The following is a 56,154-nucleotide window of genomic DNA, read 5'->3' as shown; positions in this document are numbered from 1 at the left end:
GCGGTGAAGGAACTCGGCTTCAAGCGGGTCGCGGTGCTGTACCTGAACACCGACTGGGGCCGCACCAGCAAGGACATCTTCGCGAAGGCGGTGACGGGGCTCGGCGCACAGGTCGTCGCGGCCGAAGGCTACCAGCCGACGGAAAAGGATTTCCGCTCGACGCTCGTACGGATCGGCGCGTCGAAGCCCGATTCGATCGTGCTGATCTCCTACTACGCGGACGGCGCGCAGATCGTGCGGCAGGCCCGCACGTCGGGCGTCACGCTGCCGATCGCAGCGGTTGGCTCCGTGTATTCGCCGAAGTTCCTGGAACTCGGTGGCACGGCCGTCGACGGCGTCTATACGGAATCGAACTTCTTCCCGGCCGAGCCGCGCCCGGAGGTGCAGGCGTTCGTGCAGCGCTATCGCGCGAAATTTCATGCCGATCCCGATTCGTTCGTTGCGCGCGCATACGATGCGCTGATCCTGTCGGCCGAGGTGCTGCGCCGCTACGGCGCGACGCGGCAGGCCGCGCACGACGGTTTCGCGAAAGTGAGCGACGTGCCGAGCGTGATCTTCGGCAAGGTGCGCTTCGATTCGCAGACGCGCCGTGTCGCGGGCGCACGCACCGTGTATCTCGTCGTGAAGCAGGGGCAGTGGGCGCTGTGGGACGGCGCGAAGCCGCAGCTCGCGGCGCGCTGAGCCCGCCCCCGAACCGCATGCTAATGACGGACGCATCGTGATGGCTTCCTGGCTCGACTACACGCTCAACGGCCTCATCGTCGGCAACATCTACGCGCTGCTCGCGGTCGGGCTCGCGCTGATCTTCGGCGTGTCGCATCTGATCAACTTCGCGCACGGCTCGGTCTATATGGTCGGCGCCTTCATCGGCTGGCTGTGCCTGACGCGCTTCGGATTGCCGCTGCCGGTCGCGCTCGCGGCGGTGGTCCTGGGCTGCGGCGCGCTCGGCATCGCGATCGAGCGGATCGGGTTGCGGCCGCTGCGCCACGTGGCGCGCATCGCGCCGCTGCTCGCGACGATCGGCATCAGCTTCATTCTCGACCAGCTCGCGCAACTCGCGTTCGGCGCGGACCCGCGCGCGGTGCCGACGCCGCTGCCCGACTGGCACCTGAGAATCGCCGGCGCGACCCTCGGCTCGCTCGACCTGCTGATCGCCGGCATCGGCATCATGGCGGCTGTGCTGCTATACGGCTTCCTGCGCTTCACGCGCCTCGGCTGGGCCGTGCGCGCGACCGCGCAGGATCGTGACGCCGCACTGCAGATGGGCGTCGATGTCGACCGCGTGAACCAGGCGGTGTTCGCGATCGCATGTGCGCTCGGCGGCGTCAGCGGCCTGCTGGTCGGCATGTACTACAACAGCATCGATCCGGCGATGGGCTTCCAGGCGACGCTGAAGGGCGTGGTCGCGCTGCTGATCGGCGGGCTCGGCAACGTGCCGGGCGCGATCGCGGGCAGCCTGCTGCTCGGTCTCGTCGAAAGTTACGGCGTCGCGCTGTTCGGCACGAGCTATCGCGACCTGTTCGCGTTCGGGCTGCTGATCCTGTTTCTCGTATGGCGGCCGAACGGCTTGTTCAGCAGGAATCGCGCGCTGCCGCCGGAACCGATGACCGGCACCTTCCTCGCGGCCGCGCAGGCTGCGCGTGTGCCGCGTCCGCTCGTCGTCGTGCTGATCGCGCTGGCGGCCGTGCTGCCGTGGCTCGGCGCGTCGCCATACGTGCTGCAGACGTTGACCAACGCCTGGCTGTATGGCTTGCTCGCGCTGAGCCTCACGCTCGTCGCGGGCACGGTCGGGCAGATCTCGCTCGGGCATGCGGCGCTGCTCGTGATCGGCGCGTATGCGTCGGCACTGCTGTCGTCGGATCTCGGCTGGTCGCCGGCTGTGACGATACCGTGCGCGGGCGCGATCACCGCCGCGCTCGGTACGCTGCTCGTCTACCCGGCATTCCGGCTGCGCGGGCACTATGTGTCCATCGCGACGCTCGGCATCGGCGAAGTGGTGAGCCTCGTGATCCTGAACTGGGACGGCCTCACGCGCGGCCCGCTCGGCATCACCGGCATCGCGCCGCTGCCATGGGCGGGCACCGCGCGCGCCGCATACTGGTTCACCCTCGCGGTGCTGGTCGTGTTCGCGCTCGTGCAGGTGCGGCTGCTTCGCTCGCATCTCGGCCGCACGTTGCGCGCGGTGCGCGAGGACGACGTCGCCGCACGCGCGCACGGCATCGCGCCGAATCGCTACAAGGCGATCGCGTTCGCGGTTGGCGGCGTCGCGGCCGGCGTGAGCGGTGGCATCGCCGCGCACCTGTACAGCTATATCAATCACCAGACCTTCGATTCGCAGGTGTCGATTCTCGCGCTGACGATGGTGATTCTCGGCGGGCTCGGCAACGTGCTCGGCGGTGTCGTCGGCGCGATCGCGCTGATCGGGCTGCCGGAACTGTTCCGCTGGGCGGCGGACTACCGGATGCTGATCTATGGCCTCGTGCTGCTGCTGCTCGTCCGGTTTCGGCCGCAAGGCCTGCTCGGCACGGTATGAGGAACAATGCGATGACCACCAACCGACCCTTGCTCGACGTGCAGGGCCTGACGCGCCGCTTCGACGGCGTGACCGCGCTCGACGCCGCGAGCCTGACGCTCGCCGACGGCGAGTTGCTGAGCGTGATCGGCCCGAACGGCGCGGGCAAGTCGACGCTGTTCAACCTGATCGCGGGCGCCGACCGGCCCGATGCCGGCCATGTGACGTTCGACGGCCGAGACATCACGGGCACGGCGCCGGAACGGCTCGCCGCGCTCGGAATCGCACGCACGTTCCAGCACGGCCGCGTGTTCGGCAACCTGAGCGTGCTCGACAACGTGCTGATCGGCGCGCACGGGCGGCTGCGCGCGGCGCGGCCCGGCTGGCCGGGACTCGGCGCGGCGGCCGAGGTGTGGCGCGCGCTCGTGCGGCCCGCGTCGGTGCGGCGCGAGGAAGCGGCGCTGCGCGACGAGGCGCGTGACATCATCGCCGGGTTCGGCGAGCGCCTCACGCCGCGCATCGATCATCCGGCGCACAGCCTGTCGTATGCGAACCGGCGACGCGTGGAAATCGCCCGCGCGCTCGCGCTGCATCCGCGCTTGCTGCTGCTCGACGAGCCGACCGCGGGGATGAACGAGACCGAGACCGCCGAGATGCTGCAACTGATCCAGTCGCTGAAGGCACGCGGCCTGACGATCCTGCTGATCGAGCACAAGCTCGAACTCGTAATGCGCGTGTCCGACCGCGTGATCGTGCTCGACAACGGCGCGAAGATCGCCGAAGGCGCGCCGCGCGACGTACGCCGCGATTCACGCGTGATCGAAGCCTATCTCGGACGTCGCCATGCGGGTGGCGCGGCCGCCGGGCGCACCGTGCAGGCGGCTGCATGAGCGCACCTTCTTCCGGACTCGACGCGACCATGACCGATGCGCTGCTGAAACTGGAACACCTCGACACCTTTTACGGGCCTGTGCAGGTGCATTTCGACATGAATGTCGAAGTCGGCCGCGGGCAGATCGTCAGCCTGCTCGGCGGCAACGCCAGCGGCAAGTCGACGACGATGAAGCTGATTCTCGGGCTGATGCGGCCGCGTCGCGGCGTCGTGCACTTCGATGGCGACGACGTGACCGCGCTCGCGACACCGCAGCGCGTGCGGCGCGGGATCGCGGCCGTGCCCGAGGCGCGGCGGTTGTTCGGCGACATGAGCGTGCGCGAGAACCTGCTGATGGGAGCCTATACGCGCGGCGATCGCACGGCGGTGGCCGACGACTACGAGCGCGTGCTCGAATTGTTTCCGCGCATGCGCGAGCGGCTCGTGCAACGTGCGGGCACGCTGTCCGGCGGCGAGCAGCAGATGCTCGCGATGGCGCGCGCGTTGATGGCGCGGCCGAAACTGATCTGCATGGACGAGCCGACGATGGGATTGTCGCCGCTCTACGTCGACAAGGTGCTCGAGCTGATCGACGTGATCAACCGGCAGGGCGTGACGGTGTTCATGGTCGAGCAGAACGCGAGCCTTGCGCTGGAGATCGCGCACTACGGCTACGTGCTGCAGACGGGGCGCGTCGTGCTTCAAGGCCCCGCGAAAACGCTGCTCGATGACGAGCGCGTGCGCGATGCGTATCTGGGCGGGGAGGCGGCGTAGACGTTTGTCCGCCGTCGGTCACGTTCGACCGGGTCAGGTTTCGCCGGCGTGCGCCGTCACCGCCCGCGGAAACGTCAACACCACCGCGAACCCGCCCGCATCGGGAAACGCGAACCCGACACGCCCGCCGTGCGCCTTCATCACTTCCTGCACGATCGCGAGCCCCAGCCCCGACCCGGTTCGACGCTCGCTGCCGTCCGGCGCGATCCGGACGAACGGCTGCAATGCCGCGTCCCAATGCTCGCGCGGAATCCCCCGCCCGTTGTCGGTGACGGTCAGCGTCACCGCTCGATCCGCATTGCCCTCGCTGGCGACCGACACGACGATGTCGTCCGCATGCCCATGCAGCAGCGCGTTGTGCAGCACGTTCGACAACGCTTCCTGCAGACTGATCGCATCGCCGTCGATCCACGCATGCGGCGTGTCGCTCGCGAACGCGACGGCCACGTCGCGCGCGTCCGCGAGCGGAATCGTGCGGCCGAGCACGTCCTTCGCGAGCGCGACGAGGTCGACGGGTTGCAGCGGCACGACCTCGGTGCGATGAATCACCATCGCATGATTGAGCAACTGCCCCGTCAGGCGGCCGACGTCCGAGCAGGTCGCGCGCAGCGCATCGAGCCGCGCCGCATGGCGCGCGGGATCGACTTCCCCGTCGAGCAATTCGATCTGTGCGTCGAGGCGCGCGAGCGGCGTGCGCATCTGGTGCGCGGCATCGGCGATGAAGCGCTGCATCGCGTTGATCCGCTCGGCGAGGCGGTGCATCAGTCCGTTGATCGACCCGATGATCGCGTCGATCTCGCTCGGCGTATCGACGGCCACCGGCCGCAGATCGGCCGGATCGCGCGCGGCGATGATCGTGCCGATCTGCGCGAGCGGGCGCAGCCCGCGCCGGATCGCGAGGCCGCTCGCGCCGATCGCGAGCACGCTCATCAGCAGGATCAGCGTCCACACCTTGATGCTCATGTCGTTCGTCAACTGCTGCCGCGCGTTGGTTGTCTGCGCAACGGTGACGAGCGCCCAGCCCGGCGTGCTTTCCTCGGGCATGTAGCGCGCGATGGTCGCGGTGCGGATCCGGTGCCCCTGGTAGACGGCGTTCGCGAACGCCGGGCCCTGCTTCGCGGCGGCGAGCGTCGCGGGGCTCGCGAGGTCGTTGTAGCCGGCCACGACGACCCCGCGCGAATCGACGACCTTGTAGTAGACGAGGTCGTAGCGCGACAGCGTCGACAGCGCGGCGACGGGCGGGTTCAGCGCGAGCACGCCGCCCTGCACGTACAGGTTCTCCGCGACCTGGATCGACGCGCCGGCGAGCAACTGGTCGTACGCGCGTTCGGCCGCGACGCCCGCGTAGTAGCGCGCGATCGCGGCAAGCGCGAGCGCGCCGGTCGCGACGACGAGCGCGATGAACAGCAGCGTGCGCCCGAACAGCGTCTTCGGGAACCAGTCAATGCGCGGCAATCTGATACCCCATCCCGCGCGCGGTGCGAATCTCGACCGAGCTGCCCTGCAGCTTCCTGCGCACGCGTGTCACGTATTGCTCGACCGCGTTCGCGGTCGGCTCGTTGCCGAAGCTGAACAGCTGATTCAGCAGTTCGTCCTTGGAGAAGATCCGCTGCGGGCGGCTCGCGAGAATCTCGAGCAGCGCGAACTCCTGGCGCGACAGCGACAGCGGCTGGCCGTCGAGTTCGGCAAGCCGGCTGCTGCGGTCGATCACGAGGCCGCCGAGCGTCAGCACGTCGTTCGCATGACCGCTGTTGCGGCGCAGCAGCGCCTGCACGCGCGCATCGAGCTCGCGGTAGTCGAACGGCTTCACGAGATAGTCGTCGGCGCCGAGGCCGAGGCCGCTCACGCGGTCGTCGATCGCGGAGCGCGCGGTAACGAGCAGCACCGGCGTCGTGCTGCCCGACGCGCGCAGGTTGCGCAGCACCGCGAAGCCGTCGAGGCCGGGCAGGTTCGCATCGAGTACGACGAGGTCGAAGCGCTCGACGCGCAGCAAGCCGTTCGCGGTCGAGCCGTCGGTTTCGAGATCGACGGCATGGCCGAGCCGCGTGAGGCGGCTGCGGATCGCCGCGCCGATTTCGGCATCGTCCTCCACGACGAGAATGCGCATGGTGCCGTTTGCAGGTAGATGAGTTAGGGGTTTTCCCGGGGCCGGGATGTCAGCATTTTCTCAGACTCGCTCGATAACCTGTGTTCAGCCGGAACGAGCGATGACGGCATTAATACCAGAGGAGACGGCAACATGCAGCATGTCACGGGCACGACGAAGGCGCGGCCGAATGCACGGCGAAGCCTGACGCGGGCTGCCGCGTCGTCGCTTGCCGCCCACCGTCCGCAGGCATGCGCATGATCGCGTCGCCACGCCGCCGCGCGTTGCTCGCCGCCGGCCTCGGCATGCTTGCCGCACCGTCGCTGGTGCGCGCGAAGCCGCGCACGGTGCGGATCTCGAAAGGCTATGGCGTGCTGTACCTGCCGCTGCTCGTGATGGAGAAGCAGCGCCTGTTCGAGCGTCACGCGGCGCGGCACGGCCTGCGCGAGGTCGCGGTCGACTGGGTGCTGCTCGACGGCGGCAATTCCGTCAACGACGCGATGATGGCCGGCACGCTCGATTTCGCGGGCGCCGGCGCGCCGGGCTTCATCGAGCTGTGGGCGCGGGCGCGCGGGATCCCGAACGTCGAGGTGATCGGCATCAGCGGATTGTCCACGACGTCGCTGTCGCTCAATGCGAATCGGCCGGGCCTCGCGTCGCTGCGCGACTTCACGCCGTCGGACCGGATCGCCGTACCGGGCATCCGCACGTCGCTGTCGGCGGTCGTGCTGCAGATGGTCGCGAGCCGGCAGCTCGGCGCGAAGCATTTCGCGCAGCTCGATTCGATCACCGTGAACCTGCCGCATCCGCAGGCGATGCAGGCGCTGATCCGCCGCGAGAACGGCGTCACCGCGCACTTCACGTCGCCGCCGTTCTCGACCCTCGAATTGCGGCAGCCGGGCATTCATCGCGTCGTGAATTCGGTCGACGTGCTCGGCCCGCTGACGCTCGACGTCGTGTTCGCGCCGAAGCGGCTCGTCGACACGGAGCCCGCGCTGGCCTCGGCATTTCTCGGCGCACTCGACGAAGCGAACCGCCTGATCGCGCAGGACCCGCGCGCGGCGGCCGCGCTGTATGCGGCCTCGTCGGGCGTCGGCGTGTCGCACGACGACGTGATGCAGATGCTCGCCGCGCCGGACACGCGTTTCTCGGTGCGGCCGAACCAGCTGATGGACTACGTCGAATTCCTGTATCTCGCCGGCACGATCAAGGCGAAGCCGCGCGCGTGGCACGAGATGTTCGCGCCGATGCTCGACGACTACCGGACCGGCTGACCGTCGCCGTCCGCCGCCGAACCCCGATTTCATCGAACACCCCTGCGCCCGCGCGTGCATCGCGCGCGGCGCCGATTCAACCGACAAGCAACCGATTCACGGAGGAGCCCGCAGTGAATACCGCCGAACCCCTGGACCCCGCGTCCGCCGAAGAGCAGCGCGTCATGTCGAAGATGGCGCGGCGCCTGATGCCCATCCTCGTCGTGATGTTCCTGATCGCGTTCATCGACCGGCAGAACGTCGGCTTCGCGAAACTGCAGATGGTGCACAGCCTCGGGATGACGGAGGCCGCGTTCGGTCTCGCGTCGTCGCTGTTCTTCATCGGCTACCTGCTGTTCGAGGTGCCGAGCACGCTCGCGCTGCATCGCTACGGCGCACGCGTGTGGCTCGCGCGGATCATGCTGACGTGGGGCCTCATCACCGTGCTGATGGGCTTCACGACGTCGATGCCCGCGTTCTGTTCGCTGCGCTTCCTGCTCGGGATCGCGGAGGCCGGCTTCTATCCGGGCGTGATCTATTACCTGACGCTGTGGTTTCCGCAAAGCTACCGCGCGAAGGTGCTCGGCATCTTCACGCTCGGCAGCGCGCTCGCGAACATGCTCGGCTCGCTGGTCGGCGGCGTGCTGCTGAGCCTGAACGGCGTGTGGGGCCTCGCGGGCTGGCAGTGGGTGTTCGTGGCGACGGGCATCCCGGCCGTGATCGTCGCGATCGTCGTGTTCCGCGTGCTGCCGGCGTCGTTCCGCGATGCGCCGTTCCTCGACGAACGCGAGAAGCAGATCGTCGCGGCCGCGCTGGAGCGCGAGAAGCCGGCGAAGGCCGAGCATGCGCAGCCGTGGAAGGCGCTGCTCGATCCGCGCGTGATGCTGTTCGCGGCGACCTACATGCTGATGTCGACGTCGTTGTACGGCGTCACGTACTGGCTGCCGACGCTCGTGAAATCGTTCGGCGTGTCGAGCAGTACGAACGGTTTGCTGAGCATGCTGCCGTGGGCGCTCGCGGTCGTGCTGCTGCTGTGGCTGCCATCGAAGCTGCGCCGCGCGAAGAGCATCCTGCGCACGATCGCGATCGTCGCGGCGCTCGGCGCGCTCGGCTTCCTGCTGAGCCTCGTGCTGCCGTCGACGCCGCTGCGCTTCGTCGCGCTCGTGCTCGGCGGCGCGTGCATTCCGCTGCTGTATCCGTGCTTCTGGTCGATGCCGCCGCGCTACTTCACCGGCGCGCGTGCGGCGGCGAGCGTCGCGGCGATCAATTCGATCGGCAACCTCGGCGGCTTCTTCAGCCAGAACCTGATGCCGTTCGCGGGCAAGGTGACGGGCACCGCGTTCGGTCCGATGATCGTGCCGATCGTGTGCCTCGCGCTGCTCGGGATCGGCGCGCTGGTCGCGTGGACGCGTTCGGAGCGGGGGATGGTGGCGGTGCGGGCGTGAGCGGCGCGGGACGCATCGGGGCCGCGGTTCCGCGCGGTCCCGGCTTCCGTTCCGATCCCCGCAGCGGTATTCCGCCGTTGCTGCTTCACCCTTACCCCTCCGTCGGCGACGCCCCCCGTTCGTCATGCGCGATCGCCACATGCGCAGCCGCGACCGGAATGTCGACCTCCACCGTCGTCCCTTCACCGAGCGTCGTATCGATCCGCAGCGTGCCGCCGACGAGATACGCACGCTCGCGCAAACCGACCAGCCCGAACGATCCCGACTTGCGCGGCGCACCGGGATCGAATCCCGCACCGTCGTCGCGAATCGTCAGCGCGATCGTTTCGTCACGATAAACGAGCGCCACGGTCGCGCTCGACGCGGCCGCGTGCCGCGCGACGTTCGCGAGCGCTTCCTGCGCGATGCGGAACACGGCCGTCGCATACGGTTCGTCGAGCTGCAATTCGCCCGGCTCGACGTGCAGCGCGCACGCCATGCCGTGACGGTGCCGGAAATCCTCCACGAGCCATTGCATCGCGGCCGCGAACCCGAGGTCGTCGAGCATCAGCGGGCGCAGGTCCGACGCGATGCGCCGCGTGGCCGTCACCGCGCCGCGCGCGAGCGCATGCATTGCCGCGATCTTGCGCGCCAGCGGCGCATCGTCCTGCGGCACGTGATCGAGCAGCCATTCGAGATCGTTCTTCAGCGTCGCGAGCGTCTGCGCGAGTTCGTCGTGCAGTTCGCGCGCGATGCGGCGCTGTTCGGCCTCGCGCGCGCTCGCGCTGATCGCCGCGATCTCGCGCAGCTCCTCGCGCGATGCCTGCAGCGCCCGCTCCGCACGCACGCGCTCCTCGACTTCGCGCCGCAGGTCGCGGTTCGACGCGCTCAACTGCGCGGTGCGCGCCGCGACGCGCTGCTCGAGCCGTTCGTTCGCCTCGTTGAGCTGCGCGCTCTTCTGCACGACGAGCAGGTGCTGGTAGCGCGCGCCGGCCAGCGCGCGCACCGTCTGCGCATGCAGCCGGCCGTTCTCGAACAGCAGCGCGAACAGCACGACGCCCGACGCGACGAGGCCGTAGGTCCGCCCCGCGTAGAAGCCCAGGTCGAAGCGCCCGTGGTTCAGCATCGACGACAGCGCGATGTCGAACAGCCAGGCGACGAGCACGATCATCACCCACAGGTCCAGCACGGAATGACGGCGCCGCTGCCGCCACATCAGCACGAGCGCGGCAAGGTTCAGCGCCCAGACGACCGCGATCGCGTTCGTCATCGTCGAGGCCATCCGGTTGCCGTGCATGATGCGCGGCAGCAGGTCGTGGCCCGCGGTCGCGAGCAGCGCGAGCGCGGCGGTCGCGCCGGCCGTCAGGACGATGCAGAGCAGGAGCGGAATCGTGGCGCGACGCTGCTCGAGCGATGGCGGATGCGCGCGCGGCGCCGCGCGCAGCAGCGCGTACGCGACGACCGCCAGCGGAAAGCCGCCGTGCCAGAACAGATAAAGCCATGCGGTGGTCTGTTCGCCCGCGCCGAGCAGGCCCGTCGGCGTGAACAGCCCCGGAAAGGTCAGCATGTGCGTGCCGGCCATGAAGCCCGTGAACAGGTAGCCGACGGCGAGCGCGAGCAGCGATTTCTCGCGCAGGATCGCGTACTGGCCGAGCAGCAGGCCGGCCGTCACCATGTCGTTGACGACGATCGCCGACTGGTACACGGGGATGAAGCCCCACACGCGGGCAAGCGGCATGCCCGCGAACGGCGCGAGGGCGACGAAGATCAGGGCCGACACGACGACCGTCGCGATCGCGAGCCGCCGCTCGCGCCGCTCGGGCGGCAGCGACGACATGAACAGGCGCGACGGCTCCGACGTGTCGTCGTCGTCATCGGCCGCGGCCGGGCGGAAGCGGAATGCGGGCATCATGCGTCGTCGACGCCGAGGTCGAGATCGTGGCGCATCGCGTAGCGCACCAGCGCGGCTTCGTGCGGCAGCTCCATCTTCTCGAGGATGCGCGTCTTGTAGGTGCTGACCGTTTTCGCGCTCAGCGTGAGGTCCGCCGCGATCCGCGTGACCGTCTGGCCCGCGACGATGCGGCGCATCACGTCGAGTTCGCGCTCGGACAACCGCTCGTGCGGCAGCATTTCGGACGGCGCGCGCATCGTGCGCGCGAGGCTTTCGGCCGCCGACGCGCTCACGTACACGCCGCCGGCCGCGACCTTGGTGACGGCCTGGACGAGCTCGGCGGTCGCGCTGTCCTTCGTCAGGTAGCCGGTCGCGCCGGCCTTGAACGTGCGCGCCGCGTACTGCGTTTCCGCGTGCATCGTCAGCACCAGCATGCGCAGCGATGGCGCCTGTGTCTTGACCAGCCGGATCAACTCGATACCGGTCGGCGCGGGCATCGACAGGTCGAGCAGCAGCACGTCGGCGGCGCGACGCTCGGCCAGCGCGAGCGTGGCCGCGCCGTCGCTCGCCTCGCCGACGATCTCGAAACCGCCGGCCGTTTCCAGGATGTGACGCAGTCCGTCTCGCATGACTGCGTGATCGTCAGCCAGAATTACCCTGATCATCTAGCGGTCCTCTTCGGGATGACGCCGCGGGCCGCTCTGCCGGTTGTCGCCGCGGCGGTTCTTCTGACCAATATATGCCGCCGAAACGGGAAATGGTGCACCTCCGGAACATTTTTGAGACATCTGGGTATCGAATGTGTCTTGAAGCGAAATAATCGTCGTGAAATGGGACGGGCGGTAGGGGCAGGCGGGGAGGGTATTCCCGAGGAATCGTCGCGGTCCGGCGGACGGCGTGTCTCGCGGACCACCCTGATTCGGAGATAAACTGGTGCCTGATTGCACCGTCCAGACCCGAGGAGCCGCCACGATGATCGATCTTGCCGACATCCTGCCGTCCGCGTTACCCGACGCCGTCGCGTGGGCCGACGCGCAGGCGGCCCACGGGCTCGCGCGGGGCGTGCCGCTGACGCCCGCGCAGGCCGACGACGCGCGTGTCGTGGGCGTCGCGCAACCGGAGCGGATCCGCGTCGTGGTCGCCGACCGGCTGCCGTTCCCCGACACGCCGGCGCTGGGCGCCATCGCGCGCGACACCGGTCTGCTGGCGCCGGGGACGATCGGCCTCACGCTCGGCCATGCGGTGTTCGTGCTGCGCGGCCACGATACGCGACGCCTGCTCACGCACGAATTCCGCCATGTGCATCAGTACGAGGAAGCCGGGTCGATCGGCGCGTTTCTCGCGCGCTATCTGCACGAGATCGCGACCGTCGGCTACCACGACGCGCCGCTCGAGGCCGATGCGCGGCAGCACGAATTCGACTGACGCCGCCGGCCGGCGCGAACGCGCACACACTCCGATGAACCTTCCTCACGCCATCGCCGGCCCGGTGCGGACCCGTCGCGCCGCCACGCCGCGCGGCCCGCGATGAGCGGCACGATCCACACGTGGCTCGGTGCGATCGGCGCACACCCGGCGCTGGTGCTGGCGATCGTGTTCGCCACCGCCTGTGCCGAGGCGATCGCGTTGATCGGCACGGTCGTGCCGGCCGGCGCCGTGATGTTCGCGGCCGGCACGCTGATCGGCGCGGGTGCGCTCGACGGCTGGACGGCCATCGGCGTCGCGGCCGCCGGCGCGATCGTCGGCGACGGGATCAGCTACGAACTCGGACGCAACTACCGCGGCGCGATCCGAAATGGCTGGGTCCGGCTGGGCTACGCGGATGCCTATGCGCGCGGCGAGCAGTTCGTGCTGCGCCACGGCATGAAGAGCATCGTGCTCGCGCGCTTCCTCGCGCCGGTGCGCGCGGTCGTGCCGGTGGTGGTGGGGTGCGCGACGCTGCCGCGCCGGTCGTTCTATCCGGTCAACGTCGTGTCGGCGCTGATCTGGGCGCCGGTGCACGTCGCGCCGGGCATCCTGTTCGGCGCGTCGGCGGTGCTGGCCGCCGCGATCAGCGTGCGGGTCGCCGCGATTCTGCTGGTGATCGCCGCGCTGGTCGCGCTCGTGTGGATCGGCGTGCGCGTCGCGCTGCGGCGCGGCTGGCCGCTGCTGCACCGCGCGCTCGTCGCGGTCATGTACGCGTGCATCCGCCGCTGGCCGCGGTTCGGCGCGCGGGTGCACGATACGTTCGTGCACGTGCGCCGCCTGCCGGGCGCGGTACCCGTGTTCGCGCTGCTGTTCGTCGGCTGCGTGTGGCTGTTTGCCGGCATCGTGCAGGACGTCGTCGCGAACGATCCGCTGATGCACGCCGACATCGCGCTGTATGCGTTCCTGCAGAACCTGCGCACGCCGCCCGTGGACGCCGCGATGCGCGCGCTCGCGGTGCTGCACGGACACGATACCGGGCTGATCGTCGCGGCCGCGTTTCTCGTCTGGCTGATGATCCATCGCTGCTGGGTGACGTCCGCATGGTGGCTCGCGACGGTTGGCATCGCGGTCGTGCTCGTGCCGGCGTTCGGCGCCGGCTCGCCCGGCACGATGCCCGCGAGCCTGCCGCCCGGCGCGCTGCACGTGCCGCTGCCCGACGCCGATGCGGCGTTCGCGATGCTCGCGAGCAGCGGCATCGGCTGGGTGCTGACGCGCGACCGGCCCGCGCTGTGGCGTATCCCGGTCGTGACGGCGGTCGTGCTGTGGATCGTGCTCGGTGGCTTCGCGCGGCTGTACGTCGGCGATACGTGGCTGTCGGGTCTGCTCGGCGGCTGGAGCCTCGGGCTCGCGTGGTTCGCGATGCTGGCGGGCGCCTATGCGTACTGGCGCGTGCGCGAGCATGTGCAGCCGCGGGGCGCGCTGGTCGCGGTGCTCGTCGTGCTCGCGACGACCGGCGTCTGGACCGTGCCCGCGCAATGGCAGCTCGATCGCGCGGCGCGTCCGCACGTGGGCGACGTCGTCGCGATGACCGTCGATCAGTGGATGCACGGCGGGTGGCAGCGCGTGCCGACGCGGCGCACCGAGATCGGCGGCGATCGCGAGGAATATCTGCCGCTGCAATGGTGCGCGACGTCGGACACGCTCGATCGCCATCTTTCGCTGGCCGGCTGGCAGCGCGCGACGCCGTGGTCGCCCGCCACGGCACTGCGCTGGCTGCTGCCGCAGGCGCCGGCCGATGCGCTGCCCGTGCTGCCGCGCTACACGCATGGCGAAAGTACGCGCCGGGTGTTCGTGCGTGTCGATCCGGCCCGTCCGGACAGCCGCCTCGTACTGCGGCTGTGGCGTTATCCGTACGTGCTGCAGGATGCGCTCGGCACGCGGCCGCTGTGGTACGGCGCGCTGTATCGCGAGACGCTGCATCGGCCCGCGCGACTGATGACGATCGTGCGCACGACGACCGTCGACGATACGGCGACGATCACGCAGGCGCTGCAGGTCGAGCCGACGGTCGAGCGGCCGCCGGCGGGGACGAGCGCGGCGCCGGCCGAGGTGCTGCTCGTGTGGATGGTGCAGCCTTGAAGCGCGTGCGGCGCGTCAGGCGTGCGCCGGTTGCGCGGGGACGACGGACAGGCGCAGGCCGACGGTCTTGAGTACCGCGAGCAGGGTTTTCAGCGTCGGGTTGCCGTTGGGCGACAGCGTGCGATACAGCGATTCGCGGCTGATGCCGGCTTCGGCCGCGACCGCGCCGAGCCCGCCGTAGGCTTCCGCGACGGTGCGCAGCGCGAGCAGCGCGGCCGCGCGGTTGTCGGGATCGTCGAGCGATTCCATCGCGACGCGCAGATAGGCCACCGCGAGCTCGCGATCGGCGCCGAGTTCGGCGACTTCCGCGTCGTGGTGCGATACCGAGCCTTTGAGCTTGTTCATGCTTGCCTCCGTTTCCAGTTCAACCAGTGTTCCTTCGCATGCCTGATGTCGTCGGGTTGGCTGTGCTTGTCGCCGCCGCACAACAGCAGCACCAGCGTGCCGCCGTACCGGCCGAAGTACACGCGATAGCCGGCACCGACGTGGATGCGCAGTTCGATCACACCTTCGCCGACGGGCTCGCAATCGCCGAAATTTCCGGTCTGTATGCGGCGCAGGCGCTCGCGAATCCGCGCCTGGACGACCTTGTCGCGCACGGCGTTCAGCCATTCGGTGAAAGGCTCGCGACCGTCGTCGCGCTGATAGCGAAGCAGTTCGAACTTGGAGAGCATTGTAGCTTATAAGCTACATGAGGGGTATGGATATCGAGGTGATTGCGCTGTTTGTCCGATGAGGCGGATGAAGTGAAACGCGCACGGGTCGATTGCCGAATCGAGACGAAGCATGACGCGAAGGCGGTGCGCAGGATTGCCTGCGGTGCCTTCGTGCTCGGGGTTTCAGGCGGTGAGACCGGCTTCCCGAACGAGGATCATTCTTTCATTCGGGGTGTGCGATGACGATTCGGCCGAACGGCCGATTTCACCGGCGCGTACGGGAAACGCGCCGTGCGGGGAGAAGCCGAGCGGCTCGGCTTCAGCGACCTGTCGAGTTTCTCGCAGGCGTTCGAGCGATGGTATGGTGTGCCGTCGGGCACTTGTCGCAGCGGCCTGCTGCGCGACGGCGGCCCGCACTGACGCCGTGTCGCGCCACGCGCGCCGATCCGCACGTGCGCACTCCAAAATCCCTTCACGAGAGAACCCGCATGATCACGCTTCGCCCGATGACCGAAGACGATTTTCCCCGCTTCTGGCCCACGTACCGCGCGATCGTCGCCGCGCAGGAGACCTATGCATTCGATCCGGCGGCGACGCAGGAGGCCGCCCGCGCGCTGTGGCTCGACGCGCCGCTTTGCACGTGGGTCGCCGAGGAGGATGGCGTGCTGCTCGGCTCGTACTACCTGAAGGCGAACGCGGGCGGGCCCGGCAATCACGTGTGCAACTGCGGGTATATGGTCAGCGAGGCCGCGCGCGGCAAGGGCGTCGCGCGCCTGATGTGCGAGCACTCGCAGCAGGTGGCGCGCGAACGCGGCTTTCTCGCGATGCAGTTCAATTCGGTGGTCGCGACGAACGAGGTGGCGGTCGCGCTGTGGCAGAAGCTCGGCTTCGAGATCGTCGGCCGCTTGCCGCGCGCGTATCGCCACGCGCGGCTCGGCTTCGTCGACTGCCTGGTGATGTTCAAGTGGCTCGGCGACGCGGCCGCCGCCGAAGCCTGATTCTCGACGGTCAGACGGCGAACGCGCCGTCGAACACGATCCGCTCGTCGAACGCGAGCGTGCCGCGCGCGAAGATCAGGTCGAGGTGGTGGCTGCCGTTCGCGCCGCCACCGAGGCCGAGATGCAGCCCCGGATGGCGCTCCTCGAACCCGGCGTTGCGGCCGTACAGCGCGCGGATGCCCAGGTTCGTGCCGATGCCGAATTCCTCGATGCGCCGGTGATTGTCATGCCGGTCGAGGTACGACGCGAAGTCGCGCCGGAAGCCCGCGTCGTCGCTGTCGAAATCGACGATCAGGCTGTCTTCGACGTGCAGCGTCGCGAGCCGCTCCGTCACGCGGTACTTGATCGCGAACGGCACGGTGCCGAGGAACGTGCCGCTGAATACGATCGAGCCGTGCAGGTCGGTGACGTGCGTCGCGATCTCGCCGGGCACGACGTCGAGATTGCCCATCCCGTCCACGCTCGTCCATTTCTGGTCCGGCGAAAGCGAGCCGGTCAGCGTGTTGCCGGCTTCGTCGATGAAGTGGATCCGCGATGCGCGCGCGGCCGCTTCGATCAGCCGGCCGTTGCGCGCGGCGATGTCGTCGAGCGATTCGGCGAACGCTTCGTCGAGATGCGGGCCGTAATCCTTGAACAGTACCGACTTGCTCCAGTGCTCGACGATCGCGGGACGGATCGCGGCCAGGAACGGCGGGCCGCTCGGCGACGGTGTCGGCAGGCATGACGAGTCGTACAGCAGTACGAACAGATCCGCGTGCGCGAGCGCACTGGCGATGTCGGCGGGCGGGGTGGTTTCGAGGCAGAGGGTCGTCGCGTCGAGCGAGTCGGGCAGGGCGGAAAACGCGCGCAGCGCGATGTCGCGATTGCGGGTGTCGTAGCCGACCAGCAGTTTGCCCGTTTCGCCGCGTGCGAGCTTGTCGCGCAGCGCCGGGTGACAGCCGAGCGCGCGGTGCAGGTTCAGCATGCGTGTCTCCGGAAGCGGCGGAAGGGCCGCGGCCCTTCCGCGGGAACGGGCTGGCCGCTCAGACCGGCCAGAGCGCGGTGCCGAACGGCACCACGGCATCCTCGACCATCATGTCGACGGCCTCGGGGTGCGTGTCTTCCTGCATCCAGTCAAGCAATTCGATCTGCCGGGTTTCCTGCATGTCAATTCTCCTGTGATGAACATGAGCGATTCAACATGAAAGCGCGGTAAATGGATCACCGCCACTCGTCCGGAATTTTTTGAATACCGGAAGAGTGGCGTCGATATTAGTCTGACGATTTCGCGAATGCAATGCGTTGCGATGTTTTTAGCTGTGGCCGCTAAACAAGCGGGTTTTCTGCATATCTTGCGATCAAGACGAATGAATCGGATCGTGAAGGCCATCCATTATTTTTTTAATATCGCGTCCGTTAATGACGAATTGACTTTTGTGCTTTATTTAAATTTGAAGCGCAATCGCGTCGATCGTTTCGATTTTCACCATTCACGAACGATGCGCGCACGGCCAACGTCCATGCGAGCTGTCCGCCAGCCGCCGACGAGCCGGCTCCGGCGGTTGCACCGATTTTCTGGCACCATCTGACGACTTCGCGCGCGGGCCGCCGCCGTGCGCGCACCGCCATCCCGGCGGCACGATTCGAACCACGATGGAGACACCGCGATGCGCGCAGCGCCGCAACCGGAGCACGCCGGCCGAGCACGGCCGGATGCGGGCGCCACCGAACCCGACCGGATGGCCGCCTGGCGGCTCGCGATCTGCCTGTCGCTCGGCAGCGCGATCGCGCTCGGCCTCGCGCGCTTCTCGTATGCACTGCTGCTTCCGCCGATGAAATCCGATCTCGGCTGGAGCTTCGCGCAGGCCGGCGCGTTGAACACGGCGAACGCGGCCGGCTACCTGATCGGCGCGCTCATCTTCCCGTTGCTGTCGCGGCGTTGGCGCGCCGGCACGCTGCTGGCGGCCGGCTGCGCGCTGACCGCGGTGCTGATGGCCGCATGCGGGTTCACGTCCGGCATGAACGCGCTGCTCGTCGAGCGGCTCGCGACGGGCGTCGGCAGCGCGCTGATCTTCATCAGCGGCGGCGTGCTGGCGGCGCGGCTCGCGTCCGCGTCGCCGCGCGATGCGGGGCTGCTGCTCGGGCTCTATTACGGCGGCACGGGGTGGGGCATCGTCGCGTCGTCGCTGCTCGTGCCCGCGACGCTCATGCATCGCGCGCACGGCTGGCAACCGGCGTGGTTCGCGCTCGCGGTCGCGTGCGTGCTGTTCTCGGCGATCGCCGTGGCGGCGGCGCGTCGCATCGAGCAGGCGCACGCGGCACCGGCCGTGCGGCGCGACGGCGCCGCGCCGGCAGCTACCGCGAGCCCCGCGCGCTTCGCGCTCGCGCTCGCGGGCTACGGACTGTTCGGCGTCGGCTACATCGGCTACATGACATTCATCGTCGCGCTGCTGCGCGGCGCGGGGATGAGCGGCGCGGTCGTGTCCGCGTTCTACGTGATGCTCGGCGTCGCGACCGTCGTGTCGGCGCGGTTGTGGTCGGGGCTGCTCGACCGCATGCGCGGCGGCCAGGCGCTGGCCGCGCTCAATGCGTTGCTCGGCGTCGCGACGCTGATGCCGGCGCTGTTCGTGCATCCGGCGGCCGCGTTCGCGTCGGGCGTGCTGTTCGGCGCGACGTTCCTGTCGGCGGTCGCGTCGACGACCGCGTTCGTGCGTCACAACCTGCCGCCGGAAGGCTGGGCGAAGGGCATCAGCGCGTTCACGACGATCTTCGCGTTCGGGCAGATCGCCGGGCCTGTCGCGATCGGCTGGGTATCCGACAGCGCCGGTCTCGCGCGCGGGCTCGTGTATTCGGCGCTGACGCTGTTCGCGGGCGCGGCGCTCGCGGCCGGGCAGCGCGCGTTGCGGGGGGCTACGTAACGCGCACCGCCGCCCCGGTCGAATCCGCAGAGAAAGGGGAGTGTCGTCACTCCCGCACATGATGGTCGCGGCGCGCGCCGTCTTGCCCGCACGCCGGCGCCCGTTACCGCTCGATCTGCCGGTTCCAGCGCGTGTCCCACTGCGCGCGGCGCGCGTTGATCGCCGTCCAGTCGACCACCGTCACCTTGCGCACCAGGTCGTCGACGCTGCCGAGGCTTTGCTGCATCGTGGCGGGCATCTTCGCGAGACGGTTGGTCGGGATCTGCTTGCCGGCCTCGGCCGCCTTCGTCTGCGCGGGCGCGGACAGCAGGAACTGCGCGAGCTTCTGGGCCAGTTGCGGATCCGGGTTGTTCGCGACCACGCACAGGTCGACGAGCAGCAGCACCGGGCCTTCCTTCGGGTTCGCATACGCGACCGGAATGCCCTTGTCCTGCAGGTCGCCGACGCCGGTCGGCGTCAGCGGGAACAGGCCGGCCTCGCCGGTCTGCACCATCTCGGAGATCTTCGCCGAGTTCGGGATGTACTCGACGACGTTCGGCCCGACCGTGCTCGCCCACTTGCTGAAGCCGGGCTCGACGTTCTGTTCGCTGCCGCCGAGCAGCCGGTTGATCGCGAGAAATCCGTGCAGCCCGAACGTGCTGCTCGACGCGGACTGGAACACGACCTTGCCCTTGTATTTCGGATCGGCGAAATCCATCCACGACGTCGGCGGCGCCCAGCCTTTTTCCGCGAACAGTTTCTTGTTGTACGCGATGCCGGTCATCCCGAGCTGCACGCCCGCGCCGACGTCGTCCTTCATCCGCGCGAACGGATACAGCTCCTTCAGCACCGGCGAATCGTCGAGCTTCTGGCATACGCCGAGGCTGACCGCGCGCGCCATCACGCCGTCGTCGAGAAAGGCGACGTGGATCTGCGGCTTGTTGCGGTTCGCGAGCAGCTTCGCGAGCACGTCCGACGACGTGCCGGGCACGACGACGACCTTCACGTTGTTCGCTTTCTCGAAGTCGGGCAGCACCTGGCTCGTATAGGCCTTTTCCATCGGGCCGCCGTTCATGCCGACGTAGATCGTCTTCGTTTGCGCGAACGCGGGCGCGCCGGCGCCGGCGATGCAGAGGGCGGCAGCCGCCGCGATCGTTCCGAGCAGTTTCATCGTTGGGTCTCCTCTTGACGGAAAGGGGCGGTCGGCGCGGCTTGGCGGAAGAAGCGGCCGATCGAGAATGCATCGAGTGGCGTGGCGGTTTCGCCCGTCGTGACGAGATCGGCGAGCACCTCGCCGACGCCCGGTGCGAGCAGGAAACCGCCGCCGGAAAAACCGAACGCATGCAGCAGGTTCGGCGTGGTGCGGCTCGCGCCGATGATCGGGTTGTGGTCGGGCGTGCAGCCTTCGACGCCGCTCCACGTGCGGATCAGCAGCGCGTCGCGCAACGCGGGCAGCAGCGCGCATGCATCGCGCATCACCGCGCGTGTCGTATCGACCGACGGCTGGCCGAATTCGCCGTCGCCGCGACCGCGCCCGCCGCCGATCACGCAGTTGCCGCGCGCGACCTGCCGCGCGTACACGCCGCCGCCGTACACGCCGAGGTTGTGCGTGATGAACGGCGGCAGCGGTTCGGTCACCCACATGTTCGGGTAGATCGGCTCCATCGGCACGGCTTCGCCGAAGCGTTCGGCGATCGTGTTCGCCCATGCGCCGGCCGAGTTGATCAGCCACGTCGCGGCGCATGCGCGGTCGCCGGCATGAAGGTGAAAGCGCGTGCCGTCGTGCCGGACCGCGTCGACCGGCGTGTGCTCGAATACGTCGGCGCCTGCCGCGCGGGCTGCGCGCGCGAACGCGGGCGACACGACGCGCGGGTTCGCATGTCCGTCGGTCGCGCACAGCGAGCCGCCGACCGCCGCGCGGCCGAGCCACGGATAGCGGCGACGGAACGCGTCGCCGCGCATCACCTGCAGCGGCAGGCCGTGCTCGCCGGCGAGCGCCGCGTAGGCATCGAGTGCATCGAGATCGGCGTCGCTGCGCGCGAGCCGCAAGTGGCCCGACACGACGAATTCGCCGTCGATGCCGATCAGCTCGGGCAGGCGATCCCAGATGCGCCGCGCGCGCAGCGCGAGCGGCAGCTGTTCGGCCGGGCGGCCCTGGCAGCGCACGCCGCCGTAGTTCACGCCGCTCGCCTGTGCGCCGCAGTCGCGGCGTTCGAACAGCGCGACGCGCAAGCCGCGCCGCGTCAGCGCCAGCGCGGCCGATGCCCCGACGAGCCCGCCGCCGACGATCGCGACGTCGTAGTGGCGAAGGTCACTCATCGCGCGCCTCGTCGGGAATCGCCGCGACTTCGTCGCCCGCGAGCGCGGCGGAAATCGGAAACGGCTTCACGGGTGGTTGCGCGCGCAACCGTCCGACATCCGCGAGCGGGCGGCCGGTTTCGGCGGCGAGCACGAGCGCGGTCGCGTCGCCGCACATGCGGCCCTGGCAGCGGCCCATCCCGGCGCGTGTCAGCGCCTTCAACCGGTTCATCTCGGTCGCTTCGCCGCCGCGAATGCAGCGTCGCAACGTACCCGCGTCGATTTCCTCGCAGCGGCATACGATCGTGTCGTCCGGGCAGCGCGCGGCGAGCGCGGCGGGCGGCGCGAATGCGGCTTCGAGGCCCGCGCGGAATGTGCCGAGCCGGACAAGCCTGCGCTCCAGCATCGCCGCATCGGGTTTGCCGGAACGCGCGCGCGACGGCGTTTCGATACCCGCATCGTCGAGTAGCGCCAGCGCCGCGCGTCGCCCGGACGCCTCGGCCGCGTCGGCGCCTGCGATGCCGGCACCGTCGCCCGCGACGTAGATGCCGCGCACCGACGTGCGGCCGGCCGCGTCGCGTTCGGGCAGCCATGCGCGGTTGAGCGGATCGAAACGGAACCGGCAGCCGGCGAGATCCGCGAGCTGCGTTTCCGAACGCAGCCCGAAGCCGAGGCCGAGCGCGTCGCAGTCGAGCCGCCGCGGCGGCGCGTCGCCGCCGGCCGCGCGCCATGCGAGTCCCGTCACGTGCTGCTCGCCGAGCACGCGCTCGAGCGTGACGCCCGTTTCGATCGCGACGCCGTGCGCGCGCAGCCAGCCGATGTAGTACAGCCCCTTCGCGAAGGTGGACGGCATGCGCAGCAGGGCCGGTGTCGCGGCGGCCTGCTGGCGCAGCGGACTCGTGTCGAGCACCGCCGCGACCTGCGCGCCGGCTTTCGCGTATTGATAGGCGACGAGATACAGCAAGGGTCCCGTGCCCGCGAACACGATGCGGCTGCCGATCGCGCAGCCCTGCGCCTTCAGCGCGACCTGCGCGCCGCCGAGCGTGTAGACGCCGGCGAGCGTCCATCCCGGCACCGGCAGCATGCGATCGGTCGCACCGCTCGCGACGATCAGGTGCGAGAACGGCACGGTCGTCTCGCGGCCGTCCTGCAGCGTGTCGACGCGGCCCGCGCCGCACGCCCACGCGAGCGTGTTCGGCCGGTAATCGACGTGCGGCAGCAGCGCGGCCATGGTCCGGTGCACGGCATCGGCCTTCGCGGCCTCGAAGCCGTACAGCACGCGCTTGCCGCGCGCGAACGCGCCGTCGGCCGGCGGCTGACGATAGATCTGCCCGCCCCAGCGCGCGTTCTCGTCGATCACGACGGGGCGCAGCCCCGCGTCGACCAGCGCCTCGGCCGCGCGTACGCCGGCCGGCCCCGCGCCGACGATCACCGGTCGCAATGCGTCGTTCATGATGCCTCTCCGCCTGCGGCGGGCTGCGCGCCGGTGAGAATCCGCATGCCGTCGACGATCGGCGTCGAGCATGCGCGCACGCGTGCGCCGGCCTCGGTGCGCACCCAGCAGTCCTGGCACGCGCCGATCAGGCAGAAGCCCGCGCGCGGCTTGCCGCTGAATTCGCTCACGCGCACGCGGCGCTGCGCGACGAGGATCGCGGTGAGCACGGTGTCGCCGGCGAGCGCGTGCGCGGGGCGACCGTCGAGCGTGAACGCGACGGCGGCGCGCTCGCGTTCGGCGACGCGCACGAACTGCGCGCCGTCGTCCGCGATGCCGGTGGAACGGGAAACGGAAGTCGTCATCAGTGTTGGCCGATCAGGATGCGGTTCAGGCCGTACACGCGATCGAGCAGCAGCATCGCGCCGGCGGTGATGAAGATGACGAGCGCCGATACCGACGCCATCATCGGATCGATCGATTCGGTCGCGTACATGTACATGCGCACCGGCAGCGTGACCGTCTGCGGCGACGTGACGAAGATCGACATCGTCAGTTCGTCGAAGCTGTTGATGAACGCGAGCAGCCAGCCGCCGGTGATGCCGGGCACGATCATCGGCAGCGTGATGCGGCGGAACGTCGTCCACGGATCGGCGCCGAGCGAGCATGCGGCCTGTTCGATGCTGCGGTCGAGGCCGGCGACGGACGCGAGCACGAGCCGCATCACGAACGGCGTGATGACGATCATGTGCGCGAGCACCAGCCACGCGAACGAGCCGGTCGCGCCGATCAGCGCGAAGAACCGCAGCAGCGCGATGCCGAGCACGAGGCCGGGGATCACGAGCGGCGACAGCAGCAGGCCGTTCAGGAACGCGCGGCCGGGAAACGCCGCGCGGCCGATCGCGAGCCCGGCGGGCAATGCGATCGCGAGCGACAGCGTCGCCGACGCGAATGCGAGCTTCACGCTGTTGGCGAATGCGGTGACGAAGTCCGGATAGTCGAGGATCGCGCGGAACCAGCGCAGCGACAGGCCATGCGTCGGCAGCGTCAGCGTTTCGTCGGGCGTGAACGCGACGAGCACGACGATCACGAGCGGTGCGAGCACGAACAGGATCACGAGCGTGTGGAACGCCAGGGCGAAGGGGCCGTTCTTTCTCATCGGGAAGCGCCTCCGAGGCTGCGCGCATAGCGGCGTTCGAGCACGCGGTAGTAGGTGAGCATCACGACGAGGTTCGCGACCAGCAGCAGCACCGCGATCGTCGCGCCGAGCGGCCAGTTCAGCGAGCCGAGGAATTCGTCGTAGACGGCGGTCGCCGCGACCTTCAACCGGCGTCCGCCGAGCAGGCCCGGAATCGCGAACGCGCTCGCCGACAGCCCGAACACCATCAGGCTGCCGGACAGCACGCCCGGCATCAGCTGCGGCACCACGATGCGGCGCAGGGTCGTGAACGGCGATGCGCCGAGCGACAGCGCCGCGTGCTCGGTCTGCGGATCGAGCCGCTGCAGCGCGGTCCACACGGGGATCACCATGAACGGCAGCATCACGTGCACCAGCGCGATCACGATCGCGAACGTCGTGTATTCGAGCTTGTACGGCCCGAGACCGACGAGCCCGAGCGCCTGGTTCACGAGCCCGCTCGTGTTGAGCAGCATGCTCCAGCCGAACGCGCGCACGACGACCGACACGAGCAGCGGCGCAAGGATGACGAGCAGGAACAGCGAGCGCCACGGGTCGCGCATTTTCGACAGCACGTACGCTTCCGGCGTGCCGATCGCGACGCAGATCGCGGTGGTCAGCGCGGCGATGCCGAACGTGCGCGCGAAGATCGTGTGGAAGTACGACGAGCCGAGCACTTCCGCGTAGTTGCCGAACTGGAACGCGGCGATCGGGCCCGTGGCCGGATCGTAGCGGTAGAACGTGAGCGCGAAGGTCATCGCGAGCGGCACGAGCACGAGCGCGGCGAAGAGCAGGAACGCGGGCGTGCACATCAGCCACAGCGGCGCATGGGCGCGCCACGACGCGCGCAACGTGCGGCCGCCGGCGGCGCGTGGCGCCATGGCATCGGCGGCGGATGCGGGCACGGCCGATTGCGCGCGCGCGGCCGGCGCGCCGTCGGTCGGGAGCGGTCGGGCAGGCTGTCCCATTCAGGCCTCCCGCCGCATCACGCGCACCGCGTCGCTGTGCCAGTCGACGCCGACCGGCGCACCTTCCGCGAGCGGCTCCGCCCCTTCGTTCTGACAGCAGACGAGCACTTCGCCGAGCGCGCTGTCGACGCGGTACAGCCACTGGCTGCCGAGAAAGAAGCGGCTCGTGACGGTCGCGGCGAAGCGGCCCGCGCCCGGCGCGCACAGGCGCAGTTTTTCAGGACGGATGCACACCGATACGGCGTCGCCGATGCGCACGTCGCGCTCGCGCGCCGGCAGGTGCGCGGTGCGGCCCGTCTCCGCGAGATCGTGGCCGAGGTCGATGCGGATCGCGTCGCCGTCGTGCGCGACGATGGTGCCGGGCAGCAGGTTCGCCTTGCCGATGAACTGCGACACGAAGTGGTTCTCCGGACGTTCGTACGCGCGGTACGGCGTGTCGGTCTGCGTGATGCGGCCGGCCTCCATCACGACCACGCGATCGCTGATCGACAGCGCTTCCGATTGATCGTGCGTGACCATGATCGTCGTCGTGCCGATCTTGCGCTGGATCGCGCGCAGTTCGAACTGCATCTCCTCGCGCAGCTTCGCGTCGAGGTTCGACATCGGCTCGTCGAGCAGCAGCACCGGCGGTTCGATCACGACCGCACGTGCGATCGCGACACGCTGCCGCTGGCCGCCGGACAGCTCGCGCGGAAAGCGGTGCGCGAGCGCATCGAGACGCACGAGCGCGAGCGCCGCGCGGATCCGCTCGGCGCGCTCCGCCTTGTCGACGCCGCGCATGTCGAGGCCGAAGCCGACGTTCTCCGCGACGCTCATGTGCGGAAACAGCGCATAGCTCTGGAACACGATGCCGAGCCCGCGGCGGTTCGGCTTCATGTGCGTGATGTCCTGACCGTCGAGCGCGATGCGGCCGCGCGTGACGTCGACGAAGCCGGCGATCATCTGCAGCGTCGTGGTCTTGCCGCAGCCCGATGGCCCGAGCAGCGACACGAATTCGCCTTGTTCGACCGACAGGTTGACGTCGGCGACGGCCGTGAGCTCGCCGAACGATTTCGTCAGATCCGTAAGCGTGAGAAACGACATGGGGAACTCCGGGTTCGCACACCGGATGGCCGGTGCGTCATTGACGCGGACTCTAGCCAGCCATATTTGGGAGCGTCAATTTCGAATTCTGCTCAGCGGGATAAATTTCTGAAAAATTCCATTGATCGGAATGGTTTGAGGCATCGTCGGAAAATCGTTCCGTTGAGTGAAGGCGGGCGAGGCGATGAAAAGCGCACGTCAATCCCGTGCACACCCGGATGCCCGACGCATTTCGGCGGCACGACAATGGCGGCTGGCGTATTCCGTTCACTGAAATCATCGAGGAGAACTCGCATGCAGGAACCTCATTCGCGCGGAACGTCGCGTGCCGCAAGCGTGCCGGCCCCGGACGAGGACGCCGCCGCCGATGCGGCCGGCGCGCCGGGCACCGGCATGCTGCAGCGCGCGTTCGCGATCCTGCGCGCGCTGGCCGGCATGCAGCAGGACGGCGTGCGTGTCACGCATCTCGCGAAGGCCGTCGGCCTGACGCAGGGCACCGCGCACCGGATCCTGCAATCGTTGATCGCCGAAGGGATGGTCGAGCAGGACGAGCAGTCGAAGCTGTACCGGTTGAGCGTCGACTTCTTCGCGCTCGCGGCGCTGGCCGGCAACCCGAGCAGCATGCGTACGCTGTGCCGGCCCGCGCTGCTGCGGCTGTGCGCGAGTCTCGGCGAGACGATCTTCCTGCTCGTGAAGAGCGGCTTCGACGCGGTGTGTCTCGACCTGTGCGAAGGGCCATTCCCGATCCGCTCGTTTACCGGCGACATCGGCGGGCGCATCGCGCTCGGCGTCGGGCAGGGCAGCCTCGCGATCCTCGCGTTCCTGCCGGAAGCCGAGCGCGAGGAGGTGATCCGCTTCAACGTGCCGCGCATTCGCGGCTACGGCGTGCTCGACGAGGTGTATCTGCGCACCGAGATCGAACGCGTGCGCCAACTCGGCTACGCAGGGCGCAACAGCGGCGTGCTCGACGGGATGGCCGGCGTCGCGGTGCCGATCCTCGACCGCACCGGTTATCCGGTCGGCGCGCTGAGCGTCGGCACGCTGGCGTCGCGTCTCGGCGACGACCGGATGCCGATGGTCGTCGAACTGCTCAGGCGCCAGGCCGATGCGATCGGCCCGCGCACGAACCCGTTCGATGCCGCACTGCGGCGGCCGATGCACGGGCTATCCGGGAAAACCGCGTAGCCGCATCGCGCGTCGCCGTTTCGTCAGCTTGCTTACGCGCGCCATTCACGTCTGAGCAAAGTGCACCGCGTCACGCGGGCCTCGAGGCTTTCCGTTTGCTTGCGGATGACCGCTTTCCTTGCCCGTCCCCGCTTCACTCGTCTCCATTCGATTTTCAACTGCCGGCCAGTTGAACATTTCATTTCTTGATGCGATTGCGGCTGGATACCATCCAGCCACTGTCTATACAAGCCGACCGGCGCGTATGGCCAGCATCGAGAAAACACAACACAACATCGACAAGACGGTTTGGAGAGGAGATGACGGAGATGGTGCGAACGATGGGCAGTAACAGGGGCGTCGCGTGCATGAGCGCGGCCATTGCGATGATGTTCGCCGGCGCCGCGCACGCGCAGTCGACGGTGACGCTGTACGGGATCGTCGACGCGGGCGTGACCTATACGAGCAACGCGAAGGGCCATGCGCTGTGGCAGTTCACGGGCGGCAACGAATCGGGCCCGCGCTGGGGCTTGATCGGCACCGAGGATCTCGGCGGCGGCCTGAAGGCGAACTTCCGGGTCGAGAACGGCTTCAACGTCGCGAACGGCGCGCTCGGGCAGGGCGGCCGGATGTTCGGCCGCTCGGCATGGGTCGGCCTGAGCGGCGCGAGCTGGGGTGCGGTGACGCTCGGCCGCCAGTACAACTCGACGCAGGACATCCTCGGCTCGCTGCAGATGAGCAGTTTCCTCGCGCAGTACTCGACACATCCGTTCGACAACGACGACATCAACAACACGTTCCGCACCAACAACGCGGTCAAGTACGTGTCGCCGACGATCGCGGGCCTGCAGGCGAACCTCGTGTACGGCTTCTCGAACTCGACCGGCTTCTCGAACGACAACACGTGGAGCGCGGGCGTCACGTATGCGAACGGGCCGCTCAACGCGGGCGCCGCGTATGCGCGCGTGAACCATCCGGCGGTCAGCACGATCGGTGCAGTTGCTTCGGATAACTACTATTCGTCGTCGGCATCCGTGTTCGGTGCGAGCCTCGGGAACGCGGTGCGCCAGCAGATCTGGGGCGCGGGCGGCAGCTATGCGATCGGGCAGGCGACGCTCGGGCTGCTGTACACGGGCTCGAACTTCGGCCAGGCAACGGGCGGCGCGCTGCGTTTCAGCAATTACGAAGGCAGCGTGCGCTACCTGATCACGCCCGCGTTGATGGCCGCGGCCGGCTACACGTATACGAAGGTCGCGCGCGGCGGCGACGGCGGTCACTACCAGCAGGTGTCGGCCGGCGTTCAGTACCTGCTGTCGAAGCGCACCGACGTGTACGTGAATGGCTTCTACCAGAAGGCGTCGTCGGGTGTCGGACACGCGTGGATCGACGGCACCGACGGCCCGTCGTCGACGACGTCGCAGGTGGCGGCGGTGGTCGGCATTCGCCAGAAGTTCTGACGCCCTGACGCGTTCGCGCGTCTTCCGGAGGAGACATCAATGAAATTCAAACTGTTGCTGGCGGCGTTGCCGTTCGTCGGGATGTACACCGGCGGCTCGATCGCCGAGGTGCGGCCGCTGCTGTTCGGCCTGCCGTTCCTGCTCGTATGGAACCTGATCTGGATGGCCGCGACCGCCGCGATCCTCGCGATCCTGTTCCACCTCGACGAGCGCGACTCGGCCCGCGACGGCCGCACGGGAGACGCGCGATGAACGCATCGATCCTCATCATCGCGGCGTTCGCCGTGTTCGCGCTCGCGATCGGCGTGATGGCACGGCGCGGCCGCAAGCTCACGCTCGAGCAGTGGGCGGTCGGCGGGCGCGGCTTCGGCTCGCTGCTCACGTTCCTGCTGATGGCGGGCGAGGCGTTCTCGACGTTCTCGTTTCTCGGCGCGAGCGGCTGGACCTACAGCAAGGGCGTGCCCGCGTTCTACATCCTGTCGTACGGCTGCCTCGCGTTCGTGATCGGCTACTGGATGCTGCCCGCGGTGTGGCGCTACGCAAAGGAGCGCGGGCTCGTGTCGTTCGCCGATTACTTCGCGGCGAAGTACGACAGCCGCGCGATCGGCGTGCTGGTGTCGGTGGTGGCCGTGTTCGCGATGGTGTCGCTGCTGATGATCCAGCTGCGCGGCCTCGGCGTGATCGTGTCGGAGATGTCGTACGGGCTGATTCCGCAATCGGCCGCGATCTGGATCGCCGCGTCGCTGATGGCGGTCTACATGGTCGTGTCGGGCATTCACGGCTCCGCGAGCATCGCGATCTTCAAGGACGTGCTGATCCTCGCGATCGCGATCTTCCTCGGCCTGTACCTGCCGATGCACTATTACGGCGGCCTCGGCGAGATGTTCGCGAAGATCGACGCCGCGCATCCCGAACTGCTGCGCATGCCCGAGCACGGCTTCAACCTGAGTTGGTACAACTCGACGATCCTGCTCACGTCGCTCGGCTATTACCTGTATCCGCATGGCTTCACCGCGATCTACGTCGCGAAGGACGAACGCGCGCTGCGCCGCAACGTGATCCTGATGCCGCTGTACCAGGTGCTGATCGCGTTCCTGTTCCTCGTCGGCTTCGCGGCCGTGATGACCGTGCACGGGCTCGAAGGCGCGCAAACCGACCTCGCGCTGCTGCGCCTCGTGAAGCAGACGTTCCCCGCGTGGTTCGTCGGCATCGTCGGCGGCACGGGCCTGCTGACCGCGCTGGTGCCGGGCTCGCTGATCATGCTGAACGCATCGACGACGATCGCGCGCAACATCTATCGCGAAGGCTTCGCGCCGAATGCGACCGATCGCGAGGTGACGCGCGTCGCGCGGATCGCATTGCCGATCTTCACGCTGGTCGTCGTCTACTTCGTGTTGCGCGGCGGCGCCACTTTCGTCACGCTCGCGATCTTCTCGTCGAGCCTGCTCACCCAGCTCGTGCCGATGCTTGCGTCGAGCTTCCTGAAGCGGCCGTTCGGCACGCGGGAAGGTGCGTTCGCGGGCATCGTCGCCGGCGCGATCGTGATCGCGATGACGAATTACTACGGCGTGACGCTCGCGTCGCTGTTCCCCGGCGCATCGAGCACGCTGACGTCGATCAACCCCGGGCTGGTCGCGCTCGCCGCGAACGCCGTCGTGTTCATCACGATCAGCGCAGCGCAGCGCAAGCTGAAGGCGCGTGTGACGGCGCCGGTCCGCTCCGCGTGACGTCACGACCGACATGCCGCCGTCGAGCCGCCGGGCAGCCGCCCGGCGGTTGTTCCGCTCGGCGGCCCTTTGACTATTTCGCATTCCAACAGGACACCAGGCGATGAAGACCGAGGACAAGGCCGACGACCGGCGCGAAGCAATCGATACGCTGATCGCGAACGGCTGCGTGATCACGATGGACCCGCAGCGGCGCGTGATCGAGAACGGCGCAGTTGCCGTGAAGGGCGATCGCATCGTCGCCGTTGGCGACACCGCCGAGTTGCAGGCGCGGTTCCGCGCCGCGCGCATGATCGACGCGCGCCGCAAGGCCGTTCTGCCGGGCCTGATCGATTCGCATGCGCACGCGGGCCACGCGATGCTGCGCACGATCGGCGGCGCGGACGGCGATGCGTGGTCGGCCGCGGCCGAGACGATCTACACGCGCGCGTCGGACGAGGCGTTCTGGGAAACCGAATCGCACCTCGCGGCGCTCGAGCGGCTGAAGGCCGGCGTGACGACGGGCGTGTCGCTGCTCGGCGGCGGCAACTCGATCATGCGCGTCGACGATCCCGTCTACGCGCGGCGCCACTGCGATGCGGTCGTGCGCACCGGCACGCGCTCGGTCGTGGCCGTCGGCCCGTCGCGCCCGCCCGCGCCGCGCGCATACACGCGCCATACGCCGGACGGCAGCGAGACGCGCGACGTCGATTTCGACACGATGTACGACGTGTGCGAGCGCATCGTCGACGCATGCCACGGCAATGCCGACGGCCGGATCCGGATCGCGCTGACGCTGCCGGTGTACGGTCCCGAGCACGACCCGGAACTCGCGCGGTACGAGCGCGACTTCCGCGACCAGGCGGCGCGCTACGGCGCATTGGCGCGCGAACGCGGCCTGACGTTCACGCAGGACGGGCATCGCGCCGGCACGCTCGCGTTCGCGCATCGCGAACTCGGGCTGCTCGGCCCGACGTCGTTCATGTCGCACAGCATCGACCTGACCGACGACGACATCGCCGCGTGTGTGGAAACCGGCACCGCGATCGTCCACAACCCGAGCGCGATCATGTCGATCGTCGGCCGCTGCCCGGTGCCCGAGCTGATCGATGCGGGCGTGACCGTCGCGATCGCGTCGGACGGCGCGGCGCCCGATCGCGGCTACGACATGTTCCGTCACATGTGGCAGTGCATGCACTACCATCGCCGCCACTTCCGCGACCCGGATGTGCTGCCGCACGGCAAGGTGCTGGAGATGGTGACGATCGACGCGGCGAAGGCGCTGTCGCTCGATCGCGAGATCGGTTCGCTCGAAGCCGGCAAGCTCGCCGATGTCATCCTCGTCGACCTGTTCCGCCCGCACATGATGCCGATGAACATGCCCGTGTATCGCGTGACGTGTTTCGCGAATGCGGCCGACGTGTGCATGACGATGGTCGGCGGCCGCGTGCTGATGGAGGATCGCCGCGTGTTGTCGGTCGACGAGCACGAGATTCTCGAGCGCGTGACGACGGTCGCGGAGACGATGATCGCGCGCAGCGGGTTGCGGCACCTGCTCGACGAGCCGACGACGCTGTGGGGGCGCAGTCGCTACTGAACGACGCAATTGCCGCAGCGGTTTGCGCGGTGCAAGGACGGCGAGGCGGGGCCGGTTCGGGCCGGGTATTTTTCTGGTTTCGCCGCCGACGGACATGCTAGGATTTCCGTCAAACAACTCCGGAGACTGCTATGCCGTTCATCTGCGAAAACGTTGAATGCCGCGCCGTGCTGGCTCGTGGTCAGGTCAAGCCCGAGCACGAGGATGCGGGGTGGTGTTTCTACTGCCCGGACTGCAAGGCCAGGAACGAGTTGACGAGCGCCGGCGTGCCGGGCGGTCCGGTCGAGTTGAATCAGCCGGAGCGAGCCAGTCCCCCGCACAAGGTCGTCGCGACGGCGCGCGCCCTGGAGGACGGCGGGTTCGCCGCGCAGTTGCGCGTGCAGCGGGCGCTCGCCGTGAAAGGAACCTACGCGGCCGAAGAGCGCTGGGAGCAGCTCGGCGTATTCCCCGACGCGCAGGAGGCCGTCGCGCACGCGAGGTCCTTCGCGATGGACCTGCTGGCACGGGCGGCCTAGGCGCGAGCGCCCCGCGACACGATCCACATTTTTGCCGGCAACGACACCGGGCCGCGGCTCGGGTGTCGTACCGTGCCGGGCGGCCCGACGCCGGTCGGGCCGGTCACATCACGCCACCGCCGCCTCTCGAAGACGGAACTGCGCGACGGCATCGCTCAGCCGCGTGCTCTGATCCTCGAGCGACAGCGCAGCGGCGGCCGCCTCTTCCACCAGCGCCGCATTGCGCTGCATCGTCTGCTCCATCTGGATGACCGCGGCATTCACCTGTTCGATGCCGGCCGACTGCTCGTCGAATGCGATGCTCGTCTCGCCCATGATCGCGTTCACGCGCCCGACCGCGGCGACGAGTTCGGTCATCGCCGAGCCGGCGAGCGCGACAAGGCCGCTGCCGTCTTCGACGCGCTGCGCCGAGTGGCCGATGAGTTCGCGAATTTCCTTCGCCGCCGACGCGCAGCGCTGCGCGAGCCCGCGCACCTCGGTCGCCACCACGGCGAAGCCACGCCCCTGTTCGCCCGCGCGCGCTGCTTCGACCGCCGCATTCAACGCAAGGATGTTCGTCTGGAATGCGATGCTTTCGATCACGCCGACGATGCCGGAGATCCGCGTGGAGCTGTGCGAGATCGCCGACATCGTTTCGATGACGCGCTGCATCGCGTCGCCGCCTTTCGACGCGATGCCGGCCGCGCCTTCCGCGTAAGTGCGCGCATCGCGCGCGTTGTCCGCGTTCTGGCGCACGGTCGCCGTCAGCTGCTCCACGCTCGCCGCCGCCTGCTGCAGCGACACGGCCTGCTGCTCCGTGCGCGCGGACAGGTCGACGTTGCCGCTCGCGATCGTGCGGACGTCGCCGACGATCGTCTCCGTGCTCGAGCGCACCTGGTTCACGGTTTCGACGAGGCCGTCCTGCATCCGCTTCAACGCATTCAGCAGATACGCCATTTCGTTTTCGCCGGGGATGACGACCGTGCCGGTCAGGTCGCCTTTCGAAATCCTGTCGAAATGCGCGACGGCGAGATGGATCGGCGCGATGATCGCCTTCGCGAGCACGCGCTGCGCCAGGAAGCCGACGATCAGCGCGAACAGGGCGACCGCCACCATGGCCCACACGATCCGGTGGAAGCGCTCGCCGGCCGCGTCGTAGCGCGCCTTCTGGCGTGCGACCTGGAACGATTCGAGCGCGTCGATCGCTTCCTGATAGGCGGTGAAGAGTGCCGGCGGCGCGGTGCGGTGCGTGTCGAGGAAGTCGAACGCGTTGTCGTGATCGAGTTGCGACATCGCCTTCAGGAACACCTGGTCGAGCAGCGTGCGACGGCGATTGCGCAGCGTGTCGAACAGCGTTTGCTCGTCCGCGTCGCGCGCGTGCAGGCGCGTGTACGCGTCCAGTTCGTCGTCGCTCTGCTTGAGGAGCGTGTGGAGTTGCGCGATTTCCGCCTTCGCGGGCTGGCCGGCGCTGATGATCTGCGCGACGTCGCTCACGCGTTCGCGCAGCACGAGCATGCGCTCCGAGCTGGTTTTCAGGTGCAGCAGCGACGCGGTGTCGTCGCGGTACATTGCTTCGAGCGAGCCGTTGCCCGCGTAGAGGGCGGCGATGCACGCGCCGACGACCAGCACGAGCAGCGCCGTATAGCCGGCGATGGTCGCGACGAGTCCGCCGCGGATGGTGAGTTTTCGCATGACGTTCCCTTGCCGGCGGCCCGACGGGCGGCCAACGGCGGATGTGGATTCCGGATCACGAACGACGACGGGGCGCCGCGTCGAAATGCGGGGCGCCGGGGTTGCGAACGGGTTAACGGCAGGTGTGGCGCGGCGGTTTTATCCGCACGCGACGCGAATCTGAACGAATGCGACAGAAGGGCGGCGGTGGAGGGTGGATACGTTGCCGAGGTGAACGGCGTGCCGACGGCCGAGGCGCGCGTCGCATGCACGGGGTGCGATGCGCCCGGATCGCGGACGGTCCCGGCTGTCGATTATTCGCCGTCCGCCAGCCGAGACCGGATCTCGTCAACCGACGGATCGCGCAGATGCGTGGCGATCTGCCAGGTGTTTCCCCACGGGTCCCTGACCATCGCGCGCCGGTCGCCGTACGGCATGTCGGCCGGCATTTCGAGCGAAGTCGCGTTTGCGGCCATCGCCCGGCGATAGGTCGAGTCGGTGTTCTCGACGTAGACGTAGAGAAACGCCGGCGTCGGATCGCGCAGGCCGTCCCCGCCGCTCACCATCACGACGGAATCGCCGATCCTGATTTCGGCTGGCAGTCCTGAACGGAATTCGCCCCGCGCGTGAAAGACCGCCTTGATGAAGGCGATCAGGTGCTCGGGATCGGGAACGACGATGCGAGGCGTGACGGTATGCCATCCGTCGGGCTGGAATCGGGCCATGTCGAGCAACCTCGGGAGGGATTCACCGCGCATTGTCCTCCGGGCGCGGCGTGCGCGCAAAGGGGCGGCGGCACCGATTTCGATCGGTGCCGCCGCCTCCGCGCCATCGTCAGGCGCCCGTCCGGAACCCGAGCGTCGCTGCCTTCGCGCGCAATTCGGCGAAACGATCGACCGCCGGACTGGATGACGGACTGGCCGCCATTTGCGACGGATCGATGCCGGACACCGAGCCGGAGGGCGCAGGTGCGGTTTCCCCGGGACACGTTCCGCCGAACGGCCCTTGCGCGACCGTGAACGCCGGTGCATCCGTGCGCGGCGCGTCGGTGAAATCGAGTGCGTAAGCGAGATTGAACGTCGCCGGGTCGCTGCCGCGTACGCCGAGCGGCTTCAATCCGAAACGCCACTGCAGCAGCGCATGAATCGAGCTCGGATCGAACGGATAGCGCGTCACCGTGCCCGCGCGAACGCGCGGACCGAGCAGCGCAAGCGGCACGCGAAAGCCGAGCTTGCCGTCGTTGCCGATTGCGTGCTCGCTGTTGCTGATCGGCCGGATCGGCGGCACCACGTGCTCGAGAAAACCGCCCCACTCGTCGTACACCACGATCATCAGCGTGCGGCTCCAGCTGGGGCTCGTACGCAACGCGTCATAAACCTGGTTGAGAAACGCCTGCCCGTCGCGAATATCCGCATGCGGATGATCGTCCGCGGAAGCGCCTTGCTGCTCGCCCGTGAAAGCCGGGTCGACCATGCAGAACGGCGGCAGCGTTCCCGCCGCCGCATTCGACAGGAAATCCGAAAACGTATGCGAGATGCCGATATAGCGCGTGCCGTACAGCGCGGTGAACGGCACGTCGTGATAGTAGTAGCTGCAACCGACGTTGGCGTCGCTCAGGTTGTCCCAGATCGTGCGCAGCGACGAGTTGTCGGGGGTGTCGGTGAGGCGGTCGGTGGCGCCGCTGTGCAGGTAGAGGCGATTCGGAAACGTGTTGGTCAGGATGCCGGTGAAGTAGAAGTCGCCGATCGTGTAGCTGCTCGCGACCGCGCTGAAGAACGGCAGGTCGGCCGACGTGTAAAAGCCGATCGGCAGCAGGTCGCCGCGCGTCAGGCTCGTTCCCGGCGTCAGGAGCCAGCCGTTCATCGCGCCCGAAGCCAGTTGCGTGCGCGCGCCCTCGTAGCTGTGATTCGGGTCGTGGTATGCGCATGCCTGATAGCCGTAAGCGGGATTGGCCGACAGCGGGAACGGCGAGTCGATCCCGCCGAACGCGTCCTTGAATTGCTGATTGGCGGGCATGCCCTCGGCGCCGGGCACCCAGCTCAGGTAGTGGTCGAATGAACGATTTTCCATCGTGACCAGCACGATGTGATCGATGCCGGAACTCGCGGGATCGGGCAACGCAGGCCGTGGAAGGTTGTAGCGATCGCGTCCGTTCGGCGACGGCGTGTCGCCGATCGAAGGCGCGGGCGCGTTGCCGTCCGAACTGGGGCCATTGTCGTCTCCGCCGCAACCCGGCAGCGCAACGCTGCCGGCCATCGCTGCAACACCGGCGAGAAAGCGCCGGCGATTGTAGCGCCGATATGCATTCGTCTCGTCCATGACGACGTCTCCTTCTTGATGGGATGCGGCGTTGACCGGCCGGTCACGCATCGCCGCCGCGAAGCGACGCGCACTCGCCGTCGGAGATCGCGAGCGGGCGCAAGGCGCAAGCTTCATGCCCGTTGCGGAAGGCTCGGCGTGTCGTGCACGCTGTCGGGGCGCCCGCTTCGTGCGCGCGCGGCCGCCACGCGCTGCGCACGGCCGTCGCGCGTTCGCCGTCGACCGAGATGTTCATCGCGGCGCATCGTTCGGTCACCTGTCGATCCCGCGGCTGTCGTCAGACGATTGCGCGGCGCAATTGCACAGGCCGTTGGTCAAAAGGAACTCGGCGAACCGGATGCCGAAAGCGGGAAAGGGGCATCGCGCCCGCGCGCGACGCCCCTTCGCATCGGCCGGCGGCCGTAGCCGCTCGCATCCGTCAGTTGTAGATGTCGAACGAGAAATACTTCTTCGCGATCCGCTGATACGTGCCGTCCTGAATCAGGCTCGCGAGCGCCTGGTTGATCTGCGTGCGCAGCGCGTCGTCATCCTTGCGCACGCCGATCGCGGACCCGACGCCGAGCGTCTTCGGATCGTGCAGCGGCGGCCCCGCGAATTCGAAGTTCGCGCCCTTCGCGGTCTTCAGGAAGCCGAGATCGGCCTGCACCGACGATTGCAGCGACGCGTCGAGGCGCCCCGCAATCAAATCCTGATAGACGAGATCCTGCGTCTGGTACGTGCGCACGATCACGCCCTTCGGTTCCCAGTACGTGCGCGCATAGGTTTCCTGCGTCGACCCCTGCTCGACGCCGACGCTCTTGCCGGCCAGCGACCCGGCCGTCGGCTGCAGGTTCGAGCCGCGTCGCGCGACGAGGCGCGGCGGCACGTTGTTGATCTTGTCGGTGAACGCGATCTGTGCGAGGCGCTTCTCGGTCACGCTCATCGACGACAGCACGCCGTCGAACTTGCGCGCCTTCAGCGCGGGGATCATCCCGTCGAAGGCGTTTTCGACCCACACGCAGCGCACCTTCATGCGTTCGCAGATCGCGTTGCCGAGATCGATGTCGAAGCCGACGAGCTTGCCGTCCGGCGCGAGCGATTCGAATGGCGCGTAGCTGGGATCGACGCCGAGGCGCAGGACGGCCGGGTCTTTCGCGGCGGCGGCGCCTGTCGTCAGCGCAAGCGCGACGGCGATGACGAGTTTTTTCATGATTGTCTCCAAGATCGATTGATGTCGTGTGCGGTGAAGCGAATGCGGCCGGTGGGCGTGACGGCCCGCGCCCGGCCATGCGCGGGCGGCTGGACGAGCGCCGGAAGATGCCGGCGTTCGTCCGGATCGGGGAATCCGGTGGTTCGGTGTCAGCGCGCGGCGCCGGCGATGCGCGCCATGTTGCGGCGGTAGCCGGCGGGCGAGAACGCGGCATTCAACGCGGCCATCGACGCGATCACGCCGACATGCAGCCACCACGCGATCGCGAAGCTGCCGCCCGCGTCGCGCAGCCAGCCGATCAGCCAGGGGCTCGCGGCGACGATGAGGAAGCCGATGCCCTGCACGAACGCGGCGAGCGCGCCCGCGAGCCGCGCATCGGGCACGTGGTCGAGCGTGACGATCAGACTCATCGAGAAGAAGCCGCCGAGCCCGACGCCGACGCTCGCGACCCACAGCCCCGGCGCGAGCGCGGGCATCGTCGCGAAGCCGACGAAGCCGATCGTCTGCAACGCGAGCGTGAGCCACAGCACGGGGCGGCGATCATGCGAGCGTTTCGCGAGCAGCGGCATCGCGAGCGCGCCGGCGGCCTGGAACAGCGCCATCCACGCAAGCAGGTTGCCGCTCGCTTGCGCGCTCAGGCCGACGCTGCGATAGAACGCGGGCAGCCACGCGACGACACTCGCGTAGCCGCTGTTGCTGAGGCCGAAGAACAGCGCGAGTTGCCATGCGCGCGGAATCCGGACGAACGCGGCGACGGGCGCCGAAACCGTCGCGGCATGCACCGCGTCGCGCGGCGCCTTCGCGCGCCACAGCGCGAGCGTGACGAGCGCGGGCACGGCCCAGACGGCGAGCGACAGATGCCAGCCGCCGTGCGCGGCGAGCCACGGGCTCGCGACCGCGCCGAATGCACCGCCGCCGACCAGCGCGGCCGAATAGAGGCCCATCGCGAGCGGCAGCCGGTCGACGAACCAGCGCTTGGCGAGGCCCGGCGCGAGCGACTGGACCACCGCGACGCCCGCGCCCGCGACGATCGCCGTGACGACCAGCCCGATGCTGCTGCCGGTCCACAGCCGCGCGGCGCAGCCCGCGGCGATCAGCGCCAGCGCGGTGGCGAGCGCGCGCTGCTCGCCGACGCGTCGCGCGAGCCCGACGCCGACGCCGGCGACGACGCCCATCAACACGAACGGCAGCGTGGTCAGCAGCGCGGCCGCGCGGAAGCCGAGGCCCGTGTCGGCACGCACGATGTCGAGGACGGGGCCGAATGCGGTCAGGAACGGACGCAGGTTGAGGCCGGCGAGCACCAGCAACGCGAGTGCGCCGCAGGATACGGAAGCCGCGTGCGGGCGGGGGACGGCTTGCGCGGTGCCGGGGTCGGTCATCGGAATGCTCCAGGGGGCCGGTGGCCCTGTGATGCGATGCCGAAAGGGTAAAGGCGCGCTTGCCCAGGTGAAAATTAAATATTCGACTGGGTGTCAGTGCGGATTGCGATGGCGCGGCGCCGCGCGCAACTTCGACGCGCTACGCGGCCGGCAGGCTCGGTTCGCCGGCCCGTTCGCGGGCCTTTTCACGCGCGGCGACGAGCGTCCGGATGCGCGCACGATCGGCCGGCGTCGCCGGCGTGAAGATCACGAGGCTCAGGTCCGGGCGGCCGGTCACCGAGAATGCCGAGTATTCGAGCGCGATCCGGCCGGCCTGCGGATGACGAATCTCCTTCGTTCCTTCGTCATGCGAATGGATGTCGTGGTCGCGCCACATCGCGTCGAACTCGGCGCTCGTCGCGCGCATCTCGTCGACGAACGTCTGCACGGCCTGCGTGGCCCCGCCGCGCGCGATGTCGGCGCGAAACGCGCCCACCGCGAACCGCGCGACGCGTTCCCAGTTCTGCTGCGCGTAGCGCACCCCGGCATCGACGAAGATCAGCCGAAGGATGTTGCGCGCGGGCGGCGGCAGCGTCGCATAGTCGGTCAGCGTCGCGGCGGCCGCGTCGTTCCACGCGACGACGTCCCACGTCGCCGTGCGCACGATCGCGGGGCTGGCGTCGAGCGAATCGAGCACGTGCTGCAGGCGCGGCGTGACGTCGCTGCTCGCGTGATAGCGCACCTCGGGCGGATGGCCGAGGCCGATCAGGAACAGATGCTCGCGTTCGGCGTCGTTGAGCAGCAGCGCGCGCGCGAGCCGGTCGAGCACGTCGGCCGACGGCGCGCCGCCGCGGCCCTGTTCGAGCCACGTGTACCACGCGGCGCTCACGTGCGCGCGCTGCGCCACTTCCTCGCGCCGCAGGCCCGGCGTGCGGCGGCGCGCGACGGGCAGCCCGAGCGCGGCCGGATCGAGTTTCTCGCGGCGGTCCCGAAGGTACGCGCCGAGCAGGTTGTCGGATGCGTCAGCCATAGCCTGTTAGTTCGTTTACCGGTAAACCGTCACGTCTTCACCGCGCGTGACGGTCGACAGATAGTAAGCCTCTCATTCATTCGGAGGTGTCGAAATGCGTGTCTTTGTAACGGGAGCGTCGGGTTTCGTCGGCTCCGCGGTCGTTGCGGAACTCGTGGCCGCCGGGCATGCGGTGCTCGGTCTCGCGCGTTCCGACGCGGCCGCCGAGGCGGTCGCGGCAGCGGGTGCCGAGGTCCATCGCGGGTCGCTGGAGGATCTCGACAGCCTGACGCGCGGCGCCGAGGCCGTCGACGCGGTGATCCACACGGGATTCAATCACGACTTCTCGCGCTTCGCGGAAAACTGCGAGCTCGACCGCCGCGCGATCGAGACGATCGGTGCGGCGCTCGCGGGGTCGGCGCGGCCGCTGATCGTCACGTCGGGCCTCGCGCTCGTCGCGCCCGGCCGCGCGGCGACGGAGGACGATCCGCACGTGCCGGTGTCGGCGACTTATCCGCGCGCGTCGGAAGCGACGGCGGCCGCGCTGGCCGCGCGCGGCGTGTGCGCGTCGGTCGTGCGCCTGCCGCCGTCCGTGCACGGCGACGGCGATCACGCCTTCGTGCCGCGCCTGATCGCGTTCGCGAGGGAGAAGGGCGCGTCGGCGTATCTCGGCGACGGCGGCAACCGCTGGCCGGCCGTGCACCGGCTCGATGCGGCGCGCGTGTACCGGCTCGCGGTCGAACGCGGCGCGTCCGGCGCACGCTATCACGCGGTCGACGATACGGGCGTGCCGTTTCGCGCGATCGCGGACGTGATCGGTCGCCGGCTGAACGTGCCGGTCGTGTCGAAATCGGCCGCGCAAGCGGGCGAGCACTTCGGCTGGTTCGCGATGTTCGCGGGAATGGATGCGCCCGCAACGAGCGAGCGCACGCGCGCGCTGCTCGACTGGGCGCCGGTGCAGCCGGGGTTGCTGGCCGACATCGACCGGCCGCGGTACTTCGAGACCTGATGCGCGAATGCGCGGGGCGTGCCGTCGTTGTCGGCCGGCACGCCCGTCGCGCGTCATTCGACCGGATGCAGGTCCTGCAGCAGCGTCGGCACGAGCTCCGACACGGTCGGGTGGATGTGCATCGCGCGGCTGATCGTCGTGTACGGCGCGCCGGCGGCCATCACGTCGAGCAACCCGTGCACGACCTCGTCGCCCGTCACGCCGAGGATCGACGCACCGAGGATCGCATGGTTGTCCGCGTCGACGATCACCTTCATGAAACCCTGGCTCTCGCCTTTTTCGACCGCGCGGCCGACCCGCGTCATCGGCCGCGTGCCGACCAGCAGCCGGCGGCCGGTCTGCCTCGCTTCCGCGAGCGTCATGCCGACGCGGCCGAGCGGCGGATCGATGTACATCGCGTACGCGGCGATGCGGTCGGTCACCTTGCGCGGATCGTCGTCGAGCAGGTTCGCCGCGACGATCTCGTAGTCGTTGTACGCGGTGTGCGTGAATGCGCCGCGCCCGTTGCAGTCGCCGAGCGCCCAGATGCCGGGCACGTTGGTGCGCAGTTGATCGTCGACGGTGATGTAGCCGCGCGCGTCGACCGCGACGCCGGCCTGCTCGAGCCCGAGATCGTCGGTGTTCGGCACGCGGCCGACCGCGAGCAGCAGGTGCGAGCCCGCGACCTCGCGGCGGCCGCCGGTGCAGTCCAGGCCGACCGCGACGCCGTCGCCGTCGCGTCGCGCGGTCAGGCAGTTCGCATCGAGCTGCACGTCGATGCCTTCGTTCGCGAGAATCTCGTGCACGGCCTGCGAGACGTCCTCGTCCTCGCGCCGGATCAGACGCGACCCTTTCTCGACGATCGTCACCTGCGAGCCGAAGCGGCGGTACATCTGACCGAATTCGAGCCCCACGTAGCTGCCGCCGACGATCACGAGATGCTCGGGCAGGAAGTCGACGTCCATCATCGTCGAGTTGGTCAGGTACGGGACCGAGTCGAGGCCCGGCATCGGCGGAATTTGCGCGCGCCCGCCGACGTTGATGAAGATGCGGTCGGCTTCGAGCACGTCGTCGCCGACGCGTACCGCATTCGCCCGCTCGAATCGGGCATGACCCTGAAACACGGTCGTGTTCTCGAGCCCGCGCACCCATTGTTCGACGCCGTGGTTCGAGCGCCCGGAAATCCGGTCCTTGCGCGCCTTCACGGCCTTCATGTCGACGCTGACGGGGCCGACCGACACGCCGTATTCGGCCGCGCGACGTGCAAGCTGCGCCGCGTACGCGCTCGCGATCAGCGTCTTGGTCGGAATGCAGCCGGTGTTCACGCAGGTGCCGCCGAAGCGGCCGCGCTCGACGATCGCCACTTTCATGCCGGCGCCCGCGAGCCGCGCGGCGAGCGGCGGACCGGCCTGGCCCGTGCCGATGACGATCGCGTCGAAGTGTTGCGTCATGACGTCCTCCTGCGCTGGTTCAACGTGGGAAGGGTAGCGCGCAAGACGCATGCCGCGTCGGCGCGCGTCCGAACGGCGACGAGCGCCTATGGTAGACCGGTTGGCGGGGGGAGGCGAGTTGCGCCGATGCAAGCGGCGGAACATGGTCCGCCGACGGTTTTTCAGTCCTTGCGCCGCCATTGGTCGAACGTCACCGGCCGGTGCGCATCGGCGCGCGTGACGGTGACTTCGTCGGGCTTGTCGTCGAGCGGAAACGACTCGGTGTAGATCTCGCTGGCGAACAGCCAGCCGTGCGTGCGCGGGTCGTAGCGGAACGTCACGTAGTCGCTCCAGTGCTGGCCGCACGCGACGAAGTTCTGCACGGTGAAATAGCGGCCTTTCACCGAGAGGCCGCTGTCGGCGGCGTCTTCCGGATCGAACGGATCGCACTGGCCGCCTTCGTTCGCGCGCAGGACCACGTGGTCGTTGCGCGCGGCGAGCCGGTACGCGTGATCGCGCCGCTCCTCGAAGATCAGCAGCGGACGGGGCGACGGCTGCCCGCGCGAATCGGCCGCGCGATGCACGACGACGAGAAAGCTGCGCCGTCCTTCGCCGAGGTCCGGCCCCGCTTGCGCGACGAGCGGCTGGAAGCCGGACGGCAGTTGCGTCGCGATGGATTGCGGCAGGCCGTCGGCCCATGCGCCGGGCGACAGCGCGGCGAGGAGCGCGAGGAGCGCGCGGCGCGCGGTCGTGCCCATCACAGATCCCGCCCGAGAAACGCGGTGCCGGGCACCGGATTGAACGCCACCGGCGGCGCGGGCGTGAAGCCGAGCGAATCATACAGTTGCCTTGCAGCGGCGAATTCGGGCAGCACGTCGAGACACATCCGCGCATAACCGGCCGCCTTCGCGTCGCGCAGCAGCCGTTCGACGAGCTGGCGGCCGACGTTCAGTCCGCGCGCTTCGGGGCGCACGTATACGCGCTTCATCTCGCACGTCGTCGCGTCGATTTCGCGAAACGCCGCGCAGCCGACCGCGCGCTCGCCGCGCCACGCGAGCAACAATTGCCCGCGCGGCGCCGCGTATTTTCCCGGCAGCGCGGCGAGCTCGGGCTCATAGTCCTGGAACGCGAGGCTGACCGTGGGGCTCGCGATGTACTCGCGGAAAATCGCGTCGACGACGGCGGCATCGTCGGGATAGCGGGCGGCGCGGATCTCGATCATGGGGGCGTGGCGCGATGGCGGAAACGGCACCCAGCATAGCAGCGCGCGGGTGCTTCCGGCGGCACGCGAAGCGTGCCAGAATCGTCGACTTCACCGTCGGGAATCGACACGCGGGCGCCGGCGCTTCGGCGTCGCTGATCAAGGAGACTTCGATGACTGCATCGGCTGCCGTACTCGCCATTCTGGCCGCGCTGTGGCTTGGCGCGATGATTCCGGGCCCGAGTTTCGTGCTGGTCGCCCGCAATTCGATCGGGCTGTCGCGCCGCGACGGGCTCGCGACCGCGCTCGGCATGGGCGTCGGCGGGATCGTGTTCGGCGGCGTCGCGCTGGCCGGGCTCTACACGCTGCTGCAGGCGGTCGAATGGCTGTACGTGGGCCTCAAGCTCGCGGGCGGCGCATACCTGATCTACATGGCGTCGAAGATCTGGCGCGGCGCCGACCGGCCGATCGCGATGGACGATTCGCAGGCCGTCGTCGCCGGCAGCGCGCGCAAGTCGTTCTGGACCGGCCTCACGACCCAGCTCAGCAACCCGAAGACGGCGATCTGGTACGGCAGCATCTTCGCTGCGCTGTTGCCGCAGCATCCGCCGCTCTGGTGCTACCTGGCGCTGCCGCCGCTCGTGTTCGGCGTCGAATTCGGCTGGTACACGCTCGTCGCGCTGTGCTTCTCGACCCGCCGGCCGCGCGAACTCTATCTGCGCGCGAAGAAGTGGGTCGACCGCGTCGCGGCCGGCGCGATCACGCTGCTCGGCCTGCGGCTGATCCTGAACGCGCCGAAGGCGGGGATCTGACGGCAGGCAGTCTCGCCGTTGCATTCCCGACCGGCATGCCGCCACGGCCGGTCATTCCGGCACGTGGCGTGACCGGTGGAGCCACGGCCCCGAGTCACCGCCCCCTGCCTGCGCAAGCGCGCGTCACGCCGCCGGAAACCGTTCGAGCAGGGCCGCGAACCGCGCGTCATCCGGAAACGCCGTCACTTCATACCGCACCGGCCGGTGCGCGGTGGCCGTCATCAGGTCGCCGCAGGCGTCCCGCAGCGCGGCCATCGGCACGTGCGCCGACTGCCGCGTCGATTCCCGATAGAGCACGACGATGTCCGTCTCGGGCAGCAGCGTCGGCACGCCGTCGCTCCACACGCCGACGCTGAACAGCTCGCCGTTCTGCCGCCGGTACACGGTGTACGACGCCACGAAGACGTCGATGCCGTCCCGCTTGTGGAGGTCGTCCAGCAGCGTCCGCTGATCCTGGTAGTCGCCCGCGAGCTCGTCCACGCGCAACGCGTGCAGCTTCGCTTCCAGCCCTGCCGGAACGAAATTCCGCCACGCGGCGCCGTCCCAGCGCAGCATCAGCGGCGGCAGCGGACGCGGCTGCGCGCGCGCCTGTTCCGCGAGTTCGACCATCGTCGCGAGCCCGGCCGCGTTGCGGTCGCCGGTGAGCAGCAGCACGGCCCGGTTCGGCGCCATTACCACCGGCGCGCCGGAGATCGGCTGGCGGTGCAGCAGGTCGGTCAGCAATAGCCGCGCCGCGTCGTAGTAGTCGCCGAACTGCGACAGGAACACGCCGTCGCGCAATGCGGCCCACGGCGTCGACGACGCACCGCGCAGGTTGTCGATCGCGATGTCGCATGCGTCGTCGAAGCTGACGCCCCATTCGGCGAGCCGTGCGCTCGTCAGCCGCGCGACGCTGAATTCGCCGTCGTACGCGATGCCGATCTCGAGGTTCTCGCACAGCGTCCGGAACGCGACTTCCGACGCGGCGGGCTGCCCGGCGAGCTGCAGCGCGACCGTGCCGCGCTCGGTCGCGCTGCGGATCACGGGGCGCAGCCGCGCGCGGACGTCCGCGAAGTTCGCCGGAATCTCGTGCTGCATCATCGCGCTCGCCTGGCGCTGCAGCGTCGCTTCGCGCTCGGCCGGCTTCGCGTCCGCGTAGTCGCGGAACAGGTTGTGCAGGTTGATGATGTTCGACGGGACATCCGCTTGCACGAGACGGCCCTTGTCGTCCTCGTGAAGCCACTCGCGCGTGTCGCCGGTCGCGCGCAGCGCGGCGATCAGGCGGTCGGCGAAGTCCTGCCGGGTTGGCGGTTTGCTGAAGCGCTCGCGCAGGCGCGCGACGAAGTCGGAAAGCATCGTGAGCGGTCGGGCAGGCCCGTCTGTTATCAGTCGTTGTCATGGGCGGCGGCGCCCGTCTCCCGGGGCGCCGCCTGCGTCCCGCGGATATCGGCCGGATATCCATGTGCGTCCGGCGGCCCGCGCGCCGGCTGCAAATCGACGCGGGCCCGCATCGGGCGCGAATCGCGCGGCGGGTGTCGCGATGGTACCGCACGTCAGTGATGGAAACGCATGCGCGCGAACATTATGGTCCGGCGTGAACCGGCGCCCGCCGGGGCGGCTTCGGAGACCGTCCGGATGCGTGGCCGGCGCCGCGCCGGCGCACCGGGAATCCCCGGCGATCGGCCCGCGAGCCTTGTGCTGCGGGCGTTCGGGCCGGTTGCGCGGCATGCCGGGGCGGGCCGCTTCCCCGATTCTGGCGGTCGACCTCCCGACGACGTGTAAACTGCTGCCTTTTTTGACGGTTTGCAGCATGGTGCAAGCACCCCCGCGCCCGGCACTGAGCGGCCCGACGCTCGTCCGGCTGCTCGCGCGCCTGACCGATGCCGACGTCGCGGAATCCCGGCAGACGCTGTCGGACCGCCTGAGCCAGTGGCTCGGCTGGACCGACGCGATCACGCTGTCGTCCGCGCTGAATGCGAGCCCGCCCGGCGTCGCGGCCGGCGTGCGTGGTTACGACGCGGAGCGTGACTGCGCGCGCGTGCGTCACGACCTCGCGCAGGCGATCACGGCCGCCCACCGCCCGCGCACGCGGCGGCGCCCCGGCGAGTTGCCGCCGCCGCCGGCCGACACGGCCGACTTCGCCGATTTCCGCCAGAGCTGTGTGTCGCTCCAGCAGGAAATGGAGACCGCGATCGGCCAGTTGCGCGGCCGCCTGCGGGTCGCGGTCGCCGCGCGCTCGTCCGGGATGGCGCGGCTCGCGACGCTCGACGCGATCATGGAGCGCGTGCTCGGCGCGCGCGAGCGCAGCCTGCTGTCCGCCGTGCCCGCGCTGCTCGGCACGCGCTTCGAGCGGCTGCGCGACGCGGAGCGGCAGGCGCTCGCCGATGCGCAAGCGGCGGCCGACGCCGCTGTCGACGGCGACGCACCGTCCGTCGCGGCGATCGTGCCCGGCACGTGGCTCGACACGTTCCGCAACGAGATGCAAAGCATCCTGCTCGCCGAACTCGAAGTCCGGTTTCAAACGGTAGACGGGCTGCTCGCGGCCCTTCGTACCTGCTAATCCCTACGCTATGTCCAGAATTCGTCTTGATCTCGTTGTCTTCATCGCCGGTCTGCTCGCAGTGTGCTGGATCGGCGTCGGCTATATCGCGTCGAACCCGCTCGCGACGGCCGTCACGCTGCTGATCGGCGCGTGCTACGTCGCCGGTGCGTGGGAACTGCGGCGCTACCGGCAGGCCACCGCCGCGCTGTCGCGCGCGGTGGCCGGCCTGACCGAACCGCCGGCCAAGCTCGACACGTGGCTCGATACGCTGCCCACGGGCCTGCGCGGTGCCGTGCGGGCACGCGTCGAAGGCGCGCGCGTCGCGCTGCCGGGGCCGTCGCTCACGCCGTATCTGGTCGGCCTGCTCGTGCTGCTCGGCATGCTCGGCACGCTGCTCGGGATGGTCGTGACGCTGAAGGGCACGGGCGCCGCGCTCGAAAGCGCGACCGATCTCGACGCGATCCGCGCGTCGCTGATCGCGCCGGTGAAGGGGCTCGGTTTCGCGTTCGGCACGTCGATCGCGGGTGTCGCGACGTCCGCGATGCTCGGCCTTCTGTCCGCGCTCGTGCGCCGCGAACGGCTCGACGCGGGCCAGCAGCTCGACGCGAAGATCGCGACGACGCTGCGCGTGCATTCGTCCGCGCACCAGCGCGACGAATCGTTCCGGCTGCTGCAGCGCCAGGCCGACGTGATGCCGGCGCTGGTCGACCGGCTGCAGACGATGATGACGACGCTCGAGGCGCGCAGCGTCGCGCTGCACGATCGCCAGATCGAAAGCCAGCAGGCGTTCTTCGATCGGACCGAGCGCGCGTATGCGGGCCTGGCATCGAACGTCGGCGACGCGCTGAAGGAAAGCGCCGCCGAGAGCGCGCGCGTGGCCGGTGCCGCGTTGCAGCCGGTCGTCGCGGCGACGATGGCGGGGCTCGCGCAGGAGATGGCCGCGCTGCGCGACACCGTGACGGGCGCCGTGCAGCGTCAGCTCGACGGGCTGACCGACGGTTTCGAGAAGACCACCGGGAACGTGACGGCCGTCTGGAATCGCGCGCTCGACGAGCAGCGCCGCGCGGGCGATGCGGTCGCGCAGCAGCTGCAAACGACGCTCGGCCAGTTCACCGACACCTTCGCGCAGCGTTCGACGGACCTGCTCGACGGCGTCGCGACGCGCCTCGAATCGACCGAAAGCCGGTTGTCCGATGCGTGGCGCGATGCGCTCGCGCGCCAGGAGCAGGTCGGCGAGACGCTGGCCGGCCAGCATGCCCAGGCGCTCGGCGAAGCCGCCGCGACGTTCGAGCGGCATTCGGGCGCGGCGCTTGCCGCGATGAGCGAGTCGCATGCGGCGCTGCAAACGCAACTGGCCGCGCGCGACGAGGAACGCCTGACGGCGTGGAATGCGTCGCTGACCGCGATGGCCGCGAAGCTCGGCGACGAATGGCAGCGCGCGGGCGCGCACAGCGCGGGCCGTCAGCAGGAAATCTGCGATGCGCTGGCGCAGACGACGCGCGATCTCACAGCGCAAGCGTCCACGTTCGAACAACGCTCGAACGATCTGCTGTCGACGATTCGCGAATCGCACACGGGCCTGCAAACGCAACTGGCCGCGCGTGACGAAGAACGTCTGGCGACGTGGAATGCTTCGCTGGCCGCGATGACGACGAAGCTCAGCGACGAGTGGCAACGTGCGGGCGTGCACAGCGCGGGCCGTCAGCAGGAAATCTGCGATGCGCTCGCGCAAACGACGCGCGATCTGACCGCGCAAGCGTCCACGTTCGAACAACGCTCGACCGATCTGCTTGCGACGATTCGCGATTCGCACACGGGCCTGCAAACGCAACTGGCCGCGCGTGACGAAGAACGTCTGGCGACGTGGAACGCGTCGCTGGCCGCGATGGCCGCGAAGCTCGGCGACGAATGGCAGCGCGCGGGCGTGCACAGCGCGGGCCGTCAGCAGGAAATCTGCGATGCGCTGGCGCAAACGACGCGCGATCTCACCGTACAGGCGTCCACGTTCGAACAACGTTCGAACGACCTGTTGTCGACGATTCGCGAATCGCACGCGGGCCTGCAAACGCAACTGGCCGCGCGTGACGAAGAACGTCTGGCGGCGTGGAATGCGTCGCTGGCCGCGATGGCGACGAAGCTCGGCGACGAATGGCAGCGCGCAGGCGTGCACAGCGCGGGCCGTCAGCAGGAAATCTGCGACGCGCTCGCGCAAACGACACGCGATCTCACGGCACAGGCGTCTACGTTCGAACAACGTTCGAACGACCTGCTGTCGACGATTCGCGAATCGCACGCGAGCCTGCAAACGCAACTGGCCGCGCGCGACGAAGCACGCCTGTCCGCATGGAACGACTCGCTCGCTGCCATGGCCGCCGCGCTGCGCGACGAATGGGCGCGGACGAGCGCACAGGCCGCGACGCGCCAGCAGGACATCTGCGACACGCTGACCCGCACCGCGAACGACATCACGGCACAGGCGCAGGTGCACGCGAGCGACACGATCAACGAAATCTCGCGCCTCGTGCAGGCCGCATCCGAAGCGCCGAAGGCCGCGGCCGATGTCGTCGCCGAGCTGCGCCAGCGTCTGTCCGACAGCATGGTGCGCGACACCGCGATGCTCGAGGAGCGCAGCCGCCTGCTCGCGACGCTCGAAACGCTGCTCGGCGCAGTCAACCACGCGTCGACCGAGCAGCGCACCGCGATCGACGCGCTCGTCAGCACGTCGGCCGACCTGCTCGACCGCGTCGGCGCGCGCTTCAACGACACCGTCGATGCCGAAACGCGCAAGCTCGATTCGGTGGCCGCGCAGGTCACGGCGGGGGCGGTCGAGGTCGCGAGCCTCGGCGATGCATTCGGTGCGGCCGTGCAGGTGTTCGGCGAATCGAACGACAAGCTGCTGAACCACCTGCAGCGTATCGAGGCCGCGCTCGAGAAATCGCTCGCGCGCAGCGACGAGCAGCTCGAGTACTACGTCGCGCAGGCGCGCGAGGTGATCGATCTGAGCATGATGTCGCAGAAGCAGATCGTCGAGGACCTGCAGCAGATCGCCGGTCGGCGGGCATCGGTCGGAGCGTAACGCATGCACGACGAAATCGACGACGGCGCGCCTTCCGCGCCGGTGTGGCCCGCGTTCGCCGACCTGATGTCGGTGCTGCTCGGTGCATTCGTGCTGATCCTCGTCGGCGTGATCGGCATGCAGCTGCAGCTCACGTCGAAGCTCGAGGAAGCCGTGCGCGCGCGCCAGCAGGAAGCGCAGCAGCGCAAGTCGCTCGAAGAGGCGCTCGCCGGGCCGCTCGCGGCCGGCCGCGTGACGCTCGTGAACGGACGCATCGGCATCAGCGGCAACGTGCTGTTCGCGCTGAACTCCGACCAGCTGCAGCCCGAGGGCCGCGATCTGCTGAAGACGCTCGCCGCGCCGCTGGCCGCGTACCTGAAGACGCGCGACGAGATCCTGATGATCAGCGGCTTCGCCGACGACCAGCAGGTGCGCGCCGGCAACCGCCAGTTCGCGGACAACTGGGAACTGTCGGCCAAGCGCGCGCTGACGGTCACGCGTGCGCTGATCGACGCCGGCGTGCCGGCGCCGTCGGTGTTCGCGGCCGCGTTCGGCTCCGAGCAGCCGGTCAGCTCGAATGCGGACGATGAAGGCCGCGCGAAGAACCGCCGCGTGGAGATCGCGCCGGTGCCGCGCAAGACCGCATCGAGCGGAGGGAAGGCGAAGTGACGGACGACGCGACGCACGTGCGCGCGACGCTCGACGCGTGGCGCGAGCAGGGCGCCGACCGGCTGGATCCGGTGCGCTTCCATCGGCTCGACGCGCTCGAAAAGCGCGCGGCCGTGCTCGACGGCGACGCGCGCGCGTTGCTCGATGCGCGGCTCGCGACGCTGCTGGAAGGGTTTGCGGAGATCGTCTCGCGAGCCGGTGAGACGGCAGCCGCGAGCGAGACGGCGCAAGCCGCCGCCCCGGCGCCCGCGCGCGGCCTGCTCGGCGGGCTCGTCGAGCAGCTCGCGCGCGATGCGCAGGCCGATCGAAGCGGGATCGATCCCGAACTGATCGATTACTTCCGCACGACGTGGTCGAAGGTCCGCACCGAACAGCAGTATCGCCAGTCGCTCGACCAGGTGCCGCGCAACGCGGGGCCGCTCAATTCGAACAGTCTCGTGCATCGGTCGCTCGCGACGATGCGCGAATTGTCGCCGGAATACCTGCAGCAATTCATGTCGTACATCGATGCGCTGGCGTGGCTCGAGGATCTCGCCGGCGGCGGCGCCCAGCCCGAGAAGGAAGCGCCGCGCGCGAAGGTCGCGAAGCCGACGAAACCCGCGAGGAAGAGCACACGCGCCAAGGCGCGATAACGCACGACCTCGGCCGGCCGCCGCGCGGGTTGTCGTCTAGCGACCCGGCGCCTGCGCGTCGATCGCCGCGCGCAGCGCGTGCAGCGCGTCGATCAGCGCCGACGCGAACGGCGGATGCGCGGCGATGCCCGCCGCGTCGAGCTGACTGCCGAGGATCGGCAACGTGATCGACGCGCGCTCGACGATGCACGCCGACATCACCGACAGCGTTTCGCGCAGCGCCGCGTCCGCATGCGTCGCGCGCGGCGACGCGTTCAATACCGCGACCGGCTTGTACACCACGGCCTCGCATCCCACGACCCAGTCCAACGCGTTCTTCATCACGCCCGTCACGCCGTGCGCGTATTCCGGGCTCGCGATCAGCACGCCGTCCGCCGCGTTCAGCCGCTCGATCAGGTCGCGCACCGCGGCCGGCGACGGATATTCGGTATCGGGATTGAACAGCGGAAACTCGCCGAGACGATCGAAACGCGTGATGCGCATCCCGCGCGGCGCGACGCGTGCTGCTGCGTCCAGCAGCGCCGCGTTGTACGACTGCGCACGAAGGCTGCCGCACAGCGCGACGATGTCGATGCGGCGTTCGGAATCGGTTCGGAGTTCGGTAGCCATCAAGGACCGTCGGGGAGGGTGGCTTGCGCGGCGACGCCGCGCGAATCCGACGGATTATCGCATCGGTGCGTGAGCGACGTGGCGCGCGTTCGCGACGCGGTGCAGGCGATGCCACTCGCGTCCTTCCCGCGGAAACTTCACGTCCTGACGCTCCGCGGCGAGCGTATCGATCATCCCTGTTGCGCGCGCCAGGTCGCCGAGTGTCCATCCGTTGCCGAGCAACAGCCGGCGCGTATGCAGCGCACCGTACACGTCGTCCGCGACGGCCTCGCCGAGATAGCGCAGCGCGCGGCCTTCGACGTCGACGAAGCCGTGCCGGTAGTCGTGCGCGAGCGCGGTCCAGAGCTGCGCCGCGCCGATCGACTGACGTGCGCCGCTGATCAGGCACAGGCCCGCGTCGAGGCCCCATCGATACAGCGTCGTCGCGAGCCCCTTGCGTTGCGCGGACCCGCGCAGCCGCGTGTGCGGCGCGCGCAGGTAGCGGTCCGCGCGGCGCGGCAGTTCGGGAAGCCGGTTGAAGATCGTGTAGCCGGCGAGCTGCCGGGCCGACGGATCCTCGACGTAAAGGAAGTATTCGCCGTCGGCCTCGCGGTGGCGGACGATCAGGCCCGAGTCGCCGAGCGCGACCGCCGGCAGGCCGTGCAGGCGATGGCCCGGCTGGTGCAGACGCGCGTAGAGCGTGTCGAGTTCATCGTCGATGTCGTGCTGGGAATGCTGTACGTCGATACGCATGGCAAAAGGCGCCCGTCCCGGGGCGCATCGAGAAAGGGGTTCATCGCAAACGGGGAAAGGAAATGGCAGCGGCCCCCGGGCTCGGCGAGCGAGCCGGGGCCGCGAATCAGCTGGGGATGTGCTGGAAACCGGCGGCGATCGCGGCGAGGCCCGCGATGCAGAGTGCGAACAGGATCAGGACTTTGTGGATCACGCCTCTCTCCTCATGAACGCGCGGCGCCGAAGGCGGTGCCGCGGAGACGGTGATGGCGGGCATGGCCCGCGCGGCCGTCGTGCGGGACGACGGTCGGAGGTCCGGGCGGCAGGCGCGCGGACGGTCAGCACCATACGCGACGAGCACGGGGCGGGCAATCGGACTGCGGGAGAAAAGCGACGAAACGCGGGGAATCGGGGTGTTTCGCGACAATTGGTCGCAAGGGGGCGCGCGTGTCGATGCCGTTTGCCGGCGGTTGTCTCGAAATCACATGCTGCCCCGGCTGCCCGTCGCCGCCTCACACCGCCTGCCGCGCCCCGAACGCCTGCCTGATTCGCGCGAACAACCCATGCTGCGCGATCCACTCGGCATACGCGCGATAGTCAGGATCACGCATCAAATGACGTTCCTCCGTCTTCGCCCGCGTGTAGTAAATCAGATTGACCGCGACGAGCCCCGCGCAGTGCATGAGCCCGACCTGCCAGCCGAGCGGTTCGACGAACGGCACCGACACCATCCAGTACGACAGATTCTTCGTGATGTACGCCGGATGCTTCGTGAAACGATACGGGCCCGACGTGATGATGCCGCGGTTCGTGAGGTTCGAGAAACGCAGCCCGAACGAGATCGTCGACAGCGCGTAGGTCATCAGCAGCAGGATGATCGCCGCACCCCAGATCACGCGCAGCGTCGGCGCGGACAGCAGCCAGTTGTCCCAGAACAGCGAGCCTTCGTAGCGGATGTAGTTGTTCGAGATCAGCGACCAGAACGGCTGGTAGCACATCAGCGCGGCGACCCAGCCGAGCGTGGTCGGCTCGACGGTGCGCACGTGGCTGTCGAGGATGCGGAACGTGCACAGATAGCCGACGGTGCCGAACATCAGGTCCATCGTGAACGACAGGTCGTACAGGAATACGAACGTCGCGAGCGTCATCGGCGCGTGCAGCGCGTTCGCAAGCGACGCACTCAGGTGATCGGCATCCTTCGACAGGTAGACGGTCATCAGCGGCAGGAAGAACGCCTTCACGCCCCAGCCGGCGAGCATCTCGCGCACGGGCTGCCAGCTCGCGGGCTTCTCGCGGCGAAACAGGTAGCGGCCCCACAGCAGGTACGCGTCGTCGGTTTCGCGCTGGTGGCGATCCATCCACGCGAAGTAGAACGGCGCGGCGACGATCACGTACGGCGCGAGCGAGCGCAGCAGCGACCAGAACGGCAGGTAGAACGCGCCGTGATATTCGGGCAGCAGCCAGTAGATCATGCCGATGCCGGCGTAGATCGACGTCAGCGCGCCGAGCCGCGTCGCGACGCGAGCGAGCCCGAGCGGGCGCACGGCCTGCCGCGACAGTCCCGCGCTCGGGCGCAGGTAGACGCGCGAGATGAAGATTTCGTGCAGCGCGATCGTGCCGATGATCGCGAGGCTGGCGATGACCGCGCGCGTGGCCGCGTCGAGGTTCGGCTGGTCGCGTGTGATCCACAGCGCGAAGAGGCCGGCCGCGATGCCGAGCAGGCCCGCGCGGAATGGCGTGGCGGAACGGGGTGGGCGGTCCTGGACCGCGGCGATGCCGTCGAGCGTGGAGTTCATGATCGGATCCTCGTCGGGATGAGGGCCGGCGCCCCCGCCTGGCGGGTGACGCCGGCCATCGGCCGGGCTTTGGATTGGTATGTGCCCGGCCACTGGCCTGTGGTTCTGATAGGTGAAGCGTTACTTCTTCGGGACGGCGCCGAGCAGACCGCCGAGCAGGTTCGTCACCGGTGCCAGCAGGTTGGTCGCGCCAGCCGTGGTGGTGCCGTTCGAACTGCCGGTGAGGCCGGCCGTGACGGCGCCGCTGCCGGACGGCGTCGTCACCGTGCCGGCCGCGCCGCCCGGGCTGGCCGTGCCGAGCGCACCGAGCGCGCCGGCCGGCGAGGTCAGCGAGCCCGTCAGCGTGCCGACCGGGCCGCTCGTCAGCGCACCGCCGAGGTTGCCGGTCAGGTTGCCGCCCGGTGTCGTGACCGTGCCGGTGAGGCTTGCGCCAAGCGGCGTCAGCGAGTTGACGAGGCCGGTGACCGGTGCAAGCAGGCCGCCGATGCCCGAGCCGCTGGTACCGCTTGTGCCGCTGGTGCCGCCCGTACCGCTCGAACCGAGACCGCCGAGCGCGCCCGTCACCGTGCCGAGAAGGCCCGTGATCGGCGCGAGCGGGCCGCCGCTGGTGCCGCTCGTCCCGCTGGTGCCGCCGGAGCCGCTCGAGCTGCTGCCGCCGCCGAGCCCACCCGTCAGCGTCCCGAGCAGGCCGGTGATCGGCGCGAGCGGGTTGGTGCCGCTGCTGGAGCTGCCGCCGGACAGCAGGCCGCCAGCCGACGACACCGTGTTGCCGAGCTGGGACACGCTGCTGCCTGCGCTCGTGCCGACCGGGTTGCCGGTCGCGTTGCCGACCTGCGTACCGGCGAGGCCGAGGCCGCTGCCGAGCGTGTTCAGCAGGCCGCTGAGCGGGGCGCCGAGCAGGGTCGCGCCACCGAGCATCTGCGTGGCGCCAGGCGTCGTGACGCCGCCGGTCAGCGTGTTCGTGATCGGGTTGATCACGCTGCCGAGCTGCGTCTCGAGTTGCTGGACCGGCGCGCTGTTCAGCGCGGTGTTCAGCGCCGATGCGGTCGAGTTGACCGCGGTGCCGACCGTGTTGACCAGACTGCCGACCAGGGTCGTCGCCGGCGCGAGCGGCGACAGCGGACCGGTGCCGAGGCTCGTCACCGCGTTGCCGAGGTTGTTGACCGCGCTGCCGGCGCCGGTCAGCAGGCCGGTGGTCGACGTGAGCGTCGGGCCGAGCGGGTTCGGCGACACGCCGATCGAGCCGAGGCCGGCCGCGACGCCGTTGCCGAGCGACTGCACGCCGTTGCCGAGGCTTGTGACCGCGTTGCCGATGCTGGTGGCCGTCGTCGGGTTCGTGCCCGGAACTTGCACGCCGCCGATCTGCGAACCGCCGTTCGCGACCGTCGTGCCGAGTGCCGTGACGAGCGTGCCGGTTTGCTGGACGACGTTGCCGAGCGGGGTGACGTTGGTGCCGGAGGTGCCCGAGGTGCCGGAGGTGCCCGACGTACCGGAGGTGCCCGAGGTGCCGGAAGTGCCCGACGTGCCGGAAGTGCCCGAGGTACCGGAGGTGCCCGAGGTGCCGGAAGTGCCCGAGGTACCGGAGGTGCCCGAGGTGCCGGAAGTGCCCGACGTGCCGGAAGTGCCCGACGTGCCGGAAGTGCCCGATGTACCGGAAGTGCCCGAGGTACCGGAGGTGCCCGAGGTGCCGGAAGTGCCCGACGTACCGGAAGTGCCCGACGTACCGGAAGTGCCCGACGTGCCGGAAGTGCCCGAGGTGCCGGAAGTGCCGGAAGTGCCGGAAGTACCCGAGGTACCGGAAGTACCCGACGTACCAGAGGTACCCGAGGTACCGGAGGTGCCCGAGGTGCCCGAGGTACCCGACGTGCCGGAAGTGCCGGAAGTGCCGGAAGTGCCGGAAGTGCCGGAAGTGCCGGAAGTG

General features: G+C 69.2%; 52 protein-coding genes and 2 pseudogenes (1 of these 54 only partly in view). 24 read left to right on the top strand and 30 right to left on the bottom strand.

The genetic code is table 11. From position 1 onward, the window contains the following. The 4 genes in view from WS46_RS09540 to WS46_RS09525 are tightly spaced (at most 40 nt apart) and all read left to right on the top strand, a layout consistent with a single transcriptional unit that may run on beyond the window. On the top strand, positions 1–681 hold the 3' portion of the coding sequence (locus tag WS46_RS09540) for an ABC transporter substrate-binding protein (protein ID WP_059532073.1). It extends 513 nt beyond the left edge of the window; 681 of the gene's 1,194 nt are visible here — the last part of the coding sequence; the start codon falls outside the window, past its left edge; it ends in the stop codon at positions 679–681. A gap of 40 nt (positions 682–721) precedes the next feature. Continuing rightward, on the top strand, positions 722–2,533 hold the full coding sequence (locus WS46_RS09535; RefSeq protein WP_059690334.1) for an ABC transporter permease: 1,812 nt from the start codon (positions 722–724) through the stop codon (positions 2,531–2,533). Between the two features lie 11 nt (positions 2,534–2,544). Beyond that, positions 2,545–3,402, top strand: coding sequence for an ABC transporter ATP-binding protein (locus WS46_RS09530; protein ID WP_059690409.1), 858 nt, complete (start codon positions 2,545–2,547; stop codon positions 3,400–3,402). Further along, positions 3,399–4,157 carry an ABC transporter ATP-binding protein gene (locus WS46_RS09525; protein WP_059690333.1) on the top strand — a complete coding sequence of 253 codons (759 nt, stop codon included), beginning with the start codon at positions 3,399–3,401 and terminating at the stop codon, positions 4,155–4,157. The genes WS46_RS09530 and WS46_RS09525 overlap by 4 nt, the downstream gene beginning before the upstream one ends. A gap of 33 nt (positions 4,158–4,190) precedes the next feature. Here WS46_RS09525 and WS46_RS09520 read toward each other — a convergent pair whose 3' ends face one another. Next, positions 4,191–5,612: a sensor histidine kinase gene (locus tag WS46_RS09520; protein ID WP_059532064.1), complete on the bottom strand. Its 1,422-nt coding sequence runs from the start codon at positions 5,610–5,612 to the stop codon at positions 4,191–4,193. After that, a complete protein-coding gene (locus WS46_RS09515; RefSeq protein ID WP_059532061.1) occupies positions 5,599–6,264 on the bottom strand; it encodes a response regulator transcription factor in 666 nt (221 codons plus the stop codon). The genes WS46_RS09520 and WS46_RS09515 overlap by 14 nt, the downstream gene beginning before the upstream one ends. Before the next feature lie 236 nt (positions 6,265–6,500). Between WS46_RS09515 and WS46_RS09510 the strand changes: the two genes are divergently transcribed. Both WS46_RS09510 and WS46_RS09505 read left to right on the top strand, forming a co-directional pair. After that, the gene (locus WS46_RS09510) at positions 6,501–7,517 is read left to right on the top strand and encodes an ABC transporter substrate-binding protein (RefSeq protein ID WP_059532419.1); all 1,017 of its coding nucleotides are present in this window, start codon (positions 6,501–6,503) and stop codon (positions 7,515–7,517) included. Between the two features lie 164 nt (positions 7,518–7,681). Beyond that, on the top strand, positions 7,682–8,941 hold the full coding sequence (locus WS46_RS09505; protein ID WP_373558358.1) for an MFS transporter: 1,260 nt from the start codon (positions 7,682–7,684) through the stop codon (positions 8,939–8,941). A gap of 91 nt (positions 8,942–9,032) precedes the next feature. Here the strand turns inward: WS46_RS09505 and WS46_RS09500 are convergent, their stop codons facing one another. Then, a complete protein-coding gene (locus WS46_RS09500; RefSeq protein ID WP_059690331.1) occupies positions 9,033–10,832 on the bottom strand; it encodes a sensor histidine kinase in 1,800 nt (599 codons plus the stop codon). Next, the gene (locus WS46_RS09495) at positions 10,829–11,476 is read right to left on the bottom strand and encodes a response regulator transcription factor (protein WP_059532052.1); all 648 of its coding nucleotides are present in this window, start codon (positions 11,474–11,476) and stop codon (positions 10,829–10,831) included. The genes WS46_RS09500 and WS46_RS09495 overlap by 4 nt, the downstream gene beginning before the upstream one ends. A gap of 307 nt (positions 11,477–11,783) precedes the next feature. Between WS46_RS09495 and WS46_RS09490 the strand changes: the two genes are divergently transcribed. Both WS46_RS09490 and WS46_RS09485 read left to right on the top strand, forming a co-directional pair. Further along, complete coding sequence (locus WS46_RS09490) at positions 11,784–12,236, top strand: hypothetical protein (RefSeq protein WP_059532049.1); 453 nt, start codon at positions 11,784–11,786, stop codon at positions 12,234–12,236. A 102-nt stretch (positions 12,237–12,338) separates the two neighbouring features. Continuing rightward, entirely contained in the window at positions 12,339–14,357 is a 2,019-nt protein-coding gene (locus WS46_RS09485; RefSeq protein WP_059690330.1) for an LssY C-terminal domain-containing protein, read from the top strand. Between the two features lie 15 nt (positions 14,358–14,372). On the opposite strand, the gene WS46_RS09480 is transcribed toward WS46_RS09485, so the two are convergent. Next, positions 14,373–14,702, bottom strand: a complete 330-nt coding sequence (locus WS46_RS09480) for an addiction module antidote protein (RefSeq protein ID WP_059532042.1) — start codon at positions 14,700–14,702, stop codon at positions 14,373–14,375. Further along, positions 14,699–15,031: a type II toxin-antitoxin system RelE/ParE family toxin gene (locus tag WS46_RS09475; protein ID WP_059690329.1), complete on the bottom strand. Its 333-nt coding sequence runs from the start codon at positions 15,029–15,031 to the stop codon at positions 14,699–14,701. Before WS46_RS09475 ends, WS46_RS09480 begins: the two co-directional genes overlap by 4 nt. 285 nt (positions 15,032–15,316) lie before the next feature. Between WS46_RS09475 and WS46_RS35185 the strand changes: the two are divergent. Both WS46_RS35185 and WS46_RS09470 read left to right on the top strand, forming a co-directional pair. Further along, positions 15,317–15,433: pseudogene (locus tag WS46_RS35185) on the top strand (AraC family transcriptional regulator); the annotation flags it as partial. A 68-nt stretch (positions 15,434–15,501) separates the two neighbouring features. Further along, the gene (locus WS46_RS09470) at positions 15,502–16,011 is read left to right on the top strand and encodes a GNAT family N-acetyltransferase (RefSeq protein WP_059690328.1); all 510 of its coding nucleotides are present in this window, start codon (positions 15,502–15,504) and stop codon (positions 16,009–16,011) included. Between the two features lie 10 nt (positions 16,012–16,021). On the opposite strand, the gene WS46_RS09465 is transcribed toward WS46_RS09470, so the two are convergent. Together WS46_RS09465 and WS46_RS36405 are read right to left on the bottom strand one after the other, a co-directional pair. Beyond that, complete coding sequence (locus WS46_RS09465; protein WP_059532029.1) at positions 16,022–16,975, bottom strand: hypothetical protein; 954 nt, start codon at positions 16,973–16,975, stop codon at positions 16,022–16,024. A 58-nt stretch (positions 16,976–17,033) separates the two neighbouring features. Then, the gene (locus WS46_RS36405) at positions 17,034–17,156 is read right to left on the bottom strand and encodes a hypothetical protein (protein WP_006752127.1); all 123 of its coding nucleotides are present in this window, start codon (positions 17,154–17,156) and stop codon (positions 17,034–17,036) included. 501 nt (positions 17,157–17,657) lie between these two features. Here WS46_RS36405 and WS46_RS09455 point away from each other — a divergent pair. Then, positions 17,658–18,908 (top strand): YbfB/YjiJ family MFS transporter, encoded by a 1,251-nt coding sequence (locus WS46_RS09455; RefSeq protein WP_059690327.1) that lies wholly within the window; start codon positions 17,658–17,660, stop codon positions 18,906–18,908. A gap of 103 nt (positions 18,909–19,011) precedes the next feature. Here WS46_RS09455 and WS46_RS09450 read toward each other — a convergent pair whose 3' ends face one another. From WS46_RS09450 to WS46_RS09420, 7 genes are read right to left on the bottom strand one after another with little or no spacing between them, the layout of a single operon-like run. After that, positions 19,012–20,058: an ABC transporter substrate-binding protein gene (locus tag WS46_RS09450; RefSeq protein WP_059690326.1), complete on the bottom strand. Its 1,047-nt coding sequence runs from the start codon at positions 20,056–20,058 to the stop codon at positions 19,012–19,014. Continuing rightward, positions 20,055–21,206, bottom strand: coding sequence for an FAD-binding oxidoreductase (locus tag WS46_RS09445; RefSeq protein WP_059690325.1), 1,152 nt, complete (start codon positions 21,204–21,206; stop codon positions 20,055–20,057). The genes WS46_RS09450 and WS46_RS09445 overlap by 4 nt, the downstream gene beginning before the upstream one ends. Beyond that, entirely contained in the window at positions 21,199–22,638 is a 1,440-nt protein-coding gene (locus tag WS46_RS09440; protein WP_059690324.1) for an NAD(P)/FAD-dependent oxidoreductase, read from the bottom strand. Before WS46_RS09440 ends, WS46_RS09445 begins: the two co-directional genes overlap by 8 nt. After that, positions 22,635–22,982 carry a (2Fe-2S)-binding protein gene (locus WS46_RS09435; RefSeq protein ID WP_059690323.1) on the bottom strand — a complete coding sequence of 116 codons (348 nt, stop codon included), beginning with the start codon at positions 22,980–22,982 and terminating at the stop codon, positions 22,635–22,637. The genes WS46_RS09440 and WS46_RS09435 overlap by 4 nt, the downstream gene beginning before the upstream one ends. Further along, a complete protein-coding gene (locus WS46_RS09430) occupies positions 22,982–23,776 on the bottom strand; it encodes an ABC transporter permease (RefSeq protein ID WP_059690322.1) in 795 nt (264 codons plus the stop codon). The genes WS46_RS09435 and WS46_RS09430 overlap by 1 nt, the downstream gene beginning before the upstream one ends. Next, positions 23,773–24,762, bottom strand: coding sequence for an ABC transporter permease (locus tag WS46_RS09425; RefSeq protein ID WP_059690321.1), 990 nt, complete (start codon positions 24,760–24,762; stop codon positions 23,773–23,775). Before WS46_RS09425 ends, WS46_RS09430 begins: the two co-directional genes overlap by 4 nt. Then, positions 24,763–25,845 carry an ABC transporter ATP-binding protein gene (locus tag WS46_RS09420; protein WP_059532006.1) on the bottom strand — a complete coding sequence of 361 codons (1,083 nt, stop codon included), beginning with the start codon at positions 25,843–25,845 and terminating at the stop codon, positions 24,763–24,765. It lies immediately after the preceding gene. Positions 25,846–26,139: 294 nt separating this feature from the next. Here WS46_RS09420 and WS46_RS09415 point away from each other — a divergent pair, with 294 nt between their 5' ends. The 6 genes from WS46_RS09415 (at position 26,140) to WS46_RS09390 (ending at position 32,284) form a co-directional block, all read left to right on the top strand. Beyond that, positions 26,140–27,030, top strand: a complete 891-nt coding sequence (locus tag WS46_RS09415; protein WP_059690320.1) for an IclR family transcriptional regulator — start codon at positions 26,140–26,142, stop codon at positions 27,028–27,030. Between the two features lie 320 nt (positions 27,031–27,350). Continuing rightward, on the top strand, positions 27,351–28,466 hold the full coding sequence (locus tag WS46_RS09410; RefSeq protein WP_373558357.1) for a porin: 1,116 nt from the start codon (positions 27,351–27,353) through the stop codon (positions 28,464–28,466). A gap of 39 nt (positions 28,467–28,505) precedes the next feature. After that, entirely contained in the window at positions 28,506–28,718 is a 213-nt protein-coding gene (locus tag WS46_RS09405; protein ID WP_059690319.1) for a DUF3311 domain-containing protein, read from the top strand. Next, on the top strand, positions 28,715–30,193 hold the full coding sequence (locus tag WS46_RS09400; protein WP_059690318.1) for a sodium:solute symporter: 1,479 nt from the start codon (positions 28,715–28,717) through the stop codon (positions 30,191–30,193). The genes WS46_RS09405 and WS46_RS09400 overlap by 4 nt, the downstream gene beginning before the upstream one ends. A 103-nt stretch (positions 30,194–30,296) precedes the next feature. Next, complete coding sequence (locus WS46_RS09395) at positions 30,297–31,769, top strand: amidohydrolase family protein (protein WP_059690317.1); 1,473 nt, start codon at positions 30,297–30,299, stop codon at positions 31,767–31,769. Positions 31,770–31,900: 131 nt separating this feature from the next. Then, positions 31,901–32,284, top strand: a complete 384-nt coding sequence (locus WS46_RS09390) for a hypothetical protein (protein ID WP_059531991.1) — start codon at positions 31,901–31,903, stop codon at positions 32,282–32,284. Between the two features lie 108 nt (positions 32,285–32,392). On the opposite strand, the gene WS46_RS09385 is transcribed toward WS46_RS09390, so the two are convergent. The 6 genes from WS46_RS09385 to WS46_RS09355 all read right to left on the bottom strand — a co-directional run bounded on the left by WS46_RS09385 (position 32,393) and on the right by WS46_RS09355 (position 39,830). Further along, on the bottom strand, positions 32,393–33,955 hold the full coding sequence (locus WS46_RS09385) for a methyl-accepting chemotaxis protein (protein ID WP_059690316.1): 1,563 nt from the start codon (positions 33,953–33,955) through the stop codon (positions 32,393–32,395). Between the two features lie 293 nt (positions 33,956–34,248). Further along, positions 34,249–34,692 (bottom strand): VOC family protein, encoded by a 444-nt coding sequence (locus tag WS46_RS09380; RefSeq protein ID WP_223963024.1) that lies wholly within the window; start codon positions 34,690–34,692, stop codon positions 34,249–34,251. Positions 34,693–34,768: 76 nt separating this feature from the next. Beyond that, a complete protein-coding gene (locus WS46_RS09375) occupies positions 34,769–36,253 on the bottom strand; it encodes an alkaline phosphatase family protein (protein WP_059690314.1) in 1,485 nt (494 codons plus the stop codon). A 418-nt stretch (positions 36,254–36,671) separates the two neighbouring features. Continuing rightward, positions 36,672–37,442, bottom strand: coding sequence for an ABC transporter substrate-binding protein (locus WS46_RS09365; RefSeq protein WP_059690312.1), 771 nt, complete (start codon positions 37,440–37,442; stop codon positions 36,672–36,674). Between the two features lie 149 nt (positions 37,443–37,591). Further along, on the bottom strand, positions 37,592–38,821 hold the full coding sequence (locus WS46_RS09360; protein WP_059690311.1) for a cyanate transporter: 1,230 nt from the start codon (positions 38,819–38,821) through the stop codon (positions 37,592–37,594). Between the two features lie 139 nt (positions 38,822–38,960). Beyond that, on the bottom strand, positions 38,961–39,830 hold the full coding sequence (locus WS46_RS09355) for a helix-turn-helix transcriptional regulator (RefSeq protein WP_059690310.1): 870 nt from the start codon (positions 39,828–39,830) through the stop codon (positions 38,961–38,963). Positions 39,831–39,924: 94 nt separating this feature from the next. On the opposite strand from WS46_RS09355, the gene WS46_RS09350 reads away from it, so the two are divergent. Next, positions 39,925–40,818 (top strand): SDR family oxidoreductase, encoded by an 894-nt coding sequence (locus WS46_RS09350; RefSeq protein WP_059690309.1) that lies wholly within the window; start codon positions 39,925–39,927, stop codon positions 40,816–40,818. Between the two features lie 53 nt (positions 40,819–40,871). On the opposite strand, the gene WS46_RS09345 is transcribed toward WS46_RS09350, so the two are convergent. From WS46_RS09345 to WS46_RS09335, 3 genes are all read right to left on the bottom strand, one after another. Further along, on the bottom strand, positions 40,872–42,248 hold the full coding sequence (locus WS46_RS09345; RefSeq protein WP_059690308.1) for an FAD-containing oxidoreductase: 1,377 nt from the start codon (positions 42,246–42,248) through the stop codon (positions 40,872–40,874). Positions 42,249–42,409: 161 nt separating this feature from the next. Continuing rightward, positions 42,410–42,985 (bottom strand): hypothetical protein, encoded by a 576-nt coding sequence (locus WS46_RS09340; RefSeq protein ID WP_059690307.1) that lies wholly within the window; start codon positions 42,983–42,985, stop codon positions 42,410–42,412. Then, positions 42,985–43,449 carry a GNAT family N-acetyltransferase gene (locus WS46_RS09335; RefSeq protein WP_059690306.1) on the bottom strand — a complete coding sequence of 155 codons (465 nt, stop codon included), beginning with the start codon at positions 43,447–43,449 and terminating at the stop codon, positions 42,985–42,987. The genes WS46_RS09340 and WS46_RS09335 overlap by 1 nt, the downstream gene beginning before the upstream one ends. A gap of 152 nt (positions 43,450–43,601) precedes the next feature. Here WS46_RS09335 and WS46_RS09330 point away from each other — a divergent pair, with 152 nt between their 5' ends. After that, positions 43,602–44,240 carry a LysE family translocator gene (locus WS46_RS09330; RefSeq protein ID WP_059690407.1) on the top strand — a complete coding sequence of 213 codons (639 nt, stop codon included), beginning with the start codon at positions 43,602–43,604 and terminating at the stop codon, positions 44,238–44,240. A gap of 123 nt (positions 44,241–44,363) precedes the next feature. Here WS46_RS09330 and WS46_RS09325 read toward each other — a convergent pair whose 3' ends face one another. After that, on the bottom strand, positions 44,364–45,575 hold the full coding sequence (locus WS46_RS09325) for a hypothetical protein (protein ID WP_059690305.1): 1,212 nt from the start codon (positions 45,573–45,575) through the stop codon (positions 44,364–44,366). Positions 45,576–46,029: 454 nt separating this feature from the next. Between WS46_RS09325 and WS46_RS09320 the strand changes: the two genes are divergently transcribed. Genes WS46_RS09320 through WS46_RS09305 form a run of 4 tightly spaced genes read left to right on the top strand, consistent with a single transcriptional unit; the run spans position 46,030 to position 51,117 of the window. After that, the gene (locus tag WS46_RS09320) at positions 46,030–46,779 is read left to right on the top strand and encodes a DUF3348 domain-containing protein (RefSeq protein ID WP_059690304.1); all 750 of its coding nucleotides are present in this window, start codon (positions 46,030–46,032) and stop codon (positions 46,777–46,779) included. Positions 46,780–46,789: 10 nt separating this feature from the next. Next, positions 46,790–49,837: a DUF802 domain-containing protein gene (locus tag WS46_RS09315; protein ID WP_059690303.1), complete on the top strand. Its 3,048-nt coding sequence runs from the start codon at positions 46,790–46,792 to the stop codon at positions 49,835–49,837. A 3-nt stretch (positions 49,838–49,840) separates the two neighbouring features. Then, positions 49,841–50,485: an OmpA family protein gene (locus WS46_RS09310; RefSeq protein WP_059531940.1), complete on the top strand. Its 645-nt coding sequence runs from the start codon at positions 49,841–49,843 to the stop codon at positions 50,483–50,485. Then, complete coding sequence (locus WS46_RS09305) at positions 50,482–51,117, top strand: DUF2894 domain-containing protein (protein ID WP_059690302.1); 636 nt, start codon at positions 50,482–50,484, stop codon at positions 51,115–51,117. Before WS46_RS09310 ends, WS46_RS09305 begins: the two co-directional genes overlap by 4 nt. A gap of 36 nt (positions 51,118–51,153) precedes the next feature. On the opposite strand, the gene WS46_RS09300 is transcribed toward WS46_RS09305, so the two are convergent. The 5 genes from WS46_RS09300 to WS46_RS09285 form a co-directional block, all read right to left on the bottom strand. After that, a complete protein-coding gene (locus WS46_RS09300; RefSeq protein ID WP_059690301.1) occupies positions 51,154–51,726 on the bottom strand; it encodes an NADPH-dependent FMN reductase in 573 nt (190 codons plus the stop codon). A gap of 54 nt (positions 51,727–51,780) precedes the next feature. Next, positions 51,781–52,458: a hypothetical protein gene (locus WS46_RS09295; RefSeq protein WP_059690300.1), complete on the bottom strand. Its 678-nt coding sequence runs from the start codon at positions 52,456–52,458 to the stop codon at positions 51,781–51,783. 106 nt (positions 52,459–52,564) lie between these two features. Then, on the bottom strand, positions 52,565–52,714 hold the full coding sequence (locus WS46_RS35180; protein ID WP_156441416.1) for a hypothetical protein: 150 nt from the start codon (positions 52,712–52,714) through the stop codon (positions 52,565–52,567). Between the two features lie 235 nt (positions 52,715–52,949). Then, the gene (locus WS46_RS09290; protein WP_059690299.1) at positions 52,950–54,233 is read right to left on the bottom strand and encodes an isoprenylcysteine carboxylmethyltransferase family protein; all 1,284 of its coding nucleotides are present in this window, start codon (positions 54,231–54,233) and stop codon (positions 52,950–52,952) included. A gap of 120 nt (positions 54,234–54,353) precedes the next feature. Then, positions 54,354–55,586: a collagen-like triple helix repeat-containing protein gene (locus tag WS46_RS09285; RefSeq protein WP_059690298.1), complete on the bottom strand. Its 1,233-nt coding sequence runs from the start codon at positions 55,584–55,586 to the stop codon at positions 54,354–54,356. On the opposite strand from WS46_RS09285, the pseudogene WS46_RS36750 reads away from it, so the two are divergent. Next, a pseudogene (locus WS46_RS36750) lies at positions 55,540–56,154 on the top strand (highly repetitive protein); the annotation flags it as partial. The gene WS46_RS09285 and the pseudogene WS46_RS36750 overlap by 47 nt on opposite strands.

The sequence above is a fragment of the Burkholderia sp. RF4-BP95 genome (genome assembly GCF_001521985.1).
Lineage (GTDB): Bacteria > Pseudomonadota > Gammaproteobacteria > Burkholderiales > Burkholderiaceae > Burkholderia > Burkholderia diffusa.
The sequence above is the reverse complement of the archived record's forward strand: the minus strand, read 5'-3'. Positions and strand labels throughout refer to the sequence as shown.

Bases quoted from the DNA above. Each gene is read 5' to 3' on its own strand.
- WS46_RS09535 (WP_059690334.1), top strand. From the start codon at position 722: ATGGCTTCCTGGCTCGACTACACGCTCAACGGCCTCATCGTCGGCAAC.
- WS46_RS09530 (WP_059690409.1), top strand. From the start codon at position 2,545: ATGACCACCAACCGACCCTTGCTCGACGTGCAGGGCCTGACGCGCCGC.
- WS46_RS09525 (WP_059690333.1), top strand. From the start codon at position 3,399: ATGAGCGCACCTTCTTCCGGACTCGACGCGACCATGACCGATGCGCTG.
- WS46_RS09515 (WP_059532061.1), bottom strand. From the start codon at position 6,264: ATGCGCATTCTCGTCGTGGAGGACGATGCCGAAATCGGCGCGGCGATC.
- WS46_RS09510 (WP_059532419.1), top strand. From the start codon at position 6,501: ATGATCGCGTCGCCACGCCGCCGCGCGTTGCTCGCCGCCGGCCTCGGC.
- WS46_RS09505 (WP_373558358.1), top strand. From the start codon at position 7,682: ATGTCGAAGATGGCGCGGCGCCTGATGCCCATCCTCGTCGTGATGTTC.
- WS46_RS09500 (WP_059690331.1), bottom strand. From the start codon at position 10,832: ATGATGCCCGCATTCCGCTTCCGCCCGGCCGCGGCCGATGACGACGAC.
- WS46_RS09495 (WP_059532052.1), bottom strand. From the start codon at position 11,476: ATGATCAGGGTAATTCTGGCTGACGATCACGCAGTCATGCGAGACGGA.
- WS46_RS09490 (WP_059532049.1), top strand. From the start codon at position 11,784: ATGATCGATCTTGCCGACATCCTGCCGTCCGCGTTACCCGACGCCGTC.
- WS46_RS09485 (WP_059690330.1), top strand. From the start codon at position 12,339: ATGAGCGGCACGATCCACACGTGGCTCGGTGCGATCGGCGCACACCCG.
- WS46_RS09480 (WP_059532042.1), bottom strand. From the start codon at position 14,702: ATGAACAAGCTCAAAGGCTCGGTATCGCACCACGACGCGGAAGTCGCC.
- WS46_RS09475 (WP_059690329.1), bottom strand. From the start codon at position 15,031: ATGCTCTCCAAGTTCGAACTGCTTCGCTATCAGCGCGACGACGGTCGC.
- WS46_RS09470 (WP_059690328.1), top strand. From the start codon at position 15,502: ATGATCACGCTTCGCCCGATGACCGAAGACGATTTTCCCCGCTTCTGG.
- WS46_RS09465 (WP_059532029.1), bottom strand. From the start codon at position 16,975: ATGCTGAACCTGCACCGCGCGCTCGGCTGTCACCCGGCGCTGCGCGAC.
- WS46_RS36405 (WP_006752127.1), bottom strand. From the start codon at position 17,156: ATGCAGGAAACCCGGCAGATCGAATTGCTTGACTGGATGCAGGAAGAC.
- WS46_RS09455 (WP_059690327.1), top strand. From the start codon at position 17,658: ATGCGCGCAGCGCCGCAACCGGAGCACGCCGGCCGAGCACGGCCGGAT.
- WS46_RS09450 (WP_059690326.1), bottom strand. From the start codon at position 20,058: ATGAAACTGCTCGGAACGATCGCGGCGGCTGCCGCCCTCTGCATCGCC.
- WS46_RS09445 (WP_059690325.1), bottom strand. From the start codon at position 21,206: ATGAGTGACCTTCGCCACTACGACGTCGCGATCGTCGGCGGCGGGCTC.
- WS46_RS09440 (WP_059690324.1), bottom strand. From the start codon at position 22,638: ATGAACGACGCATTGCGACCGGTGATCGTCGGCGCGGGGCCGGCCGGC.
- WS46_RS09435 (WP_059690323.1), bottom strand. From the start codon at position 22,982: ATGACGACTTCCGTTTCCCGTTCCACCGGCATCGCGGACGACGGCGCG.
- WS46_RS09430 (WP_059690322.1), bottom strand. From the start codon at position 23,776: ATGAGAAAGAACGGCCCCTTCGCCCTGGCGTTCCACACGCTCGTGATC.
- WS46_RS09425 (WP_059690321.1), bottom strand. From the start codon at position 24,762: ATGGGACAGCCTGCCCGACCGCTCCCGACCGACGGCGCGCCGGCCGCG.
- WS46_RS09420 (WP_059532006.1), bottom strand. From the start codon at position 25,845: ATGTCGTTTCTCACGCTTACGGATCTGACGAAATCGTTCGGCGAGCTC.
- WS46_RS09415 (WP_059690320.1), top strand. From the start codon at position 26,140: ATGCAGGAACCTCATTCGCGCGGAACGTCGCGTGCCGCAAGCGTGCCG.
- WS46_RS09410 (WP_373558357.1), top strand. From the start codon at position 27,351: ATGGGCAGTAACAGGGGCGTCGCGTGCATGAGCGCGGCCATTGCGATG.
- WS46_RS09405 (WP_059690319.1), top strand. From the start codon at position 28,506: ATGAAATTCAAACTGTTGCTGGCGGCGTTGCCGTTCGTCGGGATGTAC.
- WS46_RS09400 (WP_059690318.1), top strand. From the start codon at position 28,715: ATGAACGCATCGATCCTCATCATCGCGGCGTTCGCCGTGTTCGCGCTC.
- WS46_RS09395 (WP_059690317.1), top strand. From the start codon at position 30,297: ATGAAGACCGAGGACAAGGCCGACGACCGGCGCGAAGCAATCGATACG.
- WS46_RS09390 (WP_059531991.1), top strand. From the start codon at position 31,901: ATGCCGTTCATCTGCGAAAACGTTGAATGCCGCGCCGTGCTGGCTCGT.
- WS46_RS09385 (WP_059690316.1), bottom strand. From the start codon at position 33,955: ATGCGAAAACTCACCATCCGCGGCGGACTCGTCGCGACCATCGCCGGC.
- WS46_RS09380 (WP_223963024.1), bottom strand. From the start codon at position 34,692: ATGCGCGGTGAATCCCTCCCGAGGTTGCTCGACATGGCCCGATTCCAG.
- WS46_RS09375 (WP_059690314.1), bottom strand. From the start codon at position 36,253: ATGGACGAGACGAATGCATATCGGCGCTACAATCGCCGGCGCTTTCTC.
- WS46_RS09365 (WP_059690312.1), bottom strand. From the start codon at position 37,442: ATGAAAAAACTCGTCATCGCCGTCGCGCTTGCGCTGACGACAGGCGCC.
- WS46_RS09360 (WP_059690311.1), bottom strand. From the start codon at position 38,821: ATGACCGACCCCGGCACCGCGCAAGCCGTCCCCCGCCCGCACGCGGCT.
- WS46_RS09355 (WP_059690310.1), bottom strand. From the start codon at position 39,830: ATGGCTGACGCATCCGACAACCTGCTCGGCGCGTACCTTCGGGACCGC.
- WS46_RS09350 (WP_059690309.1), top strand. From the start codon at position 39,925: ATGCGTGTCTTTGTAACGGGAGCGTCGGGTTTCGTCGGCTCCGCGGTC.
- WS46_RS09345 (WP_059690308.1), bottom strand. From the start codon at position 42,248: ATGACGCAACACTTCGACGCGATCGTCATCGGCACGGGCCAGGCCGGT.
- WS46_RS09340 (WP_059690307.1), bottom strand. From the start codon at position 42,985: ATGGGCACGACCGCGCGCCGCGCGCTCCTCGCGCTCCTCGCCGCGCTG.
- WS46_RS09335 (WP_059690306.1), bottom strand. From the start codon at position 43,449: ATGATCGAGATCCGCGCCGCCCGCTATCCCGACGATGCCGCCGTCGTC.
- WS46_RS09330 (WP_059690407.1), top strand. From the start codon at position 43,602: ATGACTGCATCGGCTGCCGTACTCGCCATTCTGGCCGCGCTGTGGCTT.
- WS46_RS09325 (WP_059690305.1), bottom strand. From the start codon at position 45,575: ATGCTTTCCGACTTCGTCGCGCGCCTGCGCGAGCGCTTCAGCAAACCG.
- WS46_RS09320 (WP_059690304.1), top strand. From the start codon at position 46,030: ATGGTGCAAGCACCCCCGCGCCCGGCACTGAGCGGCCCGACGCTCGTC.
- WS46_RS09315 (WP_059690303.1), top strand. From the start codon at position 46,790: ATGTCCAGAATTCGTCTTGATCTCGTTGTCTTCATCGCCGGTCTGCTC.
- WS46_RS09310 (WP_059531940.1), top strand. From the start codon at position 49,841: ATGCACGACGAAATCGACGACGGCGCGCCTTCCGCGCCGGTGTGGCCC.
- WS46_RS09300 (WP_059690301.1), bottom strand. From the start codon at position 51,726: ATGGCTACCGAACTCCGAACCGATTCCGAACGCCGCATCGACATCGTC.
- WS46_RS09295 (WP_059690300.1), bottom strand. From the start codon at position 52,458: ATGCGTATCGACGTACAGCATTCCCAGCACGACATCGACGATGAACTC.
- WS46_RS35180 (WP_156441416.1), bottom strand. From the start codon at position 52,714: ATGCCCGCCATCACCGTCTCCGCGGCACCGCCTTCGGCGCCGCGCGTT.
- WS46_RS09290 (WP_059690299.1), bottom strand. From the start codon at position 54,233: ATGAACTCCACGCTCGACGGCATCGCCGCGGTCCAGGACCGCCCACCC.